Below are 56,349 nucleotides of genomic sequence, written 5' to 3'. Positions count from 1 at the left end.
GCCCCTAGCGTTTCAAGTTCGGTTTCGTAAGTTTCCGAGATATTTTCGCCAAGCAAAACGCCAGGATATCCGACACGACGCACACGGTCGATCGGCGACGAGCCGTCAGATCCGAAGTGCCAAGGACGGTTTTGCACCGACATATCGCGCGAATGCGTTGCAGCAGCGGCGTGAAGTTGCGCATTTAGCTGCACGGCATTCAAGCCAGCTGCCTGACGCAGTGCATTAACCGAATCAAGCATGCGGAATTGGATTTTCGAGGTTGCCCCCTTAGAAATCCGATACATTTTAGGCAATGGCTTGCCATCCGCTCCCAACTGAGGAGTGGTTGTTGTTGCGCAGGCCGACAACAAGATCGCAACTGCTAAAAGACTACCAAGAAAACGCATTGCGCCCCTTTCGAACAAAAAATTCACGTTAGGTCGGGTTTAACTCGCAAACTGTGATCAATCAAACGCAGTTAAGCAACTCTCGGCTTATTTATGCAGATTGATTTGATAGTGAGGCCAAACCGCAATAATAAGACATAAATGTTCCCTTTTCGGAGTGTCACTCGTGTCTGATTCTAAGTTCTCTCTCAATCGACGTGGTTTTGTCGGAGGTTGTGCCTCGCTGTTGGCTGCCCCTGCCATTGCCCAAACAGCTGATGTTAACGGCGACGAAACCGTTGAGGTCGAACGTGACATCAACGAAGTTGTGCGCCGCAACATCTCAAGCTTCCGTTCGCTGAAGTGGCAGCCCTATTTCAATAGCCTGAAAGGCGGCGCTGTGTTGGTTGATACAACTTCGCGCGCGCTGCACTACTGGTCGGAAGATGAAAGCATTTACAAGCTTTATCCGACAAGTGTTCCGCTCACCGAAGATCTTACCCGCCGCGGGCGCACCAAAATTGTGCGTAAGGTTGAAGGCCCGAGTTGGCGCCCAACACCCTCTATGCTTAAGCGCAACCCGGAATGGCCCAAATTTGTTGGCCCCGGCCCAGACAACCCCTTGGGCACACACGCGCTCTATCTTTCGTGGACATATTATCGGATTCACGGCACCCATGACACGCGCAAAATTGGCCGTCGATCATCAAACGGGTGTATCGGGCTATACAACGAGCAGATCGCCGAACTTTTCTCACTTACTAAAGTGGGCACACAAGTGTTGCTTATTTGACGATATTGAGGTGAAGTTTTGCAATTTATGCATCTAATAGGTTTGCATTTTGCTGCGCTTGCTGATTAAGAATAAGTACATGACAAATTGTTTGGGGCATTGGTAATCTTTGCACCCAGTTCTGGAGGAAGAAAATGAAAAATATCGTTGCTGCTGCCGCACTCGTTGCCGCTGCCTCGGCTGCTCAAGCCGGTTCAATGTCAGATCCTATGATCGAAGCACCTGTGATCGTTGAAGAAGCTGCTAGCTCTTCAGGCGGCATGATTATCCCGCTTCTGATCCTTGTAGCTGTTGCGGCCGCTGCTGCAAGCTAAGCTCTGAGCTTCAAAGACTTTAAGAACGACAGCTCTCGAGCTGTCGTTTTTTTGTGCCTTATCGCTTTTACCAGCCTTGCAAATTCTCTTTGATCAAGTCAGCGATCAATTGAACATGTGCTGTGCTCGCGTTCAGGCAAGGGATATAGCTGAACTCTTTTCCACCGGCTTCCTCAAAAGCCTCGCGGATTTCTTCATTAATTTCTTCCAGAGTCTCGATGCAATCAGCTGAGAATGCCGGAGCGACAACAGCGATGTTTTGCTTGCCTTCTTCAGCGGCCAGTCGCGCGACTTCCTTCACAGTATAAGGTTTGAGCCACTCTTCAGGCCCGAATACCGACTGAAATGTCGTGATGATGTCTATGTCTGTCCATCCCAGACGCTCTCGCAAGAGTCGCGTCGTTTTTTGGCATTGGCAGTGATATGGATCACCCTGCTGCAAATACCGCTCAGGCATACCGTGGTAGGACACAACAAGCGTTTCAGGTTTGTTTTTCATAGCGCCAACATGTGTCTCGATCGAGTCGGCAAGAGCCGCAATGTAGCGCTCGTCACCAAAATAGGCTGGCATAGTGCGTGCGCTCGGTTGCCACGTTTGCTTCATTAGGGCGCGAAAAAACTCGTCATTTGCTGTGCCCGAAGTAGCGCCCGCGTATTGCGGATAGAGCGGGAAAAAAAGGATTTTATCGCAGCCTCGCGCAATCATTTCAGCGGTTTTGCTTTCGGTAGACGGGTTGCCATAGCGCATGCAAAAGTCAACCACGACCTCCCCCGAGAACTCCTGCTCCAACAGCTTTGACACCGCAGCCGTTTGTTCTTTGGTGATCGTCATCAACGGGCTTTCATTCGCTTCATTATTCCAGATCGACTTATACGCCGCGCCGCTGCTGAATGGTCTCTTTGACAAAATCACGAGTTGCAGTAGCGGTTGCCACTTCCAGGCAGGGTAGTCGATCACCCGCTTGTCCGATAAAAATTCGCTTAGATATCGGCGCATAGGCCAGTAGCTGTAGTCATCCGGTGTGCCTAGGTTTGCCAGCAACACTCCGATTTTCGGCTTTTTCAATTCGGGGTGCGCCTTGGGTAATTGGCGCAACGCCACAGATCTGTCTGCTTGTGTCATAAGTATCTCTAAACCGTATCGTTTGGTTGTGGTCAATCTTTCAGTGGAACTTCAATCGTCGAGAGCGCCTCAGCCAATCTGGCTTTCGCAGAGCCGGGTCTAAGCGGTTTTTGTTGGCTTTCATGTGGCGTCCAGCCTGTCAGGAACATAACCTCGAAAGTTGCAATGATTCGCCCGTCATCCTGCGAAAAATGCTGCTTGTACAGCTCGTTAGCCAACTCAAAAAACCCTTTTCTTTCAAAGCTACGCTTGCGCAAATGCAATGCGCTCGTTTCACCCATATGGCGCAGATCTCGGATCAGATGAAAAATGTTTTCATAGCTTGCTTTCAGCTCGATCTTGTCAACAACCGGCAGTGCAAACCCCGCCCGCTGCAACAGCTGCCCCGCATCTCTGACTTCTGCCATCATGGCCACCCTTGGAGACAGGCCACCGTAGAACTGCAACTCCGCTTCAGCAAGAACCTTGCGCAGTTCCTGCAGTGATTCACCGCCGAACATGACACCAATGAACAGCCCATCAGGCAACATAGCATTCCGGCACTGTATGAGTTGGCCAACAATATCGTTTGACCAATGCAAAGACATTCCATGAACGATCAGATCATGCGTTTTGCTCGAGACATCAAGTGTTTCAGCGTCCTCGGTCTGATCAAAGCTTGCCAGTTGCTCGGCCCAAAGCCCGCCCTGCCAACCGGCCAAAAGTGGCTTTTTAAACGTTCTGTTAACCAAGTCTAACCGATACTGCACCTCATCGAGAGCAGCTAAGCTGACGAAATCAGCCTTGCCAATCGAGGCTCGCTTGCGTTTTTGCATCAGCGCTTTGCGGTCGGTGTGTTGGTTAACTTGCATGGGCTTTGAATATGGGTTGGCGATCAGGGTTACAAACAATTGTTCAAACGCTCTACCCGTCGAGTTGCTTGAACTGCGGTGTTTCGATCGAAAGCCAGTCAGGGCTCTGCAGCAAATGTTGGCTAAACTCGCCATTCATCGCCGGGCTCGTTTGCAATTATTGTGGTGCGCCGCTTCCAGGAAAGTCGGCGCATACCGAAACATGTGATGATTGCCTTGCGTCACCTCGACCATGGACAGCAGCCCGAGCTTGCTTGCTCTACCAAGACAACACCAGAAAGTTGATCTGGGATCTTAAGTATGGCGATAGATCAGAGATCGCGACTGCTGCCGGTGGTTGGCTTTTTGCCGCCTTGCAACCTATCTTGCCGCAAAACCCTTTGCTTGTTCCTGTTCCGCTTCATTGGACACGACTATTACGGCGCAAATACAACCAGTCAGCGCTCCTTTCCAAAGCGCTTGCTGACACTGGTAGATACCAAAACATGCCCGATGCGTTGAAGCGCGTTCGGCGCACACCAAGCCTTGCGAAACTTGATTACGAGGAAAGGCAAGCTTGCTTGAAAGGAGCCATACAAGTGAATCAGGCGAAAGCTCAAATACTTGAACACCGCAACATTGTGCTTATTGATGACGTTATGACCACTGGCGCAACACTTTCTGCCGCCGCCGAAGCACTCAAAGAACATAGTGTTGGCAGTATTTCTGCGGTTTTTGTGGCGCGCGCGGTTAAGAGTGGCTAGTTCATATGTAACGGTATGAAACGAGGACGCCATGAAACAAGTTGAAATTTACACCTCACCACTTTGCGGCTTTTGCCATTCGGCCAAACGATTGCTGAATAGCAAGTCGGTCAACTTCGTCGAATACGATGTTTTGACTGACCCAAAAATTAAGCCCGAAATGATCAAACGTGCCGATGGGGCGCGCACTGTGCCCCAGATTTTTGTCGACAATATCCTCATTGGTGGTTGTGACGATCTTTACGCACTTGAAAGTGCCGGCAAACTCGATGCTATCTTAGGGCTTTAATCGTGAAGACCGCACTTGTTCAGCTTTGCTCTGGTGAAGACCCTCAGAAAAATCTTTCTGAAGCGCTGCGGCTCGTTGCCCAAGCCGCAGATGCAGGTGCCGAGTTTATCTTGACCCCCGAAGTTTCAAATTGCATCGCTCCTTCGCGCTCTATGCAGTTCGAAGTTCTGACCACTGAAGCAAATGATCCTTTCCTCGCTCAAATGCGACAGGTGGCGAAACAAAGGGAAATTTGGCTGCTGATCGGTTCTCTTGGGTTGCACAGTGAGGACAACACCGAACGCCTTGCCAACCGTTCGTTTCTAATCTCTCCTGACGGCTTGATCGTGGCGAAGTATGACAAAATTCACATGTTCGATGTAGATATTTCCAAAACTGAAAGCTACCGCGAGTCAGACACCTATCGCGCTGGAAACAAAGCTGTATTGGCCGATACCACCTTTGGCAAAATCGGCATGACGGTTTGTTATGACGTGCGATATCCACATCTTTACAGAACACTTGCGCAAAGCGGTGCCCAGATACTCACTGTGCCAGCAGCCTTCGCCGAAACGACAGGCAAAGCACATTGGGAGGCTTTGCTGCGCGCTCGAGCCATCGAAAATGGAGCTTACGTGATTGCACCTGCTCAAACAGGTGTTCACTACGTAAAAAACGGACGTGAACGGCGCACCTATGGTCATTCGCTCGCCGTTTCCCCTTGGGGAGAAGTGCTTGTAGATGGGGGCACTGACGTCGGCGTCAGCTACTTTGAACTGGATATCAGCCAAGTCGAAAAAGCACGCCGCCGCGTTGGCTCTCTCGTTCAAGACCGTGCCTTTGAGATTAAGTTATGAGTGACAAACAAAACGCCTTGGCGATTGCGCTGGTTAGTGAAATTTTGTCGGCCGATCAGCTACTTCGCAACCGTCTTTCTAAAGTATTGCCCAACGGGATGGAGATCTCGCATTTTTCGGTTCTCACACACTTGGAGCACGCCAACAGTGAAAAATCTCCAGCGCAGCTCGCCAGCACTTTTCATGTTACACGCGGCGCCATGACCAACACGATTTCGAAGTTGGAATGGGCGGGTTATGTGCATGTGCGCCCTGACTGGGATGATGCTCGCCGCAAGTTTGTCGCGATCAGCCCCGCAGGAATTCGTGCGCGCAATACGGCCCTTTCGGCGATCAGTCCGGTGATTGCAGGATTGGTGCAAGAACTTGGATCAGAGAGCGTTCGTGCGGCGCTGCCTGTTTTACGGGAACTGCGCGCGGCGCTGGAAAGAAACTAGGATTTTTTACTGGCGGTCACGTAGTTAACGCTGAGGTCGTGGTCGGAAATTCGCCATGCCCAGCTGATCGGATTGAAAACAAAGCCTTTCCGATCAATCGGAGTCGTTCCAGCGTTTTTCAGCTGCTCACATAGCTCGTCCGGCGTGATGAACTTGTTCCAGTCGTGAGTGCCCTTTGGCAGCCAACGCATTACATATTCAGCGCCAACGATCGCCATTGCAAAGCTCTTGGCGTTACGGTTGATCGTCGAGCAAATATGCAGTCCACCCCGGCTTAGAAGCCGTGAAACTTCGTTCAGGTAGCCTTGCGGATCAGCAACATGTTCGACAACTTCCATGTTTACCACAACGTCAAACAGCTCACCTTGTTCGGCTAACGCCTCCGCGGTTGTTGCACGATAGTCGATGTTCAAGTCCTGCCCTTCGGCGTGCAACTTGGCGACACGGATGTTTACTTCGGTGGCATCAGCGCCAACAATGGTCGCGCCAAGCCGGGTGAGCGGCTCACTGAGCAAGCCACCACCGCACCCGATATCAAGAATGCGCAAGCCCTTTAGCGGCAGCGAATCCGCGAGATTACGATTGAATTCAGCAGCGATTTGTTTCGTAATGTAGTCCAGCCTGCAGGCATTCATCAGGTGCAGCGGTCGGAACTTTCCGTTTGGATCCCACCACTCGGCAGCCATCGCTTCAAATTTGGCAAGTTCGGCCGGATCAACTGTGTTTGTCTTCTGTTGCACGATGTTGCCCTTGGAATTACGCCCAGCTTGGGGGAAGTTACGATATGCACGAATCTCAAGATAAAACCCCTGCCTCGCCGAGACTTTACCCCTCAATCGAGCCCTTTGATAAGCGTATGATTGACGCAGGTGAAGGACATTCGCTTTATGTCGAGCAATCAGGCAACCCGAATGGACAGCCTGTTGTGGTTTTGCACGGTGGCCCGGGGGGTGGTGCCAGCCCTACGATGCGGCGGTTCTTCAACCCCGAGCATTACCGGATTATTTTGTTTGACCAACGCGGTTGCGGACGTTCTAAGCCCTTTGCTTCGGTTGATGACAACACAACTTGGCATCTCGTTGGCGACATCGAGACCATACGAAAAGAGCTTGGCATCAGCCGTTGGATGGTGTTCGGCGGATCGTGGGGCGCAACGCTTTCGCTTGTCTACGCAATTACACACCCGAGTCGTGCCGAGTTTATTACACTGCGCGGTGTCTTTTTGGGGCGTCAGAGCGAACTTGACTGGTTCTATGGCGGTGGCGCGGGCGCCTTTTGGCCTGAAGCGTGGGCAGGGTTTGTGAAACCGATTCCGCCTGACGAACGCGACGATATGATTGCCGCCTACCACAAACGGCTCTTCGGGAACGACAAGGCCACTGCTTCACATTGCGCCAAGATCTGGACGGCGTGGGAGAACGCGCTCGCTTCTGCCAGTTCGACAGGCAGACTACATACGCCCGATGGCCCGTTCAGTCATGCTTTTGCGCGGCTTGAAAACCACTATTTCCAAAACAAACTCTTTCTCGACAATGACTCCTTTATCCTGGACGAAGTGGCGGCGATCAAAGACATCCCCGGCGCAATCGTTCAGGGGCGGCTTGACATGATTTGCCCTCCAACCTCCGCTAATGAGTTGTCTAACCGCTGGAGCCTTGGCGCATTGAGAATGATCCCGATGTCAGGCCATGCGCTTTCCGAGCCGAAGATCAGCTCAGAGCTCGTGCGAGTCATGGATGAGTTGATGGCTTAGCTCTGAATAGGTGCTTGCACTCGGAAACGACTCTGCGTATAGACCCTGTAACAGCGGCGGGTTGGGCAACTAACTCACCACCGAAACTTGTAGCGGGCCGCGGGCCCGCTTTTTTGTGTGAGCAATGAGAATATGACAAACTTGATCGCCAAAACTGCACTCGATCGCCGCATGGCAGATATTGTTGCACCGATTGTTGAAGATCTCGGCTTCGAGCTCGTTCGCTTGCGCTTGCAAAGCGGAGAAACGCCTACACTTCAAATTATGGCCGAGCGTCCTGAAGGCGGCATCGAGGTCGATGATTGCGGCGCCATTTCAAATGCGGTGAGCGCGGTGCTTGATGTGGAAGACCCGATCATCGAAGCCTATCACCTTGAAGTGTCCAGCCCCGGCATCGACCGCCCCCTGACGCGCCTGAAGGATTTTGAAACTTTCGATACTTTCGAAGCCAAGATCGAAACCAGCGAGATGATCGACGGCCAAAAACGCTTTCGCGGAACGCTTGCAGGTGTTGACGGAGACGAAGTGCTGCTCACCATCGACCAAGGCACCATTGGTCTCAAATTTGACTGGCTTGCTGAAGCCAAACTGATCCTGACCGACGAGCTGATCAAAGAGATGCTCCGTCAAAGAAAAGCCGCTGGTAGTTATGCCGACGGCGGACAAGTAGATATCGAACAATCATCTGGTTCTGAGGAGGACTAAGACATGGCAATTACATCAGCCAACCAGCTTGAACTTTTGCAAACAGCCGAGGCCGTTGCTCGCGAGAAAATGATCGAGCCCGGGCTTGTCATTGAAGCGATGGAAGAAAGTCTCGCACGCGCCGCCAAGAGCCGTTACGGCGCTGAGATGGATATTCGAGTGGCGATTGACCGCAAGACAGGCCGCGCCACATTTACCCGTGTGCGCACGGTTGTAACGGATGAAGAGCTTGAAAACTACCAAGCCGAGTTCACCGTTGAGCAAGCCAAGCAATACATGGAAAACCCCGAAGTCGGCCAGCAGTTCATCGAAGAAGTGCCACCGGTTGAGATGGGCCGTATTGCCGCGCAGTCAGCCAAGCAAGTGATTTTGCAGAAGGTTCGCGAAGCCGAACGTGACCGCCAGTTCGAGCAGTTCAAAGACCGCGCCGGCACGATCATCAACGGCATTGTCAAACGCGAAGAATACGGCAACGTTATCGTGGATGTGGGCAGCGGTGAAGGCATCCTGCGTCGCAACGAAAAGATCGGCCGCGAGAGCTATCGCCCGAATGACCGCATCCGCTGCTACATCAAAGATGTGCGCCGCGAGCAACGCGGGCCGCAAATCTTCCTGTCGCGCACCTCGCCCGAGTTCATGGCCGAGCTGTTCAAAATGGAAGTGCCAGAAATCTACGAAGGCATCATCGAGATCAAAGCTGTTGCTCGTGACCCGGGTTCACGCGCCAAAATCGCCGTGATTTCTTATGACGGCAGCATTGACCCTGTCGGCGCTTGCGTCGGTATGCGCGGCAGCCGAGTTCAAGCTGTTGTCAACGAGCTCCAAGGTGAAAAAATCGACATCATCCCCTGGAATGAAGACGTGCCGACGTTCCTTGTAAACGCGCTGCAGCCGGCTGAAGTTGCCAAAGTTGTGTTTGACGAAGAAGCCGAGCGTATCGAAGTTGTTGTTCCTGACGAACAGTTGAGCCTTGCCATCGGCCGTCGCGGCCAAAACGTGCGCCTCGCTTCGCAACTAACTGCTCTCGAAATCGAGATCATGACAGAAGCCGAAGAATCAGAACGCCGTCAAAAAGAGTTCGAAGAGCGCACTGGTCTGTTCATGGCCAAACTTGATCTCGATGAATTCTTTGCCCAGCTTCTGGTGTCAGAAGGTTTCACCACACTTGAGGAAGTTGCCTACGTTGAAAGAGACGAACTTCTGGTGATTGATGGTGTTGATGAAGGCACTGCTGAAGAGCTGCAGGCCCGTGCGCGTGATGTGCTTGAAGCCGCAGCCAAGGCCGCACTTGAAAATGCCCGCGCGCTGGGTGTGGAAGACAGCCTTGTAATGTTTGGTGATCTGACACCGCAAATGATTGAGGCTCTTGCAAAAGATGATGTGAAAACACTGGAAGATTTTGCTACATGCGCTGACTGGGAGCTGGCCGGTGGTTGGACAGTCAACGACGGCGAACGCATCAAAGATGACGGCGTTCTTGAGCCCTTTGGTATCACGCTTGAACAAGCCCAAGAGCTTGTGATGACAGCGCGCATTCAGCTTGGTTGGGTTGATCCTGCTGATCTTGAAGTTTCTGAAGACGATGGCGAAACCGAAGAGCTGGAAGGCTAAGTAGGAGCCACTATGACAACAAATTTCGTCGAGAAAGAGCAAAATTCTGCTGGAGCAATGCGCAAGTGTATTGCAACGGCGGAACTTTGCCCTAAATCTCAATTGACGCGGTTTGTTGTTGGGCCTGACGAAACATTGGTGTTTGACGCTATGGGCAAGCTTCCAGGGCGCGGCATATGGGTAAAGTCGGATCGTGGCGCAATAGAACTGGCCGCCAAGAAGGGCCTATTTGCCCGCTCAGCCAAGATTCCTGTGAAGGTGCCTGATAACTTGGCAAGTTATGTGGAAAAGGCCGTTTGTGATCGTGTCGTTAGCCTGCTCGCCTTGGCGCGTAAGTCCGGCAATGCAATCACCGGATCAACCAAAGTAAAAGAATGGGCCAACGCCGAGCGCGCAGTGGTTTTGCTGCAAGCAAGTGACGGTTCAACAAGAGAAAAATCGCGAATTCGCCTATGGGGCGACGGAAAAAGCTTTGAATGCCTCACAAAAGAGGAACTCGGGCGCGCTTTCGGAAGAGATTTCGCTGTTCATGCAGCCTTAGATGCTGGCGGTTTGGCCGCACGTGTTATAGAGGAAGCAACAAGACTAGAGGGCTTGCGAGCCCCAAGTGCTGAAAAGCACATGAAAGGATGAGTAACTAGATGAGCGATAGCGACGGCAAAAAAACTCTCGGTGTTAGCGGTGGACCGCGCCCGGGCAATGTTAAGCAGAGCTTTAGCCATGGCCGCACGAAAAACGTTGTGGTGGAAACGAAACGCAAGCGCGTTGTCGTTCCTAAACCTACGGCTGCTTCTCCCGCAACTGCCGGGTCAAAACCCGCACCTTCAGCAAAATCTTCGAACCGCCCGGGTGGCATTACAGATGCTGAGATGGAGCGCCGCTTGAAAGCCCTTCAAATTGCGAAAGCACGCGAAGCCGAAGAGGAAGAAAAGCGAAAAGCCGACGAGAAGCAACGCGATGAAGACCGCGCGCGTCGCCGCCAAGAAGCGGAAGCGAAAGAGCGCGAAGAGAAAGAGCGTGAAGAGCGCACCCGCGCCAAAGCGGAAGAGAAAGAACGCGAAGCGCGTGAAGCTGAAGAGGCGACAAAGCGCGCCGCAGCGGCCCCTGCTCCGCAAGAGGAAGGCCCCCGTGCAGCCAAACCACAGCCTGCCGACCGCCGCAAACCTGAGAAGGAACGCGAAGATCGCAGTAAGCAAAACAAAGGCCGTGGCGATGACGCTGGACGCCGCAGCGGTAAACTGACCCTCAACCAAGCATTGTCAGGCCGTGAAGGTGGGCGTCAACGCTCAATGGCAGCGATAAAGCGCCAACAAGAACGAGCCCGTCAAAAGGCAATGGGCCAGAATGTCGAACGCGAAAAAATCGTTCGCGATGTGCAGTTGCCAGAAGCGATTGTTGTTAGCGAACTTGCCAATCGTATGGCTGAACGCGTTGCAGACGTTGTCAAAGTGCTGATGCAAAACGATATGATGGTAACTCAAAACCAAACCATCGACGCTGACACCGCCGAGTTGGTAATCGAGGAATTTGGCCACAAAGTTGTGCGTGTGTCTGATGCCGATGTTGAAGACGTGATTGCTCAGGTAGAAGACGACGAAGGTGACTTGTCACCACGGCCGCCTGTGATCACTATCATGGGCCACGTCGACCACGGCAAAACGTCACTTCTAGATGCGATCCGCGAAGCGAAAGTTGTTTCGGGCGAAGCTGGCGGTATTACACAGCATATTGGTGCCTATCAGGTCAAAACAGAAAGCGGTGCACTGCTGTCATTCCTCGATACTCCTGGTCACGCGGCTTTCACCTCGATGCGCTCACGCGGTGCTCAGGTGACAGATATCGTGGTGCTCGTGGTCGCGGCTGATGACGCCGTGATGCCACAAACGATCGAAGCGATTAACCACGCCAAAGCGGCTGAAGTTCCGATGATCGTAGCCATCAACAAATGCGACAAACCCGATGCAAACCCGGACAAAGTGCGCACCGATCTGCTTCAACATGAAGTGATCGTTGAGAAAATGTCTGGTGATGTTCAGGATGTTGAAGTGTCTGCAATTACCAAGCAAGGCCTTGACGAGCTGCTTGAAGCTATTGCCCTCCAAGCCGAAATTCTGGAGTTGAAGGCAAACCCTGATCGCGCAGCCCAAGGCGCTGTTATCGAGGCTCAATTGGATGTAGGTCGCGGCCCTGTTGCCACGGTTCTCATTCAAAACGGCACGCTACGCCAAGGCGACATTTTTGTTGTCGGCGAGCAATTCGGTAAAGTCCGTGCTTTGATCAACGACAAGGGCGAGCGTATCAAAGAAGCAGGGCCATCGGTTCCTGTCGAAGTTCTCGGCCTTAACGGTACGCCTGAGGCTGGCGATGTTCTCAACGTGGTTGATACCGACGCACAAGCCCGTGAAATTGCAGAGTACCGTGAGAAAGCCGCGAAAGAGAAACGCGCCGCCGCCGGTGCTGCAACATCACTTGAGCAGCTTATGGCGAAGGCGAAGGAGGACGAAAACGTCACCGAAATGCCAATACTCGTGAAGTCAGATGTGCAAGGTAGTGCCGAAGCCATCGTTCAGGCGATGGACAAAATTGGCAACGACGAAGTCCGCGTGCGTGTTTTGCACTCAAGCGTTGGCGCCATCACGGAAAGCGACGTTGGCCTCGCCGAGGCCTCAGGCGCGCCTGTGTTTGGCTTCAACGTGCGTGCCAACGCACCTGCACGCAACGCCGCCAACCAAAAAGGCGTCGAGATCCGCTACTACAGTGTGATCTACGACCTGGTTGATGACGTTAAGGCTGCAGCAAGTGGCCTGCTATCGGCAGAAATTCGTGAGAAATTCATTGGTTACGCCGAAATCAGAGAAGTCTTCAAAGTTACCGGCGTCGGCAAAGTCGCGGGTTGTCTGGTTACTGAAGGCGTCGCGCGTCGTTCAGCTGGTGTTCGTTTGCTGCGTGACAACGTGGTCATTCACGAAGGCACTTTGAAAACTCTCAAGCGCTTCAAAGACGAGGTCGCCGAGGTTCAGTCAGGTCAAGAATGCGGTATGGCATTTGAGAACTACGACGACATTCGCGCTGGTGATGTTATCGAGATCTTTGAGCGTGAAGAAATTGAACGCTCGCTCGACTAAGAGATTTTGGCTGGCAGGCTTAGCGGCTTGCCAGCGCTCTCATAGCCAATCTCGCAATATCGGAATGAGTGGAATATCTGCCGCGGGCATCGGATAGCTGCGCAGCTCATTTGCGTGCGCCCAGGCGAGTTCTTGTCCTTCTTGGGCAGTCACGATGCCTTCCCACTTGCGGCAGGCGAATAACGGCATCATCAGATGGAAATCTTCATAGCCGTGCGACGCAAAGGTAAGCGGAGCAAGGCAACTGTTCCATGTTTCAATACCAAGCTCTTCACGCAATTCGCGCACAAGTGCTTCTTCGGGTGTTTCACCGGTTTCGATTTTGCCACCGGGAAACTCCCACAAGCCTGCCATAGCTTTGCCTTCGGGCCGCTTAGCTAAGAGCACGCGGTTGTCTTTGTCGATGAGCGCAACCGCCGACACCAAGAGCATCTTCATGATCGGTAATCCGCATTTATCTCGATGTATCCATGCGTCAGATCACAAGTCCAGACTGTGCTGTCGCAGTTACCGATTCCTATGTCGGCACGGATTGAGATCGAGCTTCCCTTCATATGTTCGGCAGCATCTTCCTCGCGATATTTTTCATAAACCCAGCCTTCTTTCGCAACCAGAATATCACCAAACCAAATACTCAGTTTATCGCGGTCAGCGGCGGCACCTGACTTTCCAACAGCCATAACGATACGGCCCCAGTTCGGATCCTCTCCAGCAATTGCTGTTTTGACCAAAGGTGAATTTGCGATCGAAAGCGCATGTTTGCGGGCATCTGCTTCGCTAGCCGCTCCCGTTACATTGATTTCGACAAATTTTGTCGCGCCTTCGCCGTCCCTTACAACCTGATGCGCCAAGTCGAGCATCACTTGGTGTAGCGCTTGCTTGAACGCAGCATCCTCATCACAGACGACGCCGCTAGCACCCGTGGCACAAAGCAACAGTGTATCGGAAGTTGAGGTATCGCTGTCGACCGTGATCGAGTTGAAAGTTGGCCCTGTCAATTCACTCAGCAAACCTTGCAGCTTAGTCTGTTCAACCATTGCGTCGGTGAAAATGTAAACCAGCATCGTCGCCATATCGGGCGCGATCATACCCGAACCTTTGGCTATACCTGCGATGCTTACGTTCTTGCCCCCGACCATTACTTGCGCAGTTGACGCCTTCGCGAAGGTGTCAGTCGTCATGATAGCCTTAGCAGCGTCTTGCATTTTGCTGGCACTCAACGCAGCCGAAAGCGTAGGTAGGGCCGCAACAATTTTATCATGTGGGAGCAACTCGCCAATCACACCGGTTGAAGCCGTGAAAACGCGGCTTTCAGGTATCTCAAATTCGGTCGCTACAGCCTCTGTGATACGTCGCACAGACTCCGCACCGCCCGATCCGGTAAAGGCATTCGCGTTGCCGGAGTTCACCACAATCGCCGCACTATCTACAGCCGACTTACCGATTTTCTCCTGACAATCCAGCACCGCAGCCGAGCGTGTCGCCGAGCGCGTGAACACACCAGCGATGCTGGTTCCGGGTGCTAGTCGGGCAAGCATCAAATCCGTTCGGGCTTGATACTTCACACCCGCTTCGACAGTGGCGAATGTAACGCCGTCGATTTCAGGCAACTCAGGGAAAGCCGATGGCGCCAGTGGCGAAACGTTCTCAATTTTTGCCAAGCTTATTCTCCAACCATAGTTTGGTCTTTTAGCAACGCTGGATCAATGCTTGTCGGGTCTGTAATCTCGATCTTTCCCAGCTTCTTGAGCCGCTCGATTTCAGCCTCGACCGTCTTTGTGTAGAGGTCTTGTTGTAGACTATCGCGCACTTCTTCAAATGCCGGAGCTTCCGCAACACGTGTTTCGAGCAGCTTGATCACGTGCCACCCAAACTGGGTTTTAACCGGCGCCGAGATCGCACCTGCTTCCATGGTTTTCACTGCATCCTCAAAAGGAGCAACCATCATCCCAGCACCAAACCAACCCAAACTACCTCCATTGGGCCCGGATGGCCCTGTTGAATCAGTCTCTGCGAGTTTGGCAAAGTCGGCACCGCCATCCAACTTTTCAATCAGCAGTTTTGCCTCATCCTCGGTTTCAACAAGAATGTGAGCAGCGTTGTATTCCTTGCTCGGGGCTGCCGCAGCAAACTTCTCTTCATAGGCAGCTTTCAACGCTTCCTCGGTCACTTTTTCGGCAACCAATAGCTCAATCGCCTCACTCGCTACCAAAGTGCGCTTCTGATTTTCAAGTGACTTTTGCACACGAGCGGGCGTGTCGCCCTTATAACTTTGCTCTAGCAAGGCTTGGTTAATCAACTGGTCAATCAGTGCCTGATACAGCATCTCGTCAGGAAGCTGCCGATATTGCTCGGGCAAACCCATACGTGCCACAACCATGTGACCAACTGTAATCTCGGTGCCATTAACTGTCGCAACGACACTGTCACCTGTCACTGGCTTTTCATCAGCTGCCACCGGCGCCGCAACAAGAAGCGCCGCTAGCAAAATGGCTGATTTTCTGAGGTGTTTTGACATCTTTGATCCTTTGTATCTTGCTTGATTGCCGCGTGACGTTGACACTACCAGACCCGAAGCTTACATCGCTTTAAGGCCAAGACACACTGACTGTTCCTCGCTGTTTTACGGCGCGCGTTATTCCGGAGCAAGCAAATGTCTTGTGAACAAAAAGAAACGACCGGATCGGACTGCACATGCTTGGACTTGGATCACTCGCCAAAAAGGTTTTCGGAACCCCGAACGACCGCAAGGTAAAGGCAACTTTGCCGCTCGTTAACCAGATTAACGCGCTTGAGCCCGAGTTTGAAAAACTCTCTGATGCCGAGATCATCGAAAAGACAAAAGCGCTTTCGGCGCGGGTGCAAGGCGGAGAAAGCCTCGACGCTGTTTTGCCTGAAGCCTTTGCGAACTGCCGAGAGGCCGCCAAACGAGCGCTCGGTTTGCGCGCTTTTGATGTACAACTCATGGGCGGTATTTTTCTGCATCAGGGCAATATCTCCGAGATGAAAACCGGCGAGGGCAAAACCCTTGTTGCGACTTTCCCCGCTTACCTCAATGCGCTGACGGGTAAAGGCGTGCATATCGTCACTGTAAACGACTACCTCGCCAAGCGCGACGCCGAGTGGATGAGCAATGTCTTTACGGCGCTCGGTATGACTACAGGCGTTATTTACCCGCAGCAGCCCGAAGCTGAAAAGGCCGAAGCCTACGCTGCCGATATCGCTTACGCGACAAACAACGAACTCGGTTTTGACTACTTGCGAGACAACATGAAGTCGGAACTCAGCCAGATTAACCAAAAGGTGCACCACTTCGCGATTGTTGATGAGGTTGACTCGATCCTGATCGACGAAGCGCGCACACCGCTGATTATTTCGGGCCCCGCCGAAGATAGATCAGAGCTCTATGTCTCTATCGACAAGCTTATTCCTCGCGTTACGGACGAGCACTACACGCTTGATGAAAAAACCCGGAATGTGACTTTCACAGATGAAGGCAACGATTTTCTGGAAGGGCTTTTACAGCTCGAAGGAATCCTCCCGAAAGATCAAAGCCTCTACGACCCCGAAAGCACAAGCATCGTTCACCACGTGAACCAAGGGCTGCGCGCGCATAAGCTTTTCACCAAAGACAAAGACTACATCGTGCGAGGCAATGAAGTTGTCCTGATCGACGAATTCACAGGCCGTATGATGGCAGGTCGTCGCCTTTCCGAGGGGCTTCACCAAGCGATTGAGGCTAAGGAAGGCTGTGATATTCAGCCTGAAAACGTGACGTTGGCACAGGTTACGTTCCAAAACTATTTCCGCCTCTATGACAAACTCGGCGGCATGACAGGCACGGCCGTAACCGAAGCCGAAGAGTTCATGGAAATATATGGCCTCGGGGTTGTTGAGGTTCCCACAAACCGCCCTGTCGAGCGCATAGACGACGACGATGCCGTCTACCGCACTGCCGATGAAAAGTTCAAAGCTGTCGTTGAAACAATCAAAGAGGCCAACGCCAAGGGGCAACCTACCTTGGTCGGCACGACATCAATCGAAAAGTCAGAGTTCCTGAGTGAGCTGCTTACAAAAGCCGGTGTTAAGCACAATGTCTTGAATGCTCGTCAACACGAGCAAGAAGCCCAGATCGTTGCAGATGCGGGCAAACTCGGAGCGGTAACGATCGCTACAAACATGGCCGGCCGCGGCACTGACATCAAACTTGGCGGCAATGTCGAATTCAAGATAATGGAGGCAATCGCCGCCTCCCCCGATGATGACAATGAAGAAGTGCGCGCCAAGATTGAAGCTGAGCACAAAGATTGGGAGCAAAAGGTAAAGGACGCAGGCGGGCTGTTCGTTTTGGCAACTGAACGTCACGAAAGCCGCCGCATCGACAACCAGCTTCGCGGCCGCTCCGGCCGCCAAGGCGACCCGGGCCGCTCATCATTCTTCCTCAGTCTTGATGATGACCTTATGCGCATCTTTGGATCTGAACGACTCGACAAAGTGCTCTCAACGCTCGGAATGAAAGAGGGCGAAGCGATCGTGCATCCTTGGGTTAACAAGTCGCTTGAGCGAGCACAGGCGAAAGTAGAAGGCCGCAACTTTGACATTCGCAAACAGCTTCTGAAATACGATGATGTGATGAACGAGCAGCGGAAAGTTATCTTCAAACAACGCCGTGATATCATGGAAGCGAAAGACCTTTCAGAGATTGCTAGAGACATGCGAAATGAAGTCATTGACGACCTTGTTGAACGCTTCATGCCGCCAAAGTCCTACGCCGATCAGTGGGACGTCGAAGGCCTTTACGCCGCCGCGATCGAAAATCTGAGCATTGATGTGCCTGTTATCGAATGGGCTGCGGAAGAAGGTGTTGATGACGACGACATTGCTGAGCGCCTTGAAGCGGCATCTGACGAGTTTCTGGATGCTAAAACCAAAGCCTTTGGCCCCGAGACAATGCGCTTGATCGAAAAACAGGTTCTCTTGCAAACGATTGATGCAAAATGGCGTGACCACCTTCTGACGCTTGAGCATTTGCGCTCGGTTGTTTCCTTTCGTGGATATGCCCAACGCGATCCGCTGAATGAATACAAGAACGAAGCCTTTCAACTTTTTGAAACGATGCTCAATAGCTTGCGGGAAGATGTCACTCGGCAACTTGGTCGCGTGCGCCCGCTCTCTCCTGAAGAGCAGGCAGAGACCTTGGCGTCACTAGAGGAGCAAGGTGCGATTCCTGCGGCCGAGCCTGCCGTCGAGGGCTTTGACGAAAACGATCCGACCACTTGGGGCAACCCCGGGCGTAACGAACTCTGCCCTTGCGGATCCGGAAAGAAATTCAAGCATTGCCACGGGCGGTTTGCCTAAATAGCTGCATAAAATCGCCCGATATTGACCGCGTCACCGCCTTAAGGCCGCCCGATTTCACACCGATATTTTTGCCAAACCATTACGGCTGGAGGCGAAAATGCCAGACTTGAAACGATACGGAATAGCCGGAGCGACATTGGCAACAATCTTGCTGACTGGTCAAGTAATGCAAATGGCGTCGAATGATAAAGCAGCTAAAGTGGCCGCTATTCAAGCGATGCCACTGCCTGTTGAGATTTCTGACATCAAGTTAACCGCTTCAGATGGCTCAGACGCCGAAGCCTCTGTCCTTGCTGCGCTTGACGTTGGAAAGTCCGAGAGCCAGTCACCGGTGCGTTCGGTGCCTGTTGAGAATGACAGTTGCGAGATCACAATGCTTGCCGCTCCAAAGGCAGCGGCTCTTGTGAGCCTCACTATCCAAGCGCCTTGCCAACCAAACGAACGTGTCGTCATCCACCACAACGGCATGATGTTTGCCGAGGCTACTGACAGCATAGGCACACTAGAAACAACCGTTCCTGCATTGGCTGAAACCGCTGTTTTCATCGCGTCATTTGCGAGCGGTGAAGGTGCTGTTGTGACAACAAATGTTGACACATTGCCAAGTTTTGATCGCGCAGCGGTTCAAGTGCAGGGCACATCGGGTATCAGCTTACATGCCCGCGAGTTTGACGCCGAATATGGTACCGAAGGTCATGTTTGGAGCGATACACCAGGCTCTATCGCTGACGCAGCTACGGGCCAAGGCGGCTTTGTGTTGCAACTTGGTGATGCCACTCTCGACAATCCTATCACAGCTGAAGTTTACACTTTTCCAACCAGCATTGCGAAAACTGAGGGTGAAGTATTGCTAAGCGTTGACATCGAAATCACTGCAACAAACTGCGGCCAGGATATCGAAGCGCAGACACTTCAAACCGACAGTTCAGGAGGCATAAAGGTTCAAAACCTCGACATGACGATGCCCGATTGCGATACCGTTGGTGATTTTCTTGTGTTGAATAATCTGGTTAAAAACCTGAAAGTAGCTTCGAACTGATTTAGATCTACGAGGCCACATTGAAACGGATACTGTGTGCGGCGTTCTTCGCCGCACTTGCTCTTTTCAGTTGCGTCCAAATAGTTTGGGCACAAGATGTGTTACTCACATCACGCGATGGAACCGTGGAAATTTCCGGAACGCTGTTAGGCTTTGACGGCGAACTTTACCGCGTTCAAACCGACTACGGTGAACTCACCATCGAAGGCGCAGGAGTTGACTGTGAAGGGCCGGGGTGTCCAAACTTAGGTGCGTTTGTTGCGGAAATCGATCTGTCCGGTGCTGCTGAAATGGGTCGGGACCTTTTGCCAGCATTGATTGAAGCTTTTGCGTTTGAGAACAACATGAAAGCCCAACGCACAGAACCTTCTCCGACTGAAACAACTTACACGCTGCTATCGCGAGACACGGGTAAAACCCAGGCGATAATATACCTTCATCTTTCAACAAGCGATGAAGGCTTTGCCGACTTACTCACCGACCAAGCCGATATTGTGATGTCTCTTCGCGAGATAACTAGCCATGAACGGAAGCTCGCACGCGAAGCCGGGATGGGAGACATGACATCACAGGGGCGGGCGCGGGTGTTGGCTCTGGATGCTCTTGTTGCAATCGTTTCAAACCAGAATCCGGTAAATCAAATTAGCCTCACACAGCTTGCTCAAATATTTTCTGGCGACCTTGATGATTGGGAAGAGCTTGGACCGCAGAAAGCAGAAATTACACCTTACATGCGTGACGTTGAAGTGGGGCCGGGGCGAGCCGCTTTGCAGCGACTGCTTCGCAGCGACCTAGCCAAGCCCGCGCCGGAAACTCATTTTGCGACGCAAGGAATTGAGCTCGCAACACGCGTCTCTGTTGACCCTTTTGGTATAGGCCTGGCCAGCCGAGCAACTACAGTAGATGCTAAAATACTAACGTTGTCAGGCAGTTGCGAGCGATCTTTGCGTGCGACGCGGCGGAACATAAAGACGGAAGACTACCCACTGACCGCCCCGATGTTTCTCTATTTGCCAGCACGACGATTGCCTAAAATTGCGCGCGATTTTTTGTCTTATACACGCAGCCCTGCCGCGCAGTTGGTTATCCGTAGGGCGGGGTTTGTTGATCAGGCCCCTGAGGAAATTTCCTTGGATTATCAGGGTGATCGCGTGGCCAATGCCATATCTGTCGCGGGAGACGAGCTGCCGTTAGAAAACCTGCAGACAATGCTCAGTGAGTTGCGCGGCATGAAGCGGCTGACAACGTCGTTTCGGTTTGAAGCCGGATCCATCCGGCTAGATGCACAGTCGCGCTCGAATGTTGCACAACTCGCGAGAGCTCTGGAAGCTGGCCGATATGACGGGAGAAGCCTTGTTTTTATAGGGTTTAGTGACGGTGAAGGCGCTGCGGCGGCCAACCTAGAAATATCAAAACGGCGGGCGGAAGTTGTCAAGAATGCTGTTGTGAAGGCCTCGGAATCGGCTGATTTCACGCAGATGGACATTGGTGTGAATGCCTACGGGGAATCGATGCCAATGGCCTGTGATGACACGGAATGGGGGCGGCAGGTTAACCGCCGCGTCGAGGTTTGGGTTCGCTAGAGATAGCCCTCTGATCGGAAGCTTAGCTCGGTCGATTTTCCGATGATCAGATGATCATGCACTGTCAGTCCGAGAGCCTGCGCAGCGAGGTTGATTTGCTCAGTCATTGCAATGTCTTCACTTGATGGAGTCGGATCACCTGACGGGTGATTATGTACTAAAATCAATGCACTAGCATTTAGCTCTAGCGCCCGCTTAACGACCTCACGAGGATAAACAGGCACGTGGTCGACGGTGCCTTTAGCCTGTGCTTCATCGGCGATAAGGGTGTTCTTACGATCAAGAAACAGGATGCGAAATTGCTCCGTGTCGCGGTGAGCCATGGCGGTGTGACAGTAGTCGATCAGGGCGTCCCAACTGCTCACGATCGGACGCTGAATGACGCGGGAACGGGCGAGGCGTTGAGCAGAGGCAGCGACGATTTTGAGTTCACATACAACCGCCTTTCCAACCCCCTTGATCTCTAGCAAACGCTCGGAAGAGGCGCTGATTACACCGTTGAAATCATTGAATTTATCCAGAAGCTCGCGCGCCAAGGGCTTCACATCACGTCGGGGAATTGCCCGAAAGAGGACAAGCTCTAACAACTCATAGTCCGGCATTGCGTCGGCACCGCCATTGAGGAAACGCTCACGCAATCGGGCGCGATGATCTGCGATGTAGGAGGGTTGCTTGCCCTTTGTAAGCGCTGGAAGGCTCTCGACTTCATCACTCTCGAAAAGCGGCATCGGGGCTTCGGAAAATTGCATTTGCTGGGTCATAAACAACAGTTTGCGCAATCTTGATGAAGAAGGCGTTAACGAAGCGACTCACCTCAAAAACCCTGTGTGACTCGCGTGCATACCGCAGTGCATACGCCAGTGCATAATGCGTGCTGACAGTTTTGAGCTATCAACGAAGCCGCCAAATGTTAAGCTAACGTGCGGTATGTTCAGGCTTTATCAACAGTGCCGAACTCCAGCCAAGCTCGCTCTTTTGGCGCTAGCTGGGCGTCCATCTGGGCATTGTAAGCCGCCATTTCCTGATCTGTCAGATTGCCAATCCATTTGCCGCTCGTGCCGCTGTGAAAGAAATCAGTGTCAGACTTCATCATGCCCTTGCCCCCCGAAGGCGCAAAACGCGAGGCATTTGCGCGCATATTGTCAAAGCGCGCGGCTGCAATCAGTTGCTCCATAACGTCAGGCGCATGCACGATACCGAGCAGACCGGCCACTTTAGAAAAAGTGGCTGCCAGATCGCGAGTCATATCGGCGTAGTGAAACATCGTTACATTGGGCCGCTTTGCGAGGGCGCTGGCGGCTTTGTAATGCCGGATGATATGCGCGAGCGGCATGGCGTCACCGTCAAAGCCCTCGGCTCCGCCGTCAAGAAAGCGGCGCATGGTGATGCCGTCTGGGTCATCTTCAGGATACCAGCCATCAAAAAACCGTATCGGGAGATTGCGAAGATGCACACGGTAGGAGAAATGTGCGTCAAGCGGATGGCGAAACACACAGAGATAGTGCGCATGATCATCAAGCGGCAAGCCGTCCATCGGGGTGTGGCTTTTCATGCTGCGGCGATGCGTCATTGCTTCAAGCTGCGCGGCGATTTCTGGCATTTCGCGGAAACGAATATCAACCCAGGGCATCTTTACCATCAGCTCTGTTTCGACTTCGGGATCGCCGGAGAGAAGCAAAGCCACAATGGTTTGCATCCACGTGGTGCCGCATTTGGGCGGCGTAACAACCAGCACGTCGTCGGGGCGAATGTTGACCATATCCCAGCGTCTGTTGTCGGTTAGTGGGCCGAGATACAGCTTCCGGTTGGTCATATCAGTCGTTCCTTGCGTGGTGCCGCTTTGGCAAGGGAACGCTGAACAAAGCTTGAACGCAACAAAAAAGGGCGCACCCTTAAGCGCGCCCTTTTGAATAGCTGACTTGAAAGCTTAACCTTTCATACTGTCCCAGAACCCTTTGACCGACGAAAAGAAGCTTGAGCTTTCGGGGTTGTTGTCTTCTGACAGCGCCTCGAACTCTTTAAGCAGTTCTTTTTGTTTTGAGGTCAGGTTCACCGGCGTTTCGACGGCGAGTTCGATGAACATGTCGCCAGCGCCGCCGCCGCGTAGGGCGGGCATGCCTTTTGAGCGCAGGCGCATTTGACGGCCTGACTGTGAGCCGGATGGGATTTTCACCCGCGAGCGGCCACCGTCAATTGTTGGCACTTCGATGTCGCCACCCAGCGCTGCCGAAGCCATGCTAACAGGGACGCGACAGTATAGGTTAACGTCCTCTCGCTCAAAGATCTTGTGCGCAGCGACCTCGATGAAGATGTAGAGATCGCCGGTTGGGCCGCCGCGCATGCCTGCTTCACCTTCCCCAGCGAGGCGAATGCGAGTTCCGGTTTCAACGCCAGCCGGTATGTTAACCGCGAGCGAACGGTCTTTGTGAACACGGCCTTGTCCGCCGCAAAGTTTGCAAGGATCTTTGATGATCTGGCCGAGGCCTGAACATGTCGGGCAGGTGCGCTCGACGGTGAAGAAGCCTTGTTGCGCACGAACTTTACCCATGCCTGCACAAGTCGGGCATGTTGTCGGCTCGGAGCCATCGTCAGAGCCGGTGCCGTTACAGCCTTCACAGGCCACAGACGTGGGAACGGCGATGGTTTTTTGCAGGCCGGTGTAGGCTTCTTCAAGCGTGATGCCGAGGTTGTATCGCAGGTCAGCACCGCGGGACGCGCGTTGGCGTCCGCCTCCGCGCTGGCCTCCCATGAAGTCACCGAACAGGTCGTCGAAGACATCGGAGAAGGCAGAGGAAAAGTCACCCTGTCCGCCGCCGGGCCGGCCACCGCCGCCGCCCATGCCGCCTTCAAAAGCGGCGTGGCCGTAGCGGTCGTAGGCGGCCTTTTTGTCGTCGTCCTTAAGGACTTCGTAAGCCTCGCCCGCTTCTTTAAACTGCGCTTCGGCTTCGGGGTTGTCGGTGTTGCGATCAGGGTGCAGCTCTTTCGCTTTTTTGCGATAGGCTTTTTTGATCTCATCAGCCGAGGCGCCCTTGGAGATACCAAGCGTTTCGTAATAGTCGCGTTTTGCCATTGGGAAGACCCCTTTCTGAAACCATATGAGGCCAGTCCGGTAAACGGACCGGCCTCATGCTTTGGTTTCGGCTACAGCTTAGCTGCGCTTTTCGTCGTCGCCGAGATCTTCGAAGTCGGCATCAACGATGTCATCTTCGCCGCCTTCATCAGCCGCCATCGGGGCATCTTCGCCTTCTTCGGCCTGGGCTTTGTAGATCGCTTCACCAAGCTTCATTGCGGCTTCAGTTACGTTCTGAATTCCGCTTTTCAGCTTGTCGGCTGCAACGTCTTCTTTGTCGAGGTCGTCACGCAGGGCGGCGATCGCGAGTTCGATCGCTTCAACTGTTGTCGGGTCAACCTTGTCAGAGTGCTCTTCCAGCGACTTTTCAGTCGAGTGGATGAGGCTCTCGGCTTGGTTGCGCGACTCGACTTGTTCCTTGCGGTCCTTGTCGGCCTCGGCGTTGTCTTCAGCGTCTTTCACCATTTGCTCGATGTCTGAATCTGACAGACCACCTGAAGCCTGGATGGTGATTTTCTGCTCTTTGCCGGTGCCTTTGTCCATCGCGCCAACAGAGACGATGCCGTTGGCGTCGATGTCAAATGTGACTTCGATCTGCGGCAGACCGCGCGGGGCGGGCGGGATGTTTTCAAGGTTGAACTGACCAAGGATCTTGTTGTCGGCGGCCATTTCGCGTTCGCCCTGGAACACCCGGATCGTCACGGCGTTCTGGTTGTCCTCGGCTGTTGAGAAGATCTGTGACTTCTTCGTCGGGATCGTTGTGTTGCGGTCGATCAGACGTGTGAACACGCCGCCGAGCGTTTCGATACCGAGCGAGAGAGGCGTCACATCGAGCAGGACAACATCTTTAACGTCGCCTTGCAGAACACCAGCCTGAATGGCCGCGCCCATGGCAACAACTTCATCAGGGTTCACGCCTTTGTTTGGCTCTTTGCCGAAGAACTTTGAAACTTCTTCGATCACCTTGGGCATACGCGTCATACCACCAACAAGAACGATCTCGTCGATGTCGCCGGTTGTGAGGCCAGCGTCTTTGAGCGCCGCGGCACAAGGCTTGAGCGAGTTTTTGATCAGGTCGCTGACGAGGCTTTCAAGCTTGGCACGGGTCAGTTTGAGAACCATGTGCAGCGGCTGGCCGTCTTTGCCCATAGAGATAAACGGTTGGTTGATCTCGGTTTGCGCAGATGATGACAGCTCGATTTTGGCTTTCTCGGCAGCTTCCTTGAGACGCTGGAGGGCCATTTTGTCTTGTGTCAGGTCTACGCCGTGCTCTTTTTTGAACTCGCCTGCGAGGTAGTCAACGATGCGCATGTCAAAGTCTTCACCGCCGAGGAACGTGTCGCCGTTGGTTGATTTAACTTCAAACAGGCCATCGTCGATTTCAAGAATGGTCACGTCAAACGTGCCGCCGCCGAGGTCATAGACCGCGATGGTTTGGGTTTCTTTTTTGTCGAGGCCATAGGCAAGCGCAGCAGCCGTCGGTTCGTTGATGATCCGCAGCACTTCGAGGCCAGCGATTTTGCCGGCGTCTTTTGTGGCTTGGCGTTGGGCGTCGTTGAAGTACGCAGGAACGGTAATAACCGCTTGCGTCACTTCCTCACCGAGGTAGCTCTCGGCTGTTTCTTTCATTTTGCCAAGGATGAAGGCTGACAGCTGAGAAGGTGAATACTTCTCGCCGCGCGCTTCAACCCATGCGTCACCGTTGCCGCCGTCGATGACATTGAACGGCATGTTCTTTTTGTCTTTGGCAAGGTTCGCATCGTCGTTGCGACGGCCGATAAGGCGCTTCACACCGAAGATTGTGTTTTCAGGGTTGGTCACGGCTTGGCGCTTGGCTGACTGGCCAACAAGGCGCTCGTCTTCCGTGAAAGCGACGATTGAGGGCGTGGTGCGAGCACCTTCGCTGTTTTCAATGACGCGGGCGGCGGAGCCGTCCATGATTGCGATACAAGAGTTTGTTGTACCGAGGTCGATACCGATAACTTTAGACATATATAATCCCTTCTTGCGGTAAGGCGATGTTACGAGGGTCAGACCCGTTATGGCATCTGCCGCCGTACTGTTAGCCTAACGCGGCGAACCCGTGCTAAGCGCTTCGATGGGTATATAAGGAGCCGGAATTGCCCCTGCAAGCACCCTAAGCATGCTGAATTGGCAAAAAGTCGTGTTTTTGTGACGAATTGAGAGTTAGCGATGAATCTTGAGCAAAAAGTTAACCTCGGTGGGGCGGATATCTACCTTGAGGCACTTGGCGTTGAATCTCAGCTTGAGCTGGTCGGAGACATCCGCGAGATCGCCCGCGCCGCGCCGCTCTATTCACCCGAAACCCGCTTTGGGAAGAAAATGAGTGTGCGGCTGACCTCGGCGGGCAATTGCGGCTGGATGTCAGACAGGCGAGGTTACCGCTATGAGCCCAAGCACCCGCGCGGAACAGACTGGCCACCAATACCACAGAGCTTGCTTGATATCTGGAACGCCATTGCCCCCGATGCGCGTCAGCCGGACTGTGCCTTGATCAACTTCTACGGCGAGGGCGCGCGTATGGGCCTGCACCAAGACAACGACGAGGCCGACTATAGCCAGCCTGTTGTTTCAGTAAGCTTGGGCGACGATGGCTTGTTCCGGATTGGCGGCACCGAGCGCGGCGGCAAGACTGTCTCGCATTGGCTTCGCTCTGGTGAAGTTCTGGTTCTGGGCGGTGAGGCACGGCTGGCCTATCACGGCGTTGACCGTGTCAAACACGGCACCAGCACGCTGCTGCCTGACGGCGGGCGAATAAACATTACGATGCGTGTGGTTACCTAAGCGAGCAGCACCCCGAGACAAGCTTTTGGCCGGACTCCAACTTCAGAATTAGGTCGATAGAAAGGCCGGGAGCCGGATCATCGGCGGGCGTTCCAAGACGTCGAAGCGCTGCGGCGAGTCACGAACTCGCCCATCAGGCCGATCATGATCAGCGAAACACCGACCAGCAGCGGATACTCCCAGTTGCTGTAGCGCGGGTTGTAGTTGATGAACGCAAAGCCGCGCGACTGATCAATAACGTGGAACAGCGGGTTCCAGTCAAACATCGCCAGCATGTAACCGGGCAAGGTGTTGGCCACGAACATCTTGCCGGACGCGATCATGTTGGCGCGCTGGTAGATGAGTGTGAAGGCAGAAACAAACCCGGGGAACCACGGCTTGATCGCCAGCAGCACCAACCCGATAGCACAGCCGGTAAACCACGCCAGCAAAAGCATGGCGATGGCGCTGATCGGGTCTTCTATCGTGAACCTGTTGCCGATCATGTAATAGCCAAACAAGATCACGATCATCGACAGCACTTGAAGGTAAAGCGAAGCCAGCGCCGACGACGCGATTGCGACGATGGTGTTCATCGGAGCGTGCAGCATCATCGGGGAAGACGGCCCCGCAGCGCCTGACACGGCACCAACCGCCTTCACATGTGTCATGTAAAGGAAGATGCCTGTCATGATATAAACCAGAAAGTCACCGCGCAGAGCGGCACTGCGCAAGCCAAGCAGTGTAAACATGATATAAAAAGCCAACACCATGATCCCCATTTGCATGAGGTTGGTGAGCAATGACATGATTGCGTTGCCGTGCGACGACCGCACAGAATGCACCACCGAGTGGTAGATTAGCTCAAAGATAATGAGCGCTGATGTGAATGCTGACCTGCGTTGTCTAACCTGAAACATCTTATGCCTGCTCCGCCTTCTGCGGTTTGTTCTATAAGGCAATTCTTGCCGAACAGTTACGCAGCTATCATAAGGGGGAAGAAAGCACGTGGCAACAAAGCACGAAGGCGTGCGCAAAGTTAGGCAAGGACAGGCACTATGGATTACGAAAAGCTGACGCAGGTTATGCGCGAGTTGTCTCTTATCGCAGGCGACAAGATCATGGAAATTTATGACCGCGACGATTTTGAGGTTAAGTCAAAGTCAGATGACAGCCCCGTGACAGAAGCTGACGAAGCCGCCGATGCGCTGATTTCAGAGGGTTTGCGAGCGGCTTTTCCCGACGTGCTGCTGGTGACGGAAGAGCAGGCTGATTCCCACAAGCAGAAGGCAGATACCTTTCTGATCGTTGATCCGCTTGATGGCACCAAAGAGTTCATCCACCGTCGTGGCGACTTTACGGTGAACATTGCTTATGTTGAGAACGGAGTTCCGACGCGCGGTGTTGTGTATGCACCTGCCAAAGAGCGGATGTTTTACACCCTTGCTGACGGCAGCACCGTTGAGGAAGACGGGCCGTTTGACAAAAAGTCGGCTGGCGTGACGCGGGCTATTTCTGTGGCTGACAGTGATAATGCTGCGCTGCTTGTGGTGGCGTCAAAGTCGCACCGTGATCAGGCAACAGATGACTACATTAATAAATACGCTGTTTCAGACTCTAAATCAGCCGGATCTTCGCTGAAGTTCTGCCTTGTGGCGACAGGCGAAGCCGACATTTACCCTCGTGTTGGTCGCACGATGGAATGGGATACCGCCGCGGGCCACGCCGTCTTGCACGGCGCGGGCGGAAAAGTTGTGCGCTTTGATAACCACGAGCCGCTAACTTATGGCAAAGCCGATTACGCCAACCCGTTTTTCATTGCTTACGCGCCGAGCGTTGAGCTTAAGCCTGCGTAATGAGCAACCCAACCGTCAGCGTTGTTGTTGTCAGCCGCGGCAGGCCTGAAAGTTTGTTGTGGTGCTTAACAGCGCTGGCCGGGGTGCTTTATGAGCCTTTCGAGATTGTGGTTGTCGCTGATGAAGCTGGCTGTTTGGCTGTAACAGGCTCGGTTTTTGACAGCGACGTGAAGTTGGTGCGCTTTGATGAGGCCAACATTTCGGCGGCGCGCAACAAGGGCGTGGCGCAGGCAGCTGGTGAAGTAATTGCCTTTATCGACGATGACGCGGCAGCCGAGCCGATGTGGCTTGCGCATTTGATTGCCCCGTTTGAAGACGAAAGCGTGACTTGCACGGGCGGTTATGTGCGTGGGCGCAACGGTATCTCGCTACAATGGGCTGCGCGTGAAGTGAATTTCCAAGGCGTGGCTTTGCCGCTTGAGGCCGCTGGGCTTGAGCCGTTTACCCCGAAAACCCGCGAGGGTTTTGTTGTGAAGACTGAAGGTTGCAACATGGCTGTGCAGCGCAAAGCGCTACGAGAGCTTGGCGGGTTTGATGAAGCTTTTCACTTTTACCTCGATGAAACAGACCTGAACCTGCGCTTGGGTAAAACCGGCGGCAAGACTGTGCTTGTTCCGCTGGCTGAGGTGCATCATGCTTACAAGGCCAGCCCGAGGCGGCGTGACGACCGCGCTGTAACTGATCTGTTTGATGTCGGGGCGAGCATAGTTGCGTTGCTGCGCAAACATGGTCAACCGTTGGAGCCACGGTGCTCCGAGATGGCTGAGGAACAGGTTGAGCGACTAAGAGACCAACAGCAGCGCGGGCTGATGAACGCAAAAGAAGCCGCGCGGCTGCTCAAGACATTGGAATCAGGCTTTGAAGCGGGCAAAGAGCGCCCGATCGAGCAATATTTGCCTGAAAAACACATGCTCAAGACGGAATTCCTGCCATTTTCCAAGCACCGAGCGACTTCTCGGGTTCTTTCGGGCCGCTGGCGCAATCGGACAAGGCTGCGCAAGAAAGCGGCAGACCTCGCAGCTGAAGGCGCGAATGTATCCCTCTTTCTGTTCTCGTTCGATACACGCTTTCACCACCTGCGGTTTGTCGACGCGGGCTATTGGGAGCAAACGGGCGGGCAGTTTGGACGTAGCGAGCGAAATCAGCCTCTGTTTCAACTGTTGCGTTTGAAAACCCGCCTGCAAAGAGAGCAGGCGCGGGTTGCCTTGGCGCGTGGCTTGCCTGACTGACGCGCGCAAATGCGCCACAGTCTCAAAAATTCCCCACTAATTCCAAATTTTGCTCCCTTAGAGTATATTACGTTAACCCTATTCGTGCCATTATTGCGCCAACCGACGCGCGAACATGACGTGATGGATTTATTGAGGACAATGTTATGAAGAGAAAAGTTACAAAAGCCATTTTTCCGGTCGCTGGCCTCGGAACGCGCTTTTTGCCGGCAACGAAGTCGGTTCCCAAAGAGATTATGACTTTGGTTGACAAGCCGCTCATTCAATATGCGATTGATGAAGCGCGGGCCGCCGGCATCAAGGAATTCATCTTTGTGACCTCACGCGGCAAGGGTGCGCTTGAGGACTATTTTGATGAAGCGCCTCAGCTTGAGCAGTCACTGCGCAAGACGGGCAAGGATGATCTGCTCGAGACTTTGCAAGCCACCAACATGGAAAGCGGCGCGATTGCATATATCCGCCAGCACAAAGCGCTGGGGCTTGGGCATGCTGTCTGGTGCGCACGCCGGCTTATCTCTAACGAGCCTTTTGCTGTGATCTTGCCCGATGACGTTATCGCCGCTGACAAGCCGTGTCTGCAGCAGATGGTTGAAGCCTATGAAGAGGCGCCCGGCTGTATGGTCGCTGCGATGGAAGTTCCCAAAGAGCAAGCCAGCTCTTACGGCGTGCTTGACGTGAAGGAAGACAAGGGTGCGCTGGTGTCGTTGAATGGTATGGTTGAAAAACCAAAAGCTGGCGAAGCGCCGTCAAACCTTGCTGTGATCGGCCGCTATATTTTGACACCGGATGTATTGCGCAACCTCAACAAAAAGCATGTTGGAACCGGCGGAGAGATTCAGCTGACCGATGCTATCGCTGCCGAGATCGCGGAAGAGCGGCCTGTGCATGGTTTCCGCTTTAAGGGGCGCCGGTTTGATTGCGGCTCTAAGTCAGGCTTTTTGCAGGCCACGGTTTCATTTGGGTTAGAGCGGCCTGAACTGCGTGACGACTTGATGGGATACATCCAAAACGTCGTAAGCCAACAAAAAGCCGCTGAGTAAGCGGACAAGAACCCATCAGAGGTGCAGCTTGGAAAACATATTGGTCACTGGCGGAGCGGGCTACATCGGCTCGCATGCTTGTAAGGCGCTAAAGACTGCGGGCTTTAACCCTATCACTTTTGACAACCTGGTAACCGGCTGGAAAGACGCGGTTAAGTTTGGCCCTTTTGAGGAAGGTGACCTGCTTGATCGCGGGCGTCTTGATGAGGTGTTTGCAAAGCACAGGCCTGTCGCCGTGATGCATTTTGCCGCGTTGAGCCAGGTTGGCGAAAGCATGCAGAAGCCCGGAAAATACTGGCGCAACAATGTTGAAGGCTCACTGAACCTTATCGAAGCGGCAGCAAGTGCCGGCTGCAAGAGGTTTGTTTTTAGCTCAACCTGCGCAACTTATGGCGACCAAGACAATGTCGTGCTTGACGAAAACTCCGTGCAGCTGCCGATCAACGCTTACGGCGCCAGCAAGCGCGCGATTGAAGACATGCTGCGCGATTTTGAAGCCAGTGATGGTATGCAGTCTGTGATCTTTCGTTACTTCAATGTAGCGGGCTGTGATCCTGAAGCTGAAGTTGGTGAATTCCACCAGCCCGAGACTCATCTTATCCCATTGATCCTTGACGCAGTTGCGGGCAAACGCGCAGCGCTGACGGTTTTTGGAACAGACTACGATACGCCAGACGGCACTTGCATCAGAGATTATGTGCATGTTTGCGATCTGGTGGATGCGCATATTCTGGGTGTGAAGTGGCTTAAAGACGAGAAGGGCAGCCGCGTGTTTAACCTTGGAACAGGCGAGGGCTTTTCGGTGCGTGAAGTGATGAGCAAAGCCGCCTCGGTGACAGGCAAGCCAGTGCCTTGTGAAGAAGGGCCGCGCCGTGCGGGTGACTGCACCAAGCTGGTCTCCGGTTCGACCCGTGCCGAAGCCGAACTCGGTTGGAACCCGCAACGCTCGAACCTTGAGAACATGGTTGCTGATGCTTGGAAATGGCACCAAACGGGGCATTATGACAAGTGATGCGCACCCTGCCCGCCTGCTTGATCTGACTCGATTGATCAGCCGAGCCGGGCGCACAGTGACCGGTGTTGACCGCGTTGAACGGGCCTACCTTGACGCACTAATGCAAGACGATGTGCCGCTTTGGGGTTTGATCAAAACTCCTCTGGGGTTTTTGCTGTTAGATGAGGCTGGCTTGCGCCAGTTGAGCGAGAGGTTTGATGGCAAAATCTCTTGGGGCCGCGCGGCAAAGGTGATGCGCCTTGCTTCAAGGCTAGATGCGCGGCACCTCGGCGCTTTGGCAGATGCTCGCAAGCTTGCGAAAGCGCGCTGCACAAGGCGCAGGCTTGCGACCATGCTAAAGGCGCATTTGCCCACACGAACAACCTACCTGAACACCGGACATAGCAACTATAGTGATGCCGTTGTGCACGGCGTTCGGGCCATTGACGGCGCGCGGATCGCTGTTTTTGTGCATGACACGATCCCGCTTGATCATGCGTCATATCAAACCCCCGAGGCAGTTGAGCGCTTTCGTGATTTTCTGAAGCGGGTGAGTGCGACTGCTGATCTGGTGATCTATAATTCGGCAGCAACACGCGCCACAACAGAGAGCTATTTTGCGGAATACGCCCGAACACCCAAGAGCGTAGTGGCGCACCTCGGTGTTGATCTGCCGGTGCCTGATGCAAGCCAACTGCCTAAGGGTATGCCACCTATGCAACCCTATTTTGTTTGCGTCGGCACGCTTGAACCGCGCAAGAACCACTCAATGTTACTCAAAATCTGGGAGCGCCTGGAAAAGCAAACACCGCCGCAAGACATGCCGGAACTGCTATTCTGCGGGCGCCGCGGCTGGATGAACGAAGAGTTTTTCTTCAAGTTCGACAATTCGCGGCTCAAAGGCGTGTCTGTGCATGAGCTTGGAGGCTTGAGCGACGAGGCGATTGCGGCGTTGCTTGAAGGCGCTGCTGGTGTGCTGTTTCCTAGCCTTGTTGAGGGGTATGGTCTGCCGGTTATGGAGGCCGCGGCAAAGGGTGTGCCTGTGATCTGCCCCGAACTTCCCGTTTACAGGGAAGTACTTAAGGATATTCCCGTTTACGCAAGCGTAAATGACAGTTATCTTTGGATTAGAAGAATAATGGCTTTGTCCGAAAGCAAACAAACAGGGCGCGAGGCGAGCAGCAAGCCTTTCAAAGCGCCAACTTGGGCTGCGCATTTCAACCTCGTATTAAGCGAGATATGAGTATGATGTCCGGGTAAGCTGTTTTTGGGCGTTGAATTGGGGTTTGTTGATTGGGCTTTGTGCAATCATATCGGTTAAGAGTGCAGCGTCGGCGCTGGCGCATCAGGGCGTTTCGCAAGCGCCGTGAACTGAACCCTATGACAAACAACACAGCCAACATCAGGCATGACGACATTCTGGTGTTTTCAACCCTGCGCAACGAGCGGGTGCGGCTGCCCTACTTCCTCAAATATTATCGCGACCTGGGCGTTGATCACTTCTTCATTGTCGACAATGACAGCGACGATGGCTCGCTTGAATACCTGATGGAGCAATCCGATGTGTCGGTTTGGCACACGCGCAGCAGCTATAAACGCTCGCGGTTTGGTGTTGACTGGCTGAACTGGCTACAGATGAAGCACGCGCATGGGCACTGGGCATTGGTGGTTGATCCGGACGAGTTCCTTGTTTACCCGTTCTGCGACACGCGCCCTATTCGCGCGCTGACTGACTGGCTCGATGCGAGCTCGATCAAGAGCTTCAGCGCCATGCTGTTGGATATGTATCCTAAAGGCCGGATTGACGAGCAGCCCTACCGCGAGGGGCAAAACCCGCTTGAGATCACCTCGTGGTTTGATGCCGGCAATTACATGATCAACAAGAACAAAAAGTTCGGCAACTTGTGGATACAGGGCGGCCCGCGTGCGCGCATGTTTTTTAAGGACACTCCCGAGAAAGCGCCGGCGCTTAACAAGATCCCGCTGGTGAAGTGGGACCGGAAATACACTTACGTCAGCTCTACACATATGCTGCTTCCGCGCGGGCTTAACCTTGTCTACGACGAGTGGGGCGGCGAGAAGGCCAGCGGCGTTTTGTTGCATACCAAGTTTCTTGACACCTTCACGGTTAAAGCCGCTGAAGAGCTGAACCGCAAACAGCACTATGCAGCCAGTGTCGAATACAAGGCCTATGCCGAGAACCTGAAAGACAACCCTGATCTCTGGTGCAAATGGAGCGAGAAATATATCAACTGGCGGCAGTTGGAAATTCTTGGTCTGATGTCGAAGGGGAACTGGGCGTGAGTGGTGTTGGCGTCATCATGCTGGTGCATACGGCTTTTGGCCGCGCCGAGCAAATTGTTCGCCATTGGAACGCCGCTGGCTGTCCGGTTGTTATCCACATCGACAAAGTCGTGGAGAAGAGCACCTACAACAGTTTTCGAACAGCACTTGCTGATTTGAACAATGTCTCCTTCACCAAACGGCACCGCTGTGAGTGGGGCACTTGGGGCATTGTCGCAGCCACACAAGAGGCCAGTGAGATGATGCTGTCGGAATACTCCGATGTGCGACACGTCTACCTTTCGAGCGGCTCATGTTTGCCGCTGCGACCTGTTGAAGAGCTGGTGGATTACCTCGCTGACAGGCCCAACACCGACTTTATTGAAAGCGCCACAACTGCCGATGTTCCCTGGACGGTTGGCGGCCTTGATGCCGAACGCTTTACCCTGCGTTTCCCTTTTAGTTGGAAGAGAAACCGCAAGATGTTCGACAAGTATGTTGCTCTCCAGCGGCTGTTGCGCCTCAAACGCAAAATGCCCAATGGCATCATCCCGCATATGGGCAGCCAGTGGTGGTGTTTGACGCGGCAAACCCTGTCGGCCATTTTGGAAGACCCTGACCGCAATCAGTATGACACGTTTTTCAAGCAGGTCTGGATCCCTGACGAGAGCTATTTCCAAACGCTCGCACGGCAACGCAGCCAACAGATCGAAAGCCGTTCCCTGACGCTGTCAAAGTTCGACTTTCAGGGAAAGCCGCATATTTTCTATGATGATCACTTGCAGCTTTTGCGCCGCTCCGATTGTTTTGTTGCACGCAAAATCTGGCCGCACGCAAGCCGGTTGTATGAGGTGTTCCTGTCAAAAAGTGAAACTCAGAACAGCCGAACCGAGCCGAATCCAGGCAAGATCGACCGGATATTTGCCAAGGCGGTTGACCGGCGGACGCGTGGGAGACCGGGGCTCTACATGCACTCGCGCTTTCCCAATGATGGCTGGGAAAACGGCACAACCTCGGGGCAGTATTCTGTCTTGCAAGGCTTCTCGGATTTGTTCGAAGACTTTGAGCCTTGGTTCGCCAAGGCCACAGGCACGCGTGTTCACGGGCACTTGTTTGCTCCAGACCGCGTGCACTATTCGGGTGAGCAGACTGTTATCAATGGTGCACTAAGCAACAGCGCCGAGATTCGTGACTACAATCCGACGGCATTTCTAACCAGCCTGATCTGGAACACCCGAGGCGAACGGCAGTGCTTTCAGCACGGGCCCGCGGACAGTGACAAAATGAACTGGTTTTTCAGTCGTGATCCCAATGCGCAAATTTCTGTTATCAGTGGCGCATGGGCGGTGCCGCTTTTTCGGTCAAACAAGAACTTCAGCGAGTTGCGCGCACAGGCTGCCGAAATGCAAAAGCTTGAAAGCGAGTTTTTGGATGTTCTGCGCTCGCCCTACTCAAAAGCTCGTATTCGCATTTGGACAATGGCAGACTTTATCGAAAACCCGATGGAACATATGCAAACCATCATTGATGAGATCGGCTTCAAGAGCCTGCGTCGCTTGACGGAGGCACCTAAGATGAACGACTTGACGGGGTTTGGGCAGTTCTTGCAGAACCTGAAAAACCAAGGGATGCACCCGTACCTGATGGGTGACTTCCCTGTTGTCGGGAACCCTGTTGGTTTGCAGAAACCCTCCTCCAAGCCCTATTTGGTAAGGTAAGCTATGAGTGATCGGTTTGACTATTTCGTTGTCTTTGCAGAAATGCGCACAGGCTCCAACTTTCTTGAAGCCAACCTGAATGCTCTAGATGGGGTGAGCTGTTTGGGCGAGGCGTTCAATCCGCATTTTATCGGCTATCCGAACCGAGACGACTGCCTCGGAGTCAGTGAAGATGCGCGCAATGCAGACCCTCGTGTTCTGATCACAGCGATCAAGAATACCGAGGGCATGGCCGGCTTTCGGTTTTTTCATGATCATGAGCCGCGGATTTTGAACGAGATACTCGGCGACGAGCGTTGCGCAAAGATTATTCTGACGCGCAACCCTGCTGAAAGCTACGTTAGCTGGAAGATCGCAAAGGAAACCGGCCAGTGGAAGCTGACCAACGTCAAGAAACGCAAAGACGCGCGCGCGGTTTTTGATGCACGTGAATTTGACGCCCATTTGGAGCAGTTGCAGTCATTTCAGCTACGGCTGATGAAAGCGTTGCAAACCACAGGCCAGACTGCGTTTTATGTGGCCTATGAAGACCTTCAGGATGTTGACGTGACCAACGGGCTGGCAATGTTTTTGCAGCAAGACGCCCGGCTTGAAAGACTCGACAAAAACCTCAAACGTCAGAACCCCGAACCGCTGTCAGAAAAAGTTGAAAACTTCGAAGATATGCAGAACGCTCTGGCCAAGATCGATCGCTTTGATCTGACGCGCACGCCCAACTTCGAGCCACGGCGCGGCGCTGCCGTGCCGAGTTATACTGCCTGTGCAAAGACGCCGCTGTTGTTCTTGCCGGTGCGCTCAGCCCCTGAGCAGGAAGTGCGACAATGGATGGCTGGCCTTGACGGGGTGAGCACCGACGAGCTGATCGGTGAGTTCACTCAAAAAAGCTTGCGACAATGGATGCGCAAACACCCGGGGCACCGTAGTTTTAGTGTGCTCAGGCACCCCGCCCCACGTGCGCACCACGCCTTTTGTGAGCGGATCCTGAACAAAGGCCCTGCGTGTTTTTCTGAAATCAGACGCACGCTGAAGCGAGTTCACAAACTGCCCATTCCGCAGGACACCCCGGACGACAGTTGGACAGTCGAGCAACACCGCGAGGCCTTTTTGGCGTTTCTGGACTTTGTCAAAGCCAATGTCGCGGGCCAAACTGCGGTGCGATCTGACGCATCGTGGGGCACTCAAGCTGGCATTTTGCAAGGTATGGGAAACTTCGCTTTGCCCGACTTTGTTCTGCGCGAAGATGAACTAGAGGCCTATTTGCCTGCACTCGCGCTGCAAGCCGGTGCGCAAACAGAGGTGAGTCTGCCCACTCCAGAAGCAGACACACCGTTTACGTTAGAAGATATCTATGACGATGAAGTTGAGGCGCGTGTCGCGACGGCTTACCAGCGCGACTATCTCGTATTCGGGTTTAGCCGCTGGAAACAGGCCTAGGCTGCGTTCAGCGTGGCCTCTTCCGTGATGATTGTGTAAAGCGTTGACGGCAGTTTGTTGGAGCGCAGTTTGGTGCAGCGATCAGCGTCACGCAGCGCGCGTGACACCCGCGCCAACGCCTTGAGGTGTTCAACCCCTGCATCACTCGGAGCAAAGAGCGCAAAGGCCAAATCGACCGGCTGTTTGTCAACAGAACTGAAGTCGATCGGTTTTTCGAGCGACACAAACACACCCACGACCTCGTTGAGACCGGCAACACGCGCATGTGGAAGAGCAACGCCCTTGCCAACACCTGTCGGGCCAAGGTTTTCGCGCTCTTGCAAGGCAATCACGGCTGATCCGGCATCAATACCGTAAACAGACGCCGCCGTGTCGGCGAGCTCCTGAAGAAGGCGCTTTTTGCTTGAAGCGGAAGAGATTACTCGCACCGCTTCAGGCTTGAGAATTGCGGACATTTCCATGGTTGCAAACTGCTCCAAGGCGTTTGTCCTATGAAAGGACGTGCCTGTTAACTTGTCGGGTCTATCCAGCCGATATTGCCGTCATCGCGGCGATATACAACATTGAGCCCGTTCTTTCCCTCATTACGGAAGACAAGAACCGACGAACCTGCGAGTTCCATCTGCATGACCGCTTCACCGACAGACAAGGAAGGAATTTTGGCTTCCATCTCAGCGATGATCATTGGTTGCAGGGTCTCGGGTTCCGAATCCTCATCTTGGTGTTCTGAAGCGAGGATATACGAGGCCCCGCCAGAAAGTTCAACCGGTTCGGCGCGCTCTTTGTGGTGGTCTTTCAGGCGGCGCTTGTAGCGGCGAAGTTGCTTCTCCATTTTCTCACTGCAATTGTCGAAAGCCGCATAAATTTCGTTGGCATGTGCCTTGGCAGACGCAGTAAGGCCAGTTGACAGATGCACAGTGGCTTCGCAGATAAACTCGTGACCGCTCTTTGAAAAAACCACATTCGCATCAGTCGGTCGCTCGGCATATTTTGCCACTGCTGCTCCGAGATCATCTTGAACATGCTGTTGAAGGGCCGACCCAATGTCGATTTGCTTTCCACTGATTTGGTAGCGCATCTTTTCTCCTGTTTTTTGATGTCACGAATCCTGCGTAAACATGGTGAACCCCATATTTTAAGCCTGTTTCGTGCTGGGAAATGACATTTCTCTAGCTTGTCTTAGGCCGTGGCCCAAAAGGCTGGCAGTTCTGTTCGCCCTGACGAAGTGTCGAGTTGTCATACCTCATTTGAGGCCAGACAGCAGGGGTTTGTCAACATAAACAAAGTTAAAGACAGGTTAAGGCGCTAGGAGATGCGGAAACTGTCGCCAAGGTAAACACGGCGCACGTTCTCGTTTTGCACGACCTCTTCGGGCGCGCCTGACATAAGCACTGTGCCATCATGCAAGATGTAGGCACGATCAACAATTTCGAGCGTTTCGCGCACATTGTGATCGGTGATCAGCACACCGAGCCCACGCTTTTTAAGATCAGCAACCAGCGAACGAATGTCGCCAACCGAGATCGGATCAACACCGGCGAAAGGCTCATCAAGCAGCAAATATGCCGGGTCGGCCGCCAGACAACGGGCTATCTCGACGCGCCGCCGCTCGCCGCCGGACAAGGCCATAGCGGGCGCCCGGCGCAGATGTTCGATTGAAAACTCCGACAGCAGTGATTCAAGCTTTTTACGCCGCTTGCGTCTGTCGCGTTCAGAAATTTCAAGCACAGCGGCAATGTTGTCTTCTACCGACATGCCTCGAAAGATCGACATCTCCTGCGGGAGGTAACCGATACCAAGTTGCGCCCTGCGATACATCGGCAAGTCAGTGGCGTCGCGACCGTCAATGAGCACAGAACCGCTTTCGGCCTGAACAAGGCCAGCGACAGAATAGAAGGTCGTTGTTTTGCCAGAGCCGTTTGGCCCTAAAAGTGCAACAACCTCACCGCGCTTAAGCGACAGGGACACATCACGGATAACCGGACGGCGCTTGTAACTTTTGCGCAGGTTCTTCACTTCAAGGCCTTGATGGCCGTCAGCGACTGACAAGTTGGGCGACTGATCTTTACTGTTTGACATTGAGCACCGTCTTTACGCGGCCTTCCATACGGGCCGTGCCTGATTTTGTATCTACACGCATCTTGTCGGCAGTTATGGCGGTTGCACCCTGCACGAGCAATACATTGCCTGATAGCGTGATGATGCCGGTGTTAATGTTGTAAGTCGCACTCGCGGCTTCAGCGGCGTCTTGCCCGCTGACAAGCGTGACTTTACCGGAAGCTTTTAGCTCGCTGATTTGCGAGCGGTCGGCGTTATAGACCACGTTCACAACATTTGCAGAAAGGCGCATAGCCCCCTGCCCGACAAGCACATTGCCGGTAAGTGTTGCGGAGCCAGTGTTTTGATTGATCGACATATTGTCAGCCGCAACCTCAACCGGGCCGGAGGTGTCTTGCTTGACGTTGCCAAAGGCAATGCTTGCACCCTGTGCGGAAGCCGAAAGGGGCAGAGTGAAAAAGGCTATGATCAAAAGGGCTTTAAGGCGGTTCAAATGTTAATCCTCGGGTTTGTGAGGTGTGTATATCAGCTTAACACCATTTGAGAAAAGAAGATGAGCATCTTTTTCACCTTCGGGCACTTCGATAGTCATTTGTCCGGCTGTAAGGGATGATGCTGGCCCCCGGCCCGTGACTGGCCCATCAGAAATGACCGACAGGTTGAGCATATTGATATCAAGGCCGGACGCCTCGAAAGAAAAGCCGCTAGTTGTTGTCGCGAAAACTGCCGAAGACAAACGAATGCGGCCGCCTTTCGCGTCATACTGAGCGACGCCTGCTTGCATATTCACGTCAGCGCCAGACACCAGTTTGATACTTGTCTTAACTTGCTCGGCGATGGTGATATCGCTGTTTTCATCGCTTTGCTTGGCAAATGCCGCGTTGAGCGAGACCAAGTCACCGCGCGAAGTAACACCGAACACTTCGGGAGACGAGATTTGCTGATTGCGTGTGCGCTCTTCAATGTCGGCTTCCGAAAACGGGATCGACGAGATCGGATCAGTGCTTTTGGACAGCAAAAACAGAGTAGACAACAGGCCCAGCGCAATGATCGGCAGGATGATTTTCGCCCAAGCGACGATGCGCGTATGCCTGTCGATAGTGCTTTGCATGGTTGCCCTTGATTTGCGGCGTTACGAATGCGCGAAGATATCGGTTTCTGGCCAACCTTCCAGATCAAGGACAGCGCGGGTTGGCAAGAAGCGGAAACACGCTTGCGCCAACTCGTCACGGCCTTCTCTGGCAAGCATCACTTCCAGCTTTTCGCGAAGCTCGTGCAGATAGAGCACGTCGGAGGCGGCATATTCGATCTGTGCTTTGCTGAGGGTGTCAGCGCCCCAGTCGGAGCTTTGCTGTTGCTTGGAAATGTCCTTTGACAACAGCTCTTGCAGCAGGTTTTTCAGCCCGTGCCTGTCGGTGTATGTGCGGATAAGGCGGCTGGCAATTTTGGTGCAGTAGACAGGAGCGGTGAGCGCACCGAATGTGTGCTGCAAAACCGCGATGTCAAAGCGCCCGAAGTGAAACAGTTTGAGCACATCCGGATTTGTCAGCATGGCGCAAAGGTTTGGCGCTGATGTCTGGCCTTTCTCGACTTGCACAAGGTGTGCGTTGCCGTCACCCGACGACAGCTGCACAACACAAAGCCTGTCGCGGTGCGGATGCAGGCCCATTGTTTCACAGTCGATCGCCACGATTGGCCCTAGGTCTAGCCCGTCGGGCAGATCGTTTTTGTAGAGATGGTTTGTCATTCGAGCGCCCTTGTGCGGATGTGTTGTTACGACTGTAATACCGCCTTGCGTCTCAAGATCAAGCAAGCGTTGCCTGTGTTGTAACCCAGCGGAACAATTGCGCTGCTTTGTGGGCTTGTTAGGCTCACCACAAAACAACGCATCTTGAAGGACTATGCCATGAGCAATGTTGATACTCTTTTTCGCCCCGCCGAGCTTGGCAAGTTGAACCTAAAAAACCGTATTGTTATGGCGCCGATGACACGGACGTATTCTCCCGGAAACGTTCCCAATGATCTGGTCGTTGATTACTATCGCCGGCGTGCCGCGGGTGGTGTTGGGCTGATCATAACAGAAGGCACCTTTGTCGGGCATAAAGCAGCAAGTGGCTACCCCAATGTGCCAGCCTTTGCTGGTAACGATGCATTGGCAGGTTGGAAACGGGTTGTGGATGCCGTGCATGCTGAAGGCGGCAAGATTGCTCCGCAGTTGTGGCACGTCGGGGCAATTCGACGCCCGGGCGTTATGCCGGGTGGCGACACACCTGGCCACAGCCCAAGTGGCATGGTTGCCCCCGGTAAAGTTACTGGCCATGCGATGACCCAAGACGACATTGATGACGTTGTCGCAGCATTTGCTCAGGCGGCGGCAGACGCCAAAGACGTTGGCTTTGATGCAATCGAGTTGCACGGTGCGCATGGGTATTTGATTGATCAGTTTTTTTGGGACGGAACAAACCAGCGCGACGATTCTTATGGCGGTGATCTGGCTGCACGCTCGAAGTTTGCTTTGGAAGTTGTCGCGGCCTGTCGTGCCGCAGTTGGCGAAGACTTCCCTATCATTTTTCGGTTTTCGCAGTGGAAACAGCAGGATTACACGGCCCGACTGTGTGAAACACCTGAAGCCCTGAGCGATTTTCTCGGCCCGCTCTGTGACGCTGGTGTTGACATTTTTCACTGCTCTACACGGCGCTTTTGGGAGCCGGAGTTTGAAGGCAGCGACCTAAACCTCGCCGGCTGGACACGCAAACTGACAGGCAAGCCAGCGATTACAGTTGGGTCGGTTGGCTTGAACGCCGACTTTTTGCCTGAAGACGGCAGCGCAAACTTCAATGCAGCCGAGCCCGCAAGCATCGACAACCTGATAACACGGTTGGAGCAAGACGAATTTGACTTGGTTGCTGTAGGCCGCGCTCTGATCGCAAACCCCGAATGGGCAAACCAAGTTGCTGACGGCAACTTCGAGAAGCTGGCTGCGTATGAGAAGGAAATGCTGAAGGAGTTGAAGTAAGTTTCGTCTGTTAGAAATCAAAGCCTGACTGTGCTGAGATTCCCAGCGCTCGAAGGTGTCGACCCAGGATCGGCGCAGCCTCAAAACCGCTGACCTCCTCTGGAGTGCAGCCTTCTAGCAGAGCTGAGATATCTTCAGCTCTGCTTACACTGACAAAGCTCTGGGCCGGAGACACATAGACTTTAGCCTTTTTGTTTAGAAGCACCATCTCGCAAACGTTGGTTAAAGAGCCAATGCTTTCTCTATCCCAGAGAACCAAAGCAAAATCTGCTTTCGCGGCCATCGCCCTGTCTTTTTCAGTGTGGATGGCGCGGCCTTTGAGTTTGGAATCAACAGAGATTCTCACCGCTGACCAAGGCCCGATCACATTTCGACAGGTATCGCCCGCAAAAAAGACGGTAACGTTCGGATAGCCGACTTGGGCCAGATAGGACTGCATCGCCTTGTCGGCTCCGTTTGCATCACCAATGATCACAGTAAGCTGCTGGTCGATGATCGCTTGAAGGCGCTCTTTGATTGCTCCGTTAAGTCGAGAGAGTTTGCGCGACCCCGACAGAAAGACTGTGTTCATATGTTTTTCCGCGTTCGTGTCATTGTCAGAACCCAAACTTCACCCGCATTCTCTGCCCCTTTTAGCACAGAACAGCATGCGCGTAATGTTGCACCGGATCTATAGACATCGTCCAGTAGCAGGACCTTCTTCCCTGAAATGTCTTCGCCTCCGATCGCCTTGATGTTTGCATTTAGCGCAGTTTCTCGTGCAGCCGGATCAGTGATTGTTTTGAGTTCAATCTCACCGGAGTTGCCTAAAAACCCGGTGAGCACACGAGTATCGAGTTGTTCACCCAAAGCCAGCGCGACGGCATCAACCGGCTGTCTCTCACGGGGCTTAGAAGCGGGAACGGGGATGATATAATCAAACCCTTCAATAGTTATGTGATTGCGAATGAGTTTGGTGATCTCGGGAACAATTGAGAACTCATTTAGATACTTCAGCTGGTAAACCAACTCTCCGATTTTGCTTCGGGTGTTGTCCCATGTGTCATGCCCGAAAGCGTCAACGCCCGTATGCCGGCTGTGCACTGTGTGAACGTCACACGCAAAGCCACCTTTCCAATTGCCGAACAGCTCGTTTGACAGAGACCCATAGAGACCGGCGACTGTCTGGTTGCCTTCCTTGCGGGTGTCATGCCGCTGCGCATCTGGCGGAGAAATTGCCATGATATAGGCAAAGATCTGCTCGGCGCGTTCCTCATTCATGAGCATTTCAAACGCTTCGGTCAGCTCGGCGTTCTTATCAAGTTTGCGCTTAACATCGGTTAGAAATCCGTAATGCGCCAAAGCGATGTCATTGAGCTCGCCAAGGATTTGCGCCTTGTCACCCAGCTGTTCCAACCCTTGCGGAACTATGTATCTCGCAACAGTTTTGAGCTCTGGCTCAGCTTGAGGTTTGTTCTCTCCTGCATCTTGGAACTGACGTTCTACACGCGCATTGATTTGCTTGAATTCAGGATCTTGCTTAAAGCGTTTGCCGAGCTTCATCCTACTTTCTGCGACCTCAAGGCGCGACTGAACAAGGCATTTTTCAGCGAAGTAGACGCCTTTGGCTTCGAGCTTGATGTTAAACAAGGTCAGGCGTTTGTTTGCCGTCTCAAGGCTGTCATTGACTGCGTCTAAAGCGCCTTCGATCTTTTGCGGAATGCTTGGTTGATCGGCCTGCTGCCCTTGCGTTGCTGTGTCAGCGTCGCCCTTGCCCCAGTTCCCTATCTTATTGAGCCAACTGCCAACTGCCACAGTGATAAGCAAAACATGCGGCATGGCGGCGACAAGGCAAATCGGGTTGAGGCAAAGCCCGAAGAACAACAGCTGATTGAGAAACATGACGACAATGAAGGTGCCGGTATAGGTTGCGGCAACGGTCTTGGTTCTTTCCCAGAGATCTCGGAACATTCTCTTGTCGCTCATCATTTTGTAAAATGGACAGACCCTCAGGGCACTTTCCTCGTTGTTGTAGCTTGTCTCTGAGCGCTTCGTAAGGGGTCTGACCGTTATGCGCGCCGTGGGGTCTGGCGAAGTTGTAGAACCGCTCCCATTCGCCAAGTTTAGCCTCCAGATCGACGTCGCCTTTGTAGCTAAGAAGTTGATAGAACTCTTGCTGATCAGAACGGTGAGCTTCCTGAATTCCTATGCCGTTGAGGTTGAAAAATCACGGGATGCTGGAACATTGGTCTTTGTTGGGGCCCGTTTGCCAAACAACAATTTGGCATCAGAATTTCAGGCCACAGGGTCGCAAACAAACGTCAAAGTTATCGGGGATTGTTTGGTTCCAGGGATGATACAGGCCGCAATCCATTCCGGTCACGGGGTTGCAAAAGAGCTTATCCAACCGGGGGTCTCTGAGTTCCGATAGGAGAAACCTAAAACGTTAGGTATTGCATAGGAGAGGTTGACGATCTGGGAGCAGGTCCTGCGCGGTTCGGTCAGTTTGTACCGCCCGCATCATGACCTGCCACCTTCCATCGTTAGTTTGTGTTACTCTTCGATGTGGTGAACGAAGAGATTGGACACCGTTTTGCGATGTTACAATGAACCTTCAGCAAGAGGCGGGTAATCCGTGTATCCGCGCGCATCGCCGCCGTAGATTGTCGCGGGGTCCATCGCAGTCAGTTCCGCTGAGGCCTTGAAACGCGCAGGGAGATCTGGATTGGAAATGAATGGCCGCCCATAGGAAATCATCGTCGCCTTGCCAGCGTCAATGTGGGCTGCCCCTTCTTGCGCGTCAAAGTCACCGTTTGAAATTAACGGGCCATCCCAATGTTTGCGCAATGCGTCCATGACAACGGCATCTTCGGGATTGGGCGGCACAAATGGCAGGCGTTCGCTGAGGTGCAGATACGCCAGGTTCAGGGTATTTAAGGCACTGATCACATGGGTAAATGTCGCGACAGGGTCACTGTCATGCATGTCATTGAAATCGGATTTTGGCGACAGCCGCACGCCAACGCGATCAGAACCCCATATGGCAATTGCGTCGTCGGTGATTTCATTCAGGAACCGATAACGGTTTGCGGCCGAGCCACCGTAGATGTCGTCTCGTTGGTTGGCGCCATCTTGCAAAAACTGGTCAATCAAATAGCCGGCGGCGGCATGAATTTCGACACCATCAAACCCGGCCTCTAGGGCGTTCTTGGCCGCCTGTGCAAAGTCGGTGCGCAGCTCGGAAATTTCGTCCAATGTCAGCGCGCGCGGCGGTGTTGCGGCAATCGGTCCCTGAAATGTCATGATCTCGCGGCTGATGCCAATCGCAGAAGGTCCAGCGCAATCGCGCCCCTCTGGCATTAGAGAGTCATGTGCCGCGCGACCCGCATGCCAAAGCTGCGCGAAAATCAGACCACCTTTTTCGTGAACCCTGTCCGTGACGGTTTTCCACGCGGCTATTTGTTCGGCGTTGTACAGGCCAGGGGCACACATTCCGTTGGCCCAATCATTCACCATGATCGATTCCGAAATGATCAAACCTGCGGTGGCGCGTTGACCGTAGTAGTCTGCGACAACATCTGTCACGACGCCGTCTTTGCGCGCGCGATTGCGGCTCATTGGGGCCATGATGATCCGGTTTGGGACCGTGTAGCGACCAAGGTTTGTGGGCTCAAAAAGAATAGACATGGGATTTCCCGATTTGAAACTTTTGAATTTGTGATTTTCGGCGCGCGCTCAACCGATGCGTTGATGACAAAACACAGGTCCAGCGCTCACCGATTTGAACAATTATTCTTCGACGTGCTGGTTGAACATGTCCGCTACGATTTCCCAGGTGTCGCCTTCTTTTTCGAGCACAAACAGATAGGTGCCGGTAAAGTCCAAACCTGCCTTTTCAACCAGAACGATGGCATCGCCGATCATCACGGCCTGAGTGCCATCATCAGATATCGTGAGATGGTCAACGGTGTGAGAAATACTACCTTCGTTTGCAACCAAGAACGAGAAAGTCTGACGCGCTAGCACCGGAGCAGGGGCCGGGGGTGTTTTGGGCGCGATCCAAAGCGACTCTTCGCCATACAAAGAGACAATTCCGTCGACGTCATGGGCTTCTGCATAGGCGTTAAAGCGGTCGTTGAAGGCCAGCAATTCTGCTTCGAGTTCGGCTTGATGCCCATCTGCAAAAGAGGCGAGCGGCGACAGCAGAAATGCGGTCGCGAGTGTTGTCATGAGTTTCATTTTGAGTTCCATTCTTTGGGTCTTGAAAGGGGGTTCAAGCCGAAACCTGCGTTTATTCTTGTGAGGGTGTCAGGATGACTTCGCGGATGATCTGCCAGCGGCCGTCCTCAAAGACAAAGTCGATGCTGAGTGTGATGATCTCTTCTTTGCCGGTTAGTGTATTCTTGCGGCTGATCAAAATGTGGGCTTCTTCGTCATTCGCCTCGACAAGGTGATAGCGCGCCCAGACGTTATGTTCGCCGGCGGCGTCGCCCATAACGGTGGCGATATAGGCCATGAAACCCGGTTTGTCGTTGCGCACGAGCGTTTCACTGCCTTGCATCATGTAGATCTGCATGTCGCGGTGATAGGTCTTATCAAGCACCTCAAGTCCATGCCCTGAAACACCGTTGATCAAAGCATCAAGCGTCGCCTTTACGGCCACGGCTTGCGGGTGATCTGTCGTCATATCCATTTGTTTTTCCTTTGAATTCGCGGTGTGATCAGGCGTATGTGCCATTGGCTGGAAACACTTCGGTCATACCGCGCATGAACCTGAGCCCCCCGACCAGAGATGTTAGTTGAGGGCGGATGAAGGGGACGTTTGCGATTTCAACCATGCGCAGTTCGCCATCTTCGTTGACCAGAAAAAGACCCGGTTCAGCGAAGGGCGCTTCGACATCAATTCCGTGGCGTGGGCTTGAGATGTAGAGGCCAAGGTCCTGCATCTGTTTTATGCTAAGGCCGTAACCGACGGGGAAACTTGGGTTAACCTGAGAAATTTGATCAGCTGCGCGCTGTTCGGTGTCCGCCGAGACTGCTGCGACATCGATGCGCAATTCCTTCAGCTGCGGAACAATTTCTTCCAGTTCGTTGAGATAGCGCGTGCAGACCGGGCAGTGCTTGCCCCGATAAACAACGATAAGCTTCCAATCATAACCGTCGCGTGGTTTACCTAAATCCATTGTGTCGCCCGCCAGTTGAGGGACAATTACAGAAGGGAAGGCCGTTCCCGGTTCAGGTTTCTTGGGCATCATTTGATCGTTCCTTGACTTTTATAGTGATCGATACATAAACAACAATGTGTAGCCGTCAAGGACTTTTATTATGAACGATACAAAAAAAATTGGTCGTCCGCGTAGCTTTGTCGAAGCCGAGGCGCTTGAAGCTGCGATGAATGTGTTCTGGGCGAAGGGATATGACGGCACGTCTATGAAGGATTTGACCGCGGCCATGGGAATAAGCGGCCCGAGCCTTTATTCAACGTTTGGCGATAAACGCGGTCTCTATCTCAAAACAATTGATCTATATGCGGATGTAGACGGATGCGCACCTGTTGTCGCATATGAGGCTGAGCCCGATATCACCAAAGCTGTGCGCGACTTTCTGACAACTGTTGTCACATATTCAACTCAGCAAGAGGGTGGGCCAAAAGGATGCTTCTTAGCCTCCTGCGTTGCAACAACCGTTGGCGAAGTCGAGGGTGTCGCCGAGCGCATGGAGAGCGCGATTAAAGCAACCGATCAGCGCCTTGCACTGAAATTCGAACGTGAAGTTAAGTTGGGAAACCTGCCGCAAGATTTTCCTGCGCTTCACCGTGGCAGACTTCTGAATGATCTACGGCAAGGATACGTCCACCGCAGCCGTGCAGGTTGGTCGGCAGAAGCGTTGCTCGAGGATTTGGAAGACCGCGTTCAAATGGTGCTTTCTTGGGCCTAGGCTAGGAAAATGCGATGCCGTGATGGAGCCTGCGTCGCGCATTGACCGCTATTTTGCATTCTCTATGGCACGATGTCGCCGTTCTGACATTCAATTCCGCTGTTGATGATCCCAGCCACTTCAGCGCCGCCAATCGTGTTGAACCTTGTTTGGCTTGACGCCATTGCGACACCAGTCTGGAGCGCGCTGCGTAATTTTTTCACCCCAGTTTGATGTACGGGCGCGGATTGGCGGATTGGCGGCGTTAAGGCAATCCATCACAGCTGCTTGTTTCAAGTCACCGTAATTCAGACGCCCAAATACGCCTGCTCAAGGATGGTTCGATCATTCTTGAGCTGCTCAGGGTGGCCTTCAAACCGCAGTTTTCCCTGGGACAAAACATAACAATAGTCAGCCACATCCAATGCAAGCTGAGTGAATTGTTCGATCAGCAGGATGCCAATACCCTTGGTGCGCAGGTCACGGATCACGTCAATCAACCGGTCGATAATAACGGGCGCAAGGCCCAGCGACATTTCGTCAATCAATAAAAATCGTGGCTTGGAAACCAGAGCCTGAGCAATGGCGACCATTTGCTGTTGCCCTCCGGACAGGGACCCCGCCGCCTGATTTTTGATTTTGACAAGCTCAGGGAAGATCACAAAAGCATTTTCAACTGCTGTGGCGCGGGTGCGGGGATCAAGGGTGTGGCCGGCGGCTTTCAGGTTATCAAGCACACTCAGGCCACCCAAGACCTGATGACCTTCGGGCACCGTTGCGACGCCCGCTGCGCGAATGGTCTGAATGCCTTTACCGTTCAGGAAGGTTTCATCCACCGCGAATGCACCCGACGCCAGTGGCATGACCCCGGCAAGGCACAGCACCAGTTCGGATTTTCCGGCCCCGTTGGGACCAAGAAGGGCAACAATCTGGCCCTCGGCGACCTCAAGCGACACATCGTCAATCACAGTACGGGTGTTGGATTTGATGGTGAGATTGCTCGCTTTTAACATGGTAATGTTCCTTTCTTAGCGACCCAGATAGGCGGCTTTGACGGCTTCATCGCGCAGCACGTCTTCGGTGGGACCAAAGGCGATCAGTTTTCCAAAATCTAGCACTGCCGTTGACGCGCAGACATCGCGGATCAGATCAACGTCGTGGTCGACCATGATGATCTGCGCGCCAAAACGCGACTTTGTCTCGCGGATGATGAACCGCAAGTGCTGCATTTCCCCTTCAGATAGACCACCACCCGGTTCATCGAGCAGGATGATCCGCGGGCGGTCGATGAGGCATTTGGCGATCTCTGTCATGCGCTTTTGAAACGGGTTCAGATCGGCTCCGAGGGTGTCGCGCTCGTCGGTTATGTTGGTGAAATCAAGTACCTCGGACATTCGGGCATTGCGTGCGCTGCGCGGCACGCCGTTGGCTGTCAGCACTGTGCGCAGGTGATCGGCGACAGTGATGTCATCGACGACCTGCACCTTCTGAAATGACCGCGCGAGGCCCCAGCAGGCGCGTTTGTGCGGTGCCATGTGCAACAGGTTTACCCCGTCAATCACGACCTTTCCGTCCGTTACTGGCGCAAAACCCGAAAAGGCGTTTGTCAGCGTAGTTTTGCCTGCGCCGTTGGGACCAATCAGCCCGACCACGTCATCGCTGATATTCAGGGTTAAGCTGTCCAGCGCGACAACGCCGCCGTATTTCACGGTCAGGTTTTCGATGGTGATCATGACGGTTTCCTTTGCAATGCACCCAGCAACTGACCCGCGATGCCGCGCGGGGCGGTCATGATCGCGTGCAATAGAGCAGCGCCGAACAAGATCAGCGCGAGGTCTGCGGACAGGCCCCAGTCGTTCAACAACGCGGGCAGCAGTTTATATAGAACGCCTGCAATGATCGCGCCGACCCAAGAATAGGCCCCGCCAACAACCGCTAGGGCAAATAGCAAGATCCCTTCGGACGCGAGGAAACTGCGCGCATCAAGCTGGCCAAGCGCGCCCGACAGCAATGCACCCGCAATCCCGGCCAATAGGCCCGACAGGGCAAAGGCCCAGATTTTATAGAACGTCACGTTGATGCCAGCGGCCATGGCGTTGGCCTCTGATTGACGGATCATCGCCCACGCACGGCCGGGTCCGGTGATGCGATGCAGCGCCACGAGTCCAAATCCGGCAGCCATGATGACAAGGGTATAGCGCAGGTAGCCAACATCGCTTTGCGCCACACTGGGGCGGCGAATGTCAGCCGCCGATTGGCGCGCGACGCCCCAGAACCCTTCGCCGCCGTTGGGGAATTGAAACGCGTTGAACAGGATTTGAAACGCGCCCGCTGCCATCAGCGTCACCAGTGCGAGGTACAGCCCCCGCATCCGCAATGCAGGCAATGCGAGGATTGCCCCGACAAAGGCCGTGGCCACGCCCGCGATAACAACAATCACCGTGAACGGCAGCGGCGTGGCGTAGTTCAGCCGCAAGGCGACCCAACCGCCGACCCCGATCAGCGCGATCTGCGCCAGATTGATCAGGCCAAGTTGTGCGAACAGCACCGAAATTCCCGCCGCACCAAGGGCAAAGATCGCAGCAGAGGTGACAACCTTGACCCAAAGGGACGACAGGATCAGCGGTAAGATCAGAACCCCGATCAGCAGTATGGCAAGGGGCGTGATTTGAGAACGGGGCATCCTAGACCTCTTTCGCGAAGGTGAGTTTCTGGCCGCGCTGCATCCAAATGATAACAAGGGCGGCGATCAGGAAGGGGGCCATAGTGCGCAAGGGCGCGGCAGGCTTGTAGAGGGTCAGCATGGATTCCGCGACACCTATGAAAAGCCCCCCCGCCAGCGTCAACGGCAGGGACGTTAGCCGCCCGCAAATCGCCGCAGCGACAGCGGGAATAACCATGAAGGTGATTACAGTGGGTTCAAGACGCACAAGGCTGCCAAAGATCAGGCCCGTGAACCCTGCCAAAGCGCCGGAAATCCCCCAAGCGATGGTTTCGGTCCGCACAATCGGGATGCCCAGCAACGCGGCGTGGTCGCGGTTGTCGGCCAAGGCGCGCATGTTCAGCCCCATATTGGAGCGGCGCAAGTATTGCACCATGCCGATGACAACTGCGATACTGACAACAAAGGCGATGATGCGGGTCAGGGTGACGCGCACACCCAGCAAAGACAGGCCGATTTTGTCAGACGGCAGGTCGATCCTGCGCAGGGCGTCTTCCCAGATAAATCCGATCAAGCCCAAAAGAATTAGCATATAGCCAAGCGTTGCGATGGCTTTGACAGCAGGTTCGCGCCACGCGAGCGACGGGGCGATCAGGCGGCCGTAAGCCACCGACAAAAGAATGCCGATGCAGACGGCCGATATCCAAGAGATCACACCCGGCAATCCCCAATCCGTGACCTGCCATGCAAACATCGCGCTAAACGCGGCAATCGCACCGTAGGCAAAGTTGAGCACGCCGGTAGAGTTGCGCAGGATTACCAGCCCGATACCGCCCAAGGCGTAAAGCGAACCAACAGCGAGTCCGGAGACGAGGAAAAGGCCGTAAACCATGGCGGACATCCTTGGATGAAAAATTCGGTGAAAAGTGGCCGACGGACAGAGCGTCCGCCGACCAGTTCAGGGAGGTTATTGTGTAATGCCGAGGGCGGCTTCTTGGGCGCGAATCGGCTCAAAGTAGCTGCTCTCGATGGCGAAACAGTCGCGGACCACTTCGAACGCGCTGCCTGTATAAGCCACCATGCGGCCTGTGCTGTTGGGCATGTGACGGTCTGCATCGCCGACATAATATGGCGCACAGAGCAGATCGGATTCCGCACCGTTGATGGCACGAATCGCATCGCTGACGGTGGCGCGATCAATGCTGTCAGTGTCCAGTTCCAACAAGGCCTCTACGAAGAACTTGGCAGAAATATAACCTGACTGGGAAAACGTATCGCGGCGATCCCCGTCTTGGCCGAACGCCTCGACAACGGCGGCCCAGTTCTGGTTGTCAGCTCCATCGCTGTCAAAAGGCGCGAGTTCGATGTGGATATAGAGGTTGTCGTTCCAGTAGTCGCCCAGCACGTCAGCCACGCCGGGTTCATACAGCGGTGTGGGGGAGACCCATTTGAACAAATCGCGACCGCCTTGTTCTTCGGCGACCTTCAGCAGGCCAATCGCTGGACCGGCAGGAAGCATCAACAGGATTGTATCAGCGCCTTCGGACAGAGCCTGAAGGTAGACTGAGTTCAGATCGACCGCTGTTGGATCCATCAGAATGGACGTGCCTGTCAGGCCTTGGCTGGACATGTAATCTTCCATCCAATCGCAAGCCCAACCGCCGTTGTTGGGGATGTTAAAGCCGATGCAGGCGGCGTTTTTTGTACCCAGCTCTTCAACCGCGTAGGTCAGCGCGCCGATGCCGGATGGCAGGGGGCCTTGGTTGGTGGACACGATGTTAGAAGATTCGTAGCACTCGGAAATCGCACAGCCCGAGGCCATGACCATCACGTCTTCTTCTTCATAAAGGTTCGCGTTCACGGCCATGGACACGACGGACCCATTCCCGACTAGCGCGACAACGCCATCGTCGTTCACCAGTTTGGCGGCAACTTGGCCTGCCAGTTCAGGGTTCCACTGATCGTTTTCAACGATGTATTCGATGGGGCGACCGTTGATGCCGCCATTGGCGTTTACGCAATCGAAATAAGCCGCAGCTGCGTCTGTGCCGCCTGAAAAGTCACCGGGAGGGGCGTTACCGTTGATGCCGCCAACCTTGATCGGCTCACCTGTTGCGGCCTCGCCTGTGTTTAGTCCGCAGCTGGGGCCATGGCCGTCTGCCGCAGCACTGTTTGCAAATGAGGCAAGGCATAGCGCCGCCGCCCCTGCTAAAAGGGTTGTTGTCAGTTTCATTGGTTTTCTCCTGTTGGATTTCTAGGGGCAGGGCCTGCGCGCCGTTACGACGAGCCGTCCATGACTTTGCCCATGTATTCTTCTTCGCTGATCAAACCGCCGGCCTTTTCGGCCTTGCCCTGATCGTCGGGGTGCAAGAAAGGCTGAAGGGGTTCGATCCGTTTCCATGCGGGGTAGGGCTGTTTGCCGTCCGCGTCTGGCACGTAGATTGATTTTTCCTCAACCCGTTTGTGTTTGTGGATCATGCGGGCGCAGTTCTGGAACACGCGGGTCACTTTGACCTGGGCGACCATATTGCAGCCCGGGAAATGCGCCATCAGATCGGGGTTTGTGGAGATTTTGGCATCCCCTTGGACACGGATGCGCCACGGTGTCTCAAAGTCCATGAACAACATGCCGACCTTGCTGGCCGCATCGATATTGCCCATCGACAACCACATACCGTTGCCGTCGTAGTTGGGGAACAACAACGTGTTGTCGCCTAGGTGTTTCACGAAGCCCACGGGCCCGCCTTTGTAGCTGACCGTTGGTTCGCCGTCCGCCGTTACGGTGGACAGGAAAAAGTAATCGCGGCTTTGAATGTAGTCGATGTGATAGTCTTCAAGCTCATCGCGCACGATGGCGCCGACAACGGCCAGTGCCAGTTTGTCGTGGCCGTTTTCGGCTTGCAGTTTGCGCTGCGCATCCGTGTAAAAATCATCCGGATTTGAAATTGCTGGTTCTTGGTCTGACATGCGCGTCTCCCTGATCGCATCACTGGCCCCGCAAACACTGCGAGGCCAGAGGTTCGGTTATTCTGCGGCTGTATCGATGGCCGCGCTGCGCTGTTCGACCACTTCTTCCCAGCCGGACGCATCATCAAAATTGACGACAGCGGACTGTTTGTTGCGGTTGATCAGCAGGCGTGTGCTGTCACGTTTGGCATAGTGTCCCGCCGGATCAGCGGCGTTTTTGGCATAGCCGATCATGTGCAGATCGATGTCTGCGTACATGATGCCTTCTTGATCATGGGGGATATGTTCCGCCAGTTCTGACCCGTCGGGCGCAAAGATGCGCGTGTGGCCACCGCCAACCGGCATCATCGCTTCCATGTCTTTGTTGCCGTCACACAGCATGTCCTGCATTTCTTTGGTGACAAGCGAACAGGGGGCAACTACGAAACACGATCCTTCAACAGCATAAAGCATCGACGCGCCATTGTTGACGACGGGGCCAAGGGCATAGGCCATATCTTTGTAAAGATGCAGGTTCGGCCAAGCCGCGATGTGAATCTGTTCATCCTGCGCATACATGGCGTATTTGGACAGCGGCTGAAGGTGTTCCCAGCACGCCAGTTGGCCGACACGACCGATCTTGGTCTGCACGACGTTCAGATCAGACCCGTCGCCTTCGCCGTAAACGGTGCGTTCAACATGGGTTGGTTTTAGCTTGCGACGGCGGTTCACGACCTCCCCTGTTTCATCAAAGTGCCACTGGGCGATGTACAAAGACCCGCCCGCACGTTCCGAACAGCCCATGGAAAGCTGGATGTTGTTGTCGCGGCAGGCTTTGGCAAGGCGTGCCTCTTGTTCGCTGCCCGCCTCAATGGAGTTATCGAAGTAGCGGCCAACGAACTGCATCTGCCACGCGACAGGGCCCAACCAGATGTGATTTGGGTAACCGGGCAGCCATGTTTCGCTGAACGCGATCAGGTGCGCGCCGTTCTTGGCGGCTTCTTGGATCAGGCCGATGGCTTTGTCGATGCCAGCGTCCAGATCCAGAAAACAGGGTGCGGCCTGAACCGCGGCGACTTTGAATTGCGTAGACATGGGTTTCCTCCTTTTGGTGCAAGTTGTGCTCCGCTTGCTGCCAATAACCCTGCACAGCTTCATGGTGTCGTGCTTTTGAAAAAGGGCGGAAAAACTTGTGTTTTGGTGCAAACTGGGGATGATTAGTTAACTTTGGGACTAGTTTTTATGGATATTCAAACACGCTACGACACGAACGACGTCGCCCCGGCTGACCGCATTGCCTATTGGAAAGAATCGGTCTGTGACAGCTATGTGAAATTAGGGTGCGATGCTGAAAACCGAACCCATTTCAGGGGTTTGATAGACATCGCGCGTCATTCTGTGTTGTCAATTTCGCGGGTTGCGGGGCTGTCCCATACGGTGGATCGGCGCAAACGAGACATCGGGGCTGCGTCGGATGCATATTTCCTGTTGAGCCTGCAAACAGCCGAATCGTCCCAGGTGACTCAGTTCGGGAAAACCGCGCTTTTGCGTCCTGGTGACATGGCTCTCTATTCCAGCACGGACCCGTACAGCCTGAAACTGTCCGATGATTTTAGCCAGACGGTTGTACAACTTCCTGCCAGTAAATTGATGGATCGTTTGCCTAATGCCGAAAGCCTGACAGCGCGCACCATCGACGGACAATCGGGGATCGGCAAACTAGTGCGCGAGAATATCCTCGCGTTTTCGGAGCATGTGAATACCCCCAATCCGATGCTGCAAAACCTGCTGCAAGACACGTTGATTGATTTGATCGCGACAGGCCTTGCCTCTGAGAGTGGGGACAAGGTTGAACTTTCATCGCCGGAACAGCACGTGCTGCTGCGCGCCAAATCGTTCATTCGAAACAACCTTGGAAATCCCGATCTTGACCGCAAGATGGTTGCTGATGAAATCAGCATGTCGGTGCGCCGGCTGGGTGAGATTTTTGCCAAAGAAGACGTAACGCTAAGCACCTACATCCGCCAAAAGCGGCTTGAGGCGGTAGCCCATAACCTGCGCGACGGTCGGTTTGCCCATCAATCCATCAGCGAGATTGCATTCCGTCACGGGTTTTCAAACATGCAGAACTTTTCAACGCTGTTTCGTACGCACAATGGCCAAAGTCCGCGCGATTACCGCAACGCCTTAACCTAAGCGGGACTGTTGCATTAACCGGCGAAATTTTGCGATTATAGTTGTGAAAGGGGCCATTATGCCAAGTAAACAGCCATTCAAGCGTCATCGGTTTCCAGCAGTGATCATTTTGTGCGCCGTCCGTTGGTATTTGCGGTTTCCGCTATCCTATCAGGACGTGGTGGATCTGCTCGCAGAACGCGGGATCACCGTTGATCGGTCGACCGTGTATCGATGGGTGATCAAGTTTGGGCCAGA

At 53.8% G+C, this 56,349-nt stretch carries 57 protein-coding genes and 3 pseudogenes (1 of these 60 only partly in view); 28 read left to right on the top strand and 32 right to left on the bottom strand.

What is annotated here, in order from left to right; genetic code table 11:
- A protein-coding gene (locus tag KO498_RS04580) for a CAP domain-containing protein (protein ID WP_215958714.1) crosses the window boundary here: on the bottom strand, window positions 1–389 show its 5' portion. The gene continues 121 nt to the left of window position 1, outside the view; the window shows 389 of its 510 coding nt (coding positions 1–389); its start codon is at window positions 387–389; its stop codon lies beyond the left edge, outside the window.
- Window positions 390–555: 166 nt separating this feature from the next.
- Between KO498_RS04580 and KO498_RS04575 the strand changes: the two genes are divergently transcribed.
- Together KO498_RS04575 and KO498_RS04570 are read left to right on the top strand one after the other, a co-directional pair.
- A complete protein-coding gene (locus KO498_RS04575; protein ID WP_215958713.1) occupies window positions 556–1,161 on the top strand; it encodes a L,D-transpeptidase in 606 nt (201 codons plus the stop codon).
- 134 nt (window positions 1,162–1,295) lie between these two features.
- Complete coding sequence (locus KO498_RS04570; RefSeq protein ID WP_215958712.1) at window positions 1,296–1,475, top strand: hypothetical protein; 180 nt, start codon at window positions 1,296–1,298, stop codon at window positions 1,473–1,475.
- Window positions 1,476–1,542: 67 nt separating this feature from the next.
- Here KO498_RS04570 and hemH read toward each other — a convergent pair whose 3' ends face one another.
- Window positions 1,543–2,598 (bottom strand): ferrochelatase, encoded by a 1,056-nt coding sequence (hemH, locus tag KO498_RS04565; RefSeq protein ID WP_215958711.1) that lies wholly within the window; start codon window positions 2,596–2,598, stop codon window positions 1,543–1,545.
- Window positions 2,599–2,630: 32 nt separating this feature from the next.
- Window positions 2,631–3,413, bottom strand: coding sequence for an SAM-dependent methyltransferase (locus KO498_RS04560; RefSeq protein WP_252731272.1), 783 nt, complete (start codon window positions 3,411–3,413; stop codon window positions 2,631–2,633).
- Window positions 3,414–3,460: 47 nt separating this feature from the next.
- Here KO498_RS04560 and KO498_RS18390 point away from each other — a divergent pair.
- The 5 genes and pseudogenes from KO498_RS18390 to KO498_RS04540 form a co-directional block, all read left to right on the top strand.
- Window positions 3,461–3,655, top strand: a pseudogene (locus KO498_RS18390) (double zinc ribbon domain-containing protein); the annotation flags it as partial.
- 372 nt (window positions 3,656–4,027) lie between these two features.
- Window positions 4,028–4,192, top strand: coding sequence for a ComF family protein (locus tag KO498_RS18385; protein WP_354667634.1), 165 nt, complete (start codon window positions 4,028–4,030; stop codon window positions 4,190–4,192).
- 31 nt (window positions 4,193–4,223) lie between these two features.
- Window positions 4,224–4,481: a glutaredoxin 3 gene (gene grxC, locus KO498_RS04550; protein ID WP_215958708.1), complete on the top strand. Its 258-nt coding sequence runs from the start codon at window positions 4,224–4,226 to the stop codon at window positions 4,479–4,481.
- Between the two features lie 2 nt (window positions 4,482–4,483).
- Window positions 4,484–5,317, top strand: a complete 834-nt coding sequence (locus KO498_RS04545) for a carbon-nitrogen hydrolase family protein (protein WP_215958707.1) — start codon at window positions 4,484–4,486, stop codon at window positions 5,315–5,317.
- Window positions 5,314–5,754: a MarR family winged helix-turn-helix transcriptional regulator gene (locus tag KO498_RS04540; RefSeq protein WP_215958706.1), complete on the top strand. Its 441-nt coding sequence runs from the start codon at window positions 5,314–5,316 to the stop codon at window positions 5,752–5,754. Before KO498_RS04545 ends, KO498_RS04540 begins: the two co-directional genes overlap by 4 nt.
- Here KO498_RS04540 and ubiG read toward each other — a convergent pair.
- Window positions 5,751–6,494 carry a bifunctional 2-polyprenyl-6-hydroxyphenol methylase/3-demethylubiquinol 3-O-methyltransferase UbiG gene (ubiG, locus tag KO498_RS04535; protein ID WP_215958705.1) on the bottom strand — a complete coding sequence of 248 codons (744 nt, stop codon included), beginning with the start codon at window positions 6,492–6,494 and terminating at the stop codon, window positions 5,751–5,753. The two genes, KO498_RS04540 and ubiG, sit on opposite strands and share 4 nt — an antisense overlap.
- Window positions 6,495–6,538: 44 nt before the next feature.
- Here ubiG and pip point away from each other — a divergent pair, with 44 nt between their 5' ends.
- The 5 genes from pip to infB all read left to right on the top strand — a co-directional run bounded on the left by pip (window position 6,539) and on the right by infB (window position 12,948).
- Entirely contained in the window at window positions 6,539–7,507 is a 969-nt protein-coding gene (gene pip, locus KO498_RS04530) for a prolyl aminopeptidase (RefSeq protein ID WP_215958704.1), read from the top strand.
- 132 nt (window positions 7,508–7,639) lie between these two features.
- Window positions 7,640–8,212: a ribosome maturation factor RimP gene (rimP, locus tag KO498_RS04525; RefSeq protein WP_215958703.1), complete on the top strand. Its 573-nt coding sequence runs from the start codon at window positions 7,640–7,642 to the stop codon at window positions 8,210–8,212.
- Between the two features lie 3 nt (window positions 8,213–8,215).
- Window positions 8,216–9,823 (top strand): transcription termination factor NusA, encoded by a 1,608-nt coding sequence (gene nusA / locus KO498_RS04520; RefSeq protein WP_215958702.1) that lies wholly within the window; start codon window positions 8,216–8,218, stop codon window positions 9,821–9,823.
- Between the two features lie 12 nt (window positions 9,824–9,835).
- Window positions 9,836–10,456: an RNA-binding protein gene (locus KO498_RS04515; RefSeq protein WP_215958701.1), complete on the top strand. Its 621-nt coding sequence runs from the start codon at window positions 9,836–9,838 to the stop codon at window positions 10,454–10,456.
- An 8-nt stretch (window positions 10,457–10,464) separates the two neighbouring features.
- Window positions 10,465–12,948 (top strand): translation initiation factor IF-2, encoded by a 2,484-nt coding sequence (infB, locus tag KO498_RS04510; RefSeq protein WP_215958700.1) that lies wholly within the window; start codon window positions 10,465–10,467, stop codon window positions 12,946–12,948.
- 39 nt (window positions 12,949–12,987) lie between these two features.
- Here infB and mutT read toward each other — a convergent pair whose 3' ends face one another.
- Genes mutT through KO498_RS04495 form a run of 3 tightly spaced genes read right to left on the bottom strand, consistent with a single transcriptional unit; the run spans window position 12,988 to window position 15,466 of the window.
- On the bottom strand, window positions 12,988–13,386 hold the full coding sequence (gene mutT / locus KO498_RS04505) for an 8-oxo-dGTP diphosphatase MutT (protein WP_215958699.1): 399 nt from the start codon (window positions 13,384–13,386) through the stop codon (window positions 12,988–12,990).
- Window positions 13,383–14,609, bottom strand: coding sequence for a bifunctional glutamate N-acetyltransferase/amino-acid acetyltransferase ArgJ (gene argJ, locus KO498_RS04500; RefSeq protein ID WP_215958698.1), 1,227 nt, complete (start codon window positions 14,607–14,609; stop codon window positions 13,383–13,385). Before argJ ends, mutT begins: the two co-directional genes overlap by 4 nt.
- A gap of 2 nt (window positions 14,610–14,611) precedes the next feature.
- Entirely contained in the window at window positions 14,612–15,466 is an 855-nt protein-coding gene (locus tag KO498_RS04495; RefSeq protein ID WP_215958697.1) for a peptidylprolyl isomerase, read from the bottom strand.
- 176 nt (window positions 15,467–15,642) lie between these two features.
- Between KO498_RS04495 and secA the strand changes: the two genes are divergently transcribed.
- The 3 genes from secA (at window position 15,643) to KO498_RS04480 (ending at window position 20,931) form a co-directional block, all read left to right on the top strand.
- Complete coding sequence (gene secA / locus KO498_RS04490) at window positions 15,643–18,306, top strand: preprotein translocase subunit SecA (protein ID WP_215958696.1); 2,664 nt, start codon at window positions 15,643–15,645, stop codon at window positions 18,304–18,306.
- 100 nt (window positions 18,307–18,406) lie between these two features.
- Window positions 18,407–19,348 carry a hypothetical protein gene (locus tag KO498_RS04485; protein WP_215958695.1) on the top strand — a complete coding sequence of 314 codons (942 nt, stop codon included), beginning with the start codon at window positions 18,407–18,409 and terminating at the stop codon, window positions 19,346–19,348.
- A gap of 20 nt (window positions 19,349–19,368) precedes the next feature.
- The gene (locus KO498_RS04480) at window positions 19,369–20,931 is read left to right on the top strand and encodes a phosphate ABC transporter substrate-binding/OmpA family protein (RefSeq protein ID WP_215958694.1); all 1,563 of its coding nucleotides are present in this window, start codon (window positions 19,369–19,371) and stop codon (window positions 20,929–20,931) included.
- On the opposite strand, the gene radC is transcribed toward KO498_RS04480, so the two are convergent.
- The 4 genes from radC to dnaK all read right to left on the bottom strand — a co-directional run bounded on the left by radC (window position 20,928) and on the right by dnaK (window position 25,993).
- Window positions 20,928–21,692 (bottom strand): RadC family protein, encoded by a 765-nt coding sequence (radC, locus tag KO498_RS04475; protein ID WP_215958693.1) that lies wholly within the window; start codon window positions 21,690–21,692, stop codon window positions 20,928–20,930. The genes KO498_RS04480 and radC overlap by 4 nt on opposite strands.
- A gap of 170 nt (window positions 21,693–21,862) precedes the next feature.
- The gene (locus KO498_RS04470) at window positions 21,863–22,744 is read right to left on the bottom strand and encodes a sulfotransferase domain-containing protein (protein WP_215958692.1); all 882 of its coding nucleotides are present in this window, start codon (window positions 22,742–22,744) and stop codon (window positions 21,863–21,865) included.
- A 114-nt stretch (window positions 22,745–22,858) separates the two neighbouring features.
- Window positions 22,859–24,001, bottom strand: coding sequence for a molecular chaperone DnaJ (gene dnaJ, locus KO498_RS04465; protein WP_215958691.1), 1,143 nt, complete (start codon window positions 23,999–24,001; stop codon window positions 22,859–22,861).
- Window positions 24,002–24,079: 78 nt separating this feature from the next.
- Window positions 24,080–25,993, bottom strand: coding sequence for a molecular chaperone DnaK (gene dnaK, locus KO498_RS04460; RefSeq protein WP_215958690.1), 1,914 nt, complete (start codon window positions 25,991–25,993; stop codon window positions 24,080–24,082).
- A gap of 201 nt (window positions 25,994–26,194) precedes the next feature.
- On the opposite strand from dnaK, the gene KO498_RS04455 reads away from it, so the two are divergent.
- Complete coding sequence (locus KO498_RS04455; RefSeq protein WP_215958689.1) at window positions 26,195–26,806, top strand: alpha-ketoglutarate-dependent dioxygenase AlkB family protein; 612 nt, start codon at window positions 26,195–26,197, stop codon at window positions 26,804–26,806.
- Between the two features lie 77 nt (window positions 26,807–26,883).
- On the opposite strand, the gene KO498_RS04450 is transcribed toward KO498_RS04455, so the two are convergent.
- Complete coding sequence (locus KO498_RS04450) at window positions 26,884–27,705, bottom strand: ABC transporter permease (protein WP_215958688.1); 822 nt, start codon at window positions 27,703–27,705, stop codon at window positions 26,884–26,886.
- Window positions 27,706–27,843: 138 nt separating this feature from the next.
- Here KO498_RS04450 and cysQ point away from each other — a divergent pair, with 138 nt between their 5' ends.
- The 8 genes from cysQ (at window position 27,844) to KO498_RS04410 (ending at window position 37,339) form a co-directional block, all read left to right on the top strand.
- Window positions 27,844–28,641, top strand: coding sequence for a 3'(2'),5'-bisphosphate nucleotidase CysQ (gene cysQ, locus KO498_RS04445; protein ID WP_215958687.1), 798 nt, complete (start codon window positions 27,844–27,846; stop codon window positions 28,639–28,641).
- Window positions 28,641–29,870, top strand: coding sequence for a glycosyltransferase family 2 protein (locus KO498_RS04440; RefSeq protein WP_215958686.1), 1,230 nt, complete (start codon window positions 28,641–28,643; stop codon window positions 29,868–29,870). The genes cysQ and KO498_RS04440 overlap by 1 nt, the downstream gene beginning before the upstream one ends.
- Before the next feature lie 146 nt (window positions 29,871–30,016).
- Window positions 30,017–30,910 (top strand): UTP--glucose-1-phosphate uridylyltransferase GalU, encoded by an 894-nt coding sequence (gene galU, locus KO498_RS04435; RefSeq protein ID WP_215958685.1) that lies wholly within the window; start codon window positions 30,017–30,019, stop codon window positions 30,908–30,910.
- A 28-nt stretch (window positions 30,911–30,938) separates the two neighbouring features.
- Window positions 30,939–31,922 (top strand): UDP-glucose 4-epimerase GalE, encoded by a 984-nt coding sequence (gene galE / locus KO498_RS04430; protein WP_215958684.1) that lies wholly within the window; start codon window positions 30,939–30,941, stop codon window positions 31,920–31,922.
- Window positions 31,912–33,147: a glycosyltransferase family 4 protein gene (locus KO498_RS04425; protein ID WP_215958683.1), complete on the top strand. Its 1,236-nt coding sequence runs from the start codon at window positions 31,912–31,914 to the stop codon at window positions 33,145–33,147. Before galE ends, KO498_RS04425 begins: the two co-directional genes overlap by 11 nt.
- 50 nt (window positions 33,148–33,197) lie before the next feature.
- A complete protein-coding gene (locus KO498_RS04420; protein ID WP_215958682.1) occupies window positions 33,198–34,208 on the top strand; it encodes a glycosyltransferase family 2 protein in 1,011 nt (336 codons plus the stop codon).
- Window positions 34,209–34,225: 17 nt separating this feature from the next.
- Window positions 34,226–35,905: a beta-1,6-N-acetylglucosaminyltransferase gene (locus KO498_RS04415; RefSeq protein WP_215959398.1), complete on the top strand. Its 1,680-nt coding sequence runs from the start codon at window positions 34,226–34,228 to the stop codon at window positions 35,903–35,905.
- A 3-nt stretch (window positions 35,906–35,908) separates the two neighbouring features.
- Window positions 35,909–37,339: a nodulation protein NodH gene (locus KO498_RS04410; protein ID WP_215958681.1), complete on the top strand. Its 1,431-nt coding sequence runs from the start codon at window positions 35,909–35,911 to the stop codon at window positions 37,337–37,339.
- Here KO498_RS04410 and KO498_RS04405 read toward each other — a convergent pair.
- The 6 genes from KO498_RS04405 to KO498_RS04380 form a co-directional block, all read right to left on the bottom strand.
- Window positions 37,336–37,800 carry a PTS sugar transporter subunit IIA gene (locus tag KO498_RS04405; RefSeq protein ID WP_215959397.1) on the bottom strand — a complete coding sequence of 155 codons (465 nt, stop codon included), beginning with the start codon at window positions 37,798–37,800 and terminating at the stop codon, window positions 37,336–37,338. The genes KO498_RS04410 and KO498_RS04405 overlap by 4 nt on opposite strands.
- A 47-nt stretch (window positions 37,801–37,847) precedes the next feature.
- Window positions 37,848–38,417: a ribosome hibernation-promoting factor, HPF/YfiA family gene (hpf, locus tag KO498_RS04400; RefSeq protein WP_215958680.1), complete on the bottom strand. Its 570-nt coding sequence runs from the start codon at window positions 38,415–38,417 to the stop codon at window positions 37,848–37,850.
- A gap of 227 nt (window positions 38,418–38,644) precedes the next feature.
- Window positions 38,645–39,418 carry an LPS export ABC transporter ATP-binding protein gene (lptB, locus tag KO498_RS04395; RefSeq protein ID WP_215958679.1) on the bottom strand — a complete coding sequence of 258 codons (774 nt, stop codon included), beginning with the start codon at window positions 39,416–39,418 and terminating at the stop codon, window positions 38,645–38,647.
- Entirely contained in the window at window positions 39,405–39,890 is a 486-nt protein-coding gene (locus KO498_RS04390) for an LptA/OstA family protein (protein ID WP_215958678.1), read from the bottom strand. Before KO498_RS04390 ends, lptB begins: the two co-directional genes overlap by 14 nt.
- A gap of 3 nt (window positions 39,891–39,893) precedes the next feature.
- The gene (lptC, locus tag KO498_RS04385; protein ID WP_215958677.1) at window positions 39,894–40,508 is read right to left on the bottom strand and encodes an LPS export ABC transporter periplasmic protein LptC; all 615 of its coding nucleotides are present in this window, start codon (window positions 40,506–40,508) and stop codon (window positions 39,894–39,896) included.
- A gap of 21 nt (window positions 40,509–40,529) precedes the next feature.
- Window positions 40,530–41,144, bottom strand: a complete 615-nt coding sequence (locus KO498_RS04380; protein ID WP_215958676.1) for a ribonuclease D — start codon at window positions 41,142–41,144, stop codon at window positions 40,530–40,532.
- A 159-nt stretch (window positions 41,145–41,303) separates the two neighbouring features.
- Between KO498_RS04380 and KO498_RS04375 the strand changes: the two genes are divergently transcribed.
- Entirely contained in the window at window positions 41,304–42,413 is a 1,110-nt protein-coding gene (locus KO498_RS04375) for an NADH:flavin oxidoreductase (protein WP_215958675.1), read from the top strand.
- A 10-nt stretch (window positions 42,414–42,423) separates the two neighbouring features.
- Here KO498_RS04375 and KO498_RS04370 read toward each other — a convergent pair whose 3' ends face one another.
- The 7 genes and pseudogenes from KO498_RS04370 to KO498_RS04340 all read right to left on the bottom strand — a co-directional run bounded on the left by KO498_RS04370 (window position 42,424) and on the right by KO498_RS04340 (window position 47,647).
- Window positions 42,424–43,020, bottom strand: a complete 597-nt coding sequence (locus tag KO498_RS04370) for a hypothetical protein (RefSeq protein ID WP_215958674.1) — start codon at window positions 43,018–43,020, stop codon at window positions 42,424–42,426.
- On the bottom strand, window positions 42,981–44,363 hold the full coding sequence (locus KO498_RS04365) for a ComF family protein (RefSeq protein ID WP_215958673.1): 1,383 nt from the start codon (window positions 44,361–44,363) through the stop codon (window positions 42,981–42,983). Before KO498_RS04365 ends, KO498_RS04370 begins: the two co-directional genes overlap by 40 nt.
- 58 nt (window positions 44,364–44,421) lie before the next feature.
- Window positions 44,422–44,586: pseudogene (locus KO498_RS04360) on the bottom strand (IS481 family transposase); the annotation flags it as partial.
- Between the two features lie 407 nt (window positions 44,587–44,993).
- A complete protein-coding gene (locus tag KO498_RS04355; protein WP_215958672.1) occupies window positions 44,994–46,079 on the bottom strand; it encodes an alkene reductase in 1,086 nt (361 codons plus the stop codon).
- Between the two features lie 102 nt (window positions 46,080–46,181).
- Window positions 46,182–46,631 (bottom strand): YybH family protein, encoded by a 450-nt coding sequence (locus KO498_RS04350; protein WP_215958671.1) that lies wholly within the window; start codon window positions 46,629–46,631, stop codon window positions 46,182–46,184.
- Between the two features lie 52 nt (window positions 46,632–46,683).
- A complete protein-coding gene (locus KO498_RS04345; RefSeq protein ID WP_215958670.1) occupies window positions 46,684–47,085 on the bottom strand; it encodes a hypothetical protein in 402 nt (133 codons plus the stop codon).
- A 28-nt stretch (window positions 47,086–47,113) separates the two neighbouring features.
- Complete coding sequence (locus KO498_RS04340; RefSeq protein WP_215958669.1) at window positions 47,114–47,647, bottom strand: redoxin domain-containing protein; 534 nt, start codon at window positions 47,645–47,647, stop codon at window positions 47,114–47,116.
- 70 nt (window positions 47,648–47,717) lie between these two features.
- Between KO498_RS04340 and KO498_RS04335 the strand changes: the two genes are divergently transcribed.
- Window positions 47,718–48,329, top strand: coding sequence for a TetR/AcrR family transcriptional regulator (locus KO498_RS04335; protein ID WP_215958668.1), 612 nt, complete (start codon window positions 47,718–47,720; stop codon window positions 48,327–48,329).
- Window positions 48,330–48,616: 287 nt separating this feature from the next.
- Here the strand turns inward: KO498_RS04335 and KO498_RS04330 are convergent, their stop codons facing one another.
- The 7 genes from KO498_RS04330 to KO498_RS04300 form a co-directional block, all read right to left on the bottom strand.
- Window positions 48,617–49,321 carry an ABC transporter ATP-binding protein gene (locus tag KO498_RS04330; protein WP_215958667.1) on the bottom strand — a complete coding sequence of 235 codons (705 nt, stop codon included), beginning with the start codon at window positions 49,319–49,321 and terminating at the stop codon, window positions 48,617–48,619.
- 15 nt (window positions 49,322–49,336) lie between these two features.
- The gene (locus tag KO498_RS04325; RefSeq protein WP_215959396.1) at window positions 49,337–50,041 is read right to left on the bottom strand and encodes an ABC transporter ATP-binding protein; all 705 of its coding nucleotides are present in this window, start codon (window positions 50,039–50,041) and stop codon (window positions 49,337–49,339) included.
- Window positions 50,038–50,991, bottom strand: coding sequence for a branched-chain amino acid ABC transporter permease (locus KO498_RS04320; RefSeq protein ID WP_215958666.1), 954 nt, complete (start codon window positions 50,989–50,991; stop codon window positions 50,038–50,040). The genes KO498_RS04325 and KO498_RS04320 overlap by 4 nt, the downstream gene beginning before the upstream one ends.
- A gap of 1 nt (window position 50,992) precedes the next feature.
- Window positions 50,993–51,862 (bottom strand): branched-chain amino acid ABC transporter permease, encoded by an 870-nt coding sequence (locus KO498_RS04315; RefSeq protein ID WP_215958665.1) that lies wholly within the window; start codon window positions 51,860–51,862, stop codon window positions 50,993–50,995.
- A 75-nt stretch (window positions 51,863–51,937) separates the two neighbouring features.
- Entirely contained in the window at window positions 51,938–53,203 is a 1,266-nt protein-coding gene (locus tag KO498_RS04310; protein WP_215958664.1) for an ABC transporter substrate-binding protein, read from the bottom strand.
- Window positions 53,204–53,247: 44 nt separating this feature from the next.
- The gene (locus KO498_RS04305) at window positions 53,248–53,937 is read right to left on the bottom strand and encodes a pyridoxamine 5'-phosphate oxidase family protein (protein ID WP_215958663.1); all 690 of its coding nucleotides are present in this window, start codon (window positions 53,935–53,937) and stop codon (window positions 53,248–53,250) included.
- A gap of 57 nt (window positions 53,938–53,994) precedes the next feature.
- Window positions 53,995–55,011, bottom strand: coding sequence for a carbon-nitrogen hydrolase family protein (locus tag KO498_RS04300; RefSeq protein ID WP_215958662.1), 1,017 nt, complete (start codon window positions 55,009–55,011; stop codon window positions 53,995–53,997).
- Window positions 55,012–55,158: 147 nt separating this feature from the next.
- Between KO498_RS04300 and KO498_RS04295 the strand changes: the two genes are divergently transcribed.
- A complete protein-coding gene (locus tag KO498_RS04295; RefSeq protein WP_215958661.1) occupies window positions 55,159–56,112 on the top strand; it encodes a helix-turn-helix domain-containing protein in 954 nt (317 codons plus the stop codon).
- 58 nt (window positions 56,113–56,170) lie between these two features.
- Window positions 56,171–56,349: pseudogene (locus tag KO498_RS18115) on the top strand (IS6 family transposase); the annotation flags it as partial.

Origin of the sequence: Lentibacter algarum (assembly GCF_018860975.1) — a bacterium.
Lineage (GTDB): Bacteria > Pseudomonadota > Alphaproteobacteria > Rhodobacterales > Rhodobacteraceae > Lentibacter > Lentibacter algarum_A.
The sequence above is the reverse complement of the archived record's forward strand: the minus strand, read 5'-3'. Positions and strand labels throughout refer to the sequence as shown.

Bases quoted from the DNA above. Each gene is read 5' to 3' on its own strand.
- KO498_RS04570 (WP_215958712.1), top strand. From the start codon at position 1,296: ATGAAAAATATCGTTGCTGCTGCCGCACTCGTTGCCGCTGCCTCGGCT.
- hemH (WP_215958711.1), bottom strand. From the start codon at position 2,598: ATGACACAAGCAGACAGATCTGTGGCGTTGCGCCAATTACCCAAGGCG.
- KO498_RS04560 (WP_252731272.1), bottom strand. From the start codon at position 3,413: ATGCAAAAACGCAAGCGAGCCTCGATTGGCAAGGCTGATTTCGTCAGC.
- grxC (WP_215958708.1), top strand. From the start codon at position 4,224: ATGAAACAAGTTGAAATTTACACCTCACCACTTTGCGGCTTTTGCCAT.
- KO498_RS04540 (WP_215958706.1), top strand. From the start codon at position 5,314: ATGAGTGACAAACAAAACGCCTTGGCGATTGCGCTGGTTAGTGAAATT.
- pip (WP_215958704.1), top strand. From the start codon at position 6,539: ATGCACGAATCTCAAGATAAAACCCCTGCCTCGCCGAGACTTTACCCC.
- rimP (WP_215958703.1), top strand. From the start codon at position 7,640: ATGACAAACTTGATCGCCAAAACTGCACTCGATCGCCGCATGGCAGAT.
- nusA (WP_215958702.1), top strand. From the start codon at position 8,216: ATGGCAATTACATCAGCCAACCAGCTTGAACTTTTGCAAACAGCCGAG.
- KO498_RS04515 (WP_215958701.1), top strand. From the start codon at position 9,836: ATGACAACAAATTTCGTCGAGAAAGAGCAAAATTCTGCTGGAGCAATG.
- infB (WP_215958700.1), top strand. From the start codon at position 10,465: ATGAGCGATAGCGACGGCAAAAAAACTCTCGGTGTTAGCGGTGGACCG.
- mutT (WP_215958699.1), bottom strand. From the start codon at position 13,386: ATGAAGATGCTCTTGGTGTCGGCGGTTGCGCTCATCGACAAAGACAAC.
- KO498_RS04495 (WP_215958697.1), bottom strand. From the start codon at position 15,466: ATGTCAAAACACCTCAGAAAATCAGCCATTTTGCTAGCGGCGCTTCTT.
- secA (WP_215958696.1), top strand. From the start codon at position 15,643: ATGCTTGGACTTGGATCACTCGCCAAAAAGGTTTTCGGAACCCCGAAC.
- KO498_RS04485 (WP_215958695.1), top strand. From the start codon at position 18,407: ATGCCAGACTTGAAACGATACGGAATAGCCGGAGCGACATTGGCAACA.
- radC (WP_215958693.1), bottom strand. From the start codon at position 21,692: ATGACCCAGCAAATGCAATTTTCCGAAGCCCCGATGCCGCTTTTCGAG.
- KO498_RS04470 (WP_215958692.1), bottom strand. From the start codon at position 22,744: ATGACCAACCGGAAGCTGTATCTCGGCCCACTAACCGACAACAGACGC.
- dnaJ (WP_215958691.1), bottom strand. From the start codon at position 24,001: ATGGCAAAACGCGACTATTACGAAACGCTTGGTATCTCCAAGGGCGCC.
- dnaK (WP_215958690.1), bottom strand. From the start codon at position 25,993: ATGTCTAAAGTTATCGGTATCGACCTCGGTACAACAAACTCTTGTATC.
- KO498_RS04455 (WP_215958689.1), top strand. From the start codon at position 26,195: ATGAATCTTGAGCAAAAAGTTAACCTCGGTGGGGCGGATATCTACCTT.
- KO498_RS04450 (WP_215958688.1), bottom strand. From the start codon at position 27,705: ATGTTTCAGGTTAGACAACGCAGGTCAGCATTCACATCAGCGCTCATT.
- cysQ (WP_215958687.1), top strand. From the start codon at position 27,844: ATGGATTACGAAAAGCTGACGCAGGTTATGCGCGAGTTGTCTCTTATC.
- KO498_RS04440 (WP_215958686.1), top strand. From the start codon at position 28,641: ATGAGCAACCCAACCGTCAGCGTTGTTGTTGTCAGCCGCGGCAGGCCT.
- galU (WP_215958685.1), top strand. From the start codon at position 30,017: ATGAAGAGAAAAGTTACAAAAGCCATTTTTCCGGTCGCTGGCCTCGGA.
- KO498_RS04425 (WP_215958683.1), top strand. From the start codon at position 31,912: ATGACAAGTGATGCGCACCCTGCCCGCCTGCTTGATCTGACTCGATTG.
- KO498_RS04415 (WP_215959398.1), top strand. From the start codon at position 34,226: ATGCTGGTGCATACGGCTTTTGGCCGCGCCGAGCAAATTGTTCGCCAT.
- KO498_RS04410 (WP_215958681.1), top strand. From the start codon at position 35,909: ATGAGTGATCGGTTTGACTATTTCGTTGTCTTTGCAGAAATGCGCACA.
- KO498_RS04405 (WP_215959397.1), bottom strand. From the start codon at position 37,800: ATGGAAATGTCCGCAATTCTCAAGCCTGAAGCGGTGCGAGTAATCTCT.
- hpf (WP_215958680.1), bottom strand. From the start codon at position 38,417: ATGCGCTACCAAATCAGTGGAAAGCAAATCGACATTGGGTCGGCCCTT.
- lptB (WP_215958679.1), bottom strand. From the start codon at position 39,418: ATGTCAAACAGTAAAGATCAGTCGCCCAACTTGTCAGTCGCTGACGGC.
- lptC (WP_215958677.1), bottom strand. From the start codon at position 40,508: ATGCAAAGCACTATCGACAGGCATACGCGCATCGTCGCTTGGGCGAAA.
- KO498_RS04380 (WP_215958676.1), bottom strand. From the start codon at position 41,144: ATGACAAACCATCTCTACAAAAACGATCTGCCCGACGGGCTAGACCTA.
- KO498_RS04375 (WP_215958675.1), top strand. From the start codon at position 41,304: ATGAGCAATGTTGATACTCTTTTTCGCCCCGCCGAGCTTGGCAAGTTG.
- KO498_RS04365 (WP_215958673.1), bottom strand. From the start codon at position 44,363: ATGTTCCGAGATCTCTGGGAAAGAACCAAGACCGTTGCCGCAACCTAT.
- KO498_RS04355 (WP_215958672.1), bottom strand. From the start codon at position 46,079: ATGTCTATTCTTTTTGAGCCCACAAACCTTGGTCGCTACACGGTCCCA.
- KO498_RS04350 (WP_215958671.1), bottom strand. From the start codon at position 46,631: ATGAAACTCATGACAACACTCGCGACCGCATTTCTGCTGTCGCCGCTC.
- KO498_RS04345 (WP_215958670.1), bottom strand. From the start codon at position 47,085: ATGGATATGACGACAGATCACCCGCAAGCCGTGGCCGTAAAGGCGACG.
- KO498_RS04340 (WP_215958669.1), bottom strand. From the start codon at position 47,647: ATGATGCCCAAGAAACCTGAACCGGGAACGGCCTTCCCTTCTGTAATT.
- KO498_RS04335 (WP_215958668.1), top strand. From the start codon at position 47,718: ATGAACGATACAAAAAAAATTGGTCGTCCGCGTAGCTTTGTCGAAGCC.
- KO498_RS04330 (WP_215958667.1), bottom strand. From the start codon at position 49,321: ATGTTAAAAGCGAGCAATCTCACCATCAAATCCAACACCCGTACTGTG.
- KO498_RS04325 (WP_215959396.1), bottom strand. From the start codon at position 50,041: ATGATCACCATCGAAAACCTGACCGTGAAATACGGCGGCGTTGTCGCG.
- KO498_RS04320 (WP_215958666.1), bottom strand. From the start codon at position 50,991: ATGCCCCGTTCTCAAATCACGCCCCTTGCCATACTGCTGATCGGGGTT.
- KO498_RS04315 (WP_215958665.1), bottom strand. From the start codon at position 51,862: ATGGTTTACGGCCTTTTCCTCGTCTCCGGACTCGCTGTTGGTTCGCTT.
- KO498_RS04310 (WP_215958664.1), bottom strand. From the start codon at position 53,203: ATGAAACTGACAACAACCCTTTTAGCAGGGGCGGCGGCGCTATGCCTT.
- KO498_RS04305 (WP_215958663.1), bottom strand. From the start codon at position 53,937: ATGTCAGACCAAGAACCAGCAATTTCAAATCCGGATGATTTTTACACG.
- KO498_RS04300 (WP_215958662.1), bottom strand. From the start codon at position 55,011: ATGTCTACGCAATTCAAAGTCGCCGCGGTTCAGGCCGCACCCTGTTTT.
- KO498_RS04295 (WP_215958661.1), top strand. From the start codon at position 55,159: ATGGATATTCAAACACGCTACGACACGAACGACGTCGCCCCGGCTGAC.